Here is a 54399-nt window from a genome sequence, read left to right as displayed (position 1 = left end):
TCAAACGGCCAAATGGTCGAACTGTTTGCTGACTGGAGCATCCAGCGCATACCGGTGCATATCGCCTGGCCGGAAAATCGCCAGCTTCCCTCGAAAGTCCGCATTTTTATTGACTGGGCCAGAAGTCTGTTCAACCAGGGGGAGTGAGTTCGTTCCGGGGATATGGCAATAACTGCCAGCAGGCGCGTTTATGCCGCGCATCGTATTTACCCCCTCCTCCGGTATGTGCCCGGCCGGCAGAGGCCTTTTCGCCGGGGCGAGCGCGCTGAACAACCAGCACCACCTTGCCCTGCAAACTGTCCCGAAAGGCGCACTTATGGGCTGCGGGTGCCAGCACCAGCGGATAGGGGCCATCTTCAAACCGCAGCCTGATTCAACACTGGTGCCGCGCCGTCTCTCACACTATCGGCGGAGCGTGCTTTTCTGGAACTGCTTTTCGACGAGCCTGGGCGATTGGCAGCGGTGCCCTGTCGAAATCGGCACAAAATTGAAGCTGTACGGGAAAAGCTGCTGTGAGCGAAAAACGAACCTTATATGGCATAATCGACTAGCCTATCTGTATCAATTAATGCTTTGAGATAAACATTTTCAATGTATATCCATCTAATTTATAACTATATAATTATCTGCACCAACAGAGTATTTATATAGTGACGCCTCGGAATCAAAAGATTCCGTTCCCTGGGGACTTATACCATTGAGTGCCAGAAAATGGATAAGAAAAGTCCCCGACTCCTTTAAGCTATGCACAAATGTAAGTTCATAACTTTCTCCAGAACCAATATTAATGAACGGCAGTACCAGACGATGGGATGTACCTGTGTAGCGACCGGTGCTTAGGCTTATTGGCTGTTGATAAAGTGGATTTCCTTTAGAAAAACTAACAGGCACAAGCGTCAAAGCCTCATCGTCCAAAAAAATTTTACTTTCTTTATTACCAAGATTCGAAAGTATTACTTTAACCTGTAGCAGGTTAAGTCCATTTCCGATGGGCTGAACCGTCGAGTTAATCTTTGCTTGGATATGTGGTACTTGCTTAGTCTTTTGTTCTAATTCCTTAAGAGTATATTCTGTAACTTCCTTTTCCTTATTCACATAAACAGCTGAATAGTATCCCCAAATCCCGACTGCTATTGCAGCGGAAGTCGCTAAAACCTGCAAAAAAACTTGGAATACTATATGTACCTTCTCGATTGTACTTAACGAACTTTTATCCATTCCTAGCTTCTTACTCATGTTAAGGAATACTCATTAATACGTCGAAACTCACATTATCTGTGCGACTCAGATCGTCTAGCAGTAAGTTTTATCTATATAGCTACTCTTGATAGAAATCTTTGACTACTGTGAAAAAAATGCTAACGTCATCACTGTGAATCTGCTAATTCCCATGGCAAATCTCTACGCCCATTCACTGGTCTAAGAGTACCATCAAATCTCAATTGTTGAGCTGCCCAACGAATATCATACTGCCACGTATATAATATATCACCTGAATCCTTAAGTTCAGATTCATAGTTATCCCAAACATACTTTGAAATTTCACGAGGCCAAGCACTACCATTTCGCTCTTGAAGACACTCAATGATCCATTGTTTCATGCTTTCTCTAGTTACCATCATATCTCCTGAATTATTCCTGTTGGTAATATACCTTGATACTAACAACTAACGCTTCCGGCACCAACCCCCTAGTAAAGCCCACACTAAGCCAGCGGACGTCACATCCTCCCGGTGCTCAGCACCTCACCGCTATCCGCCTGCCAGAGTCTTGATTTCGGCCAGTAGCCAACGCTCAAAGTCCTCTAATGCCGCTTCATTGGCGCCGGTTTCCGCCGGTTTGACCAAACAGAATTTTTTGCTCAGGCCGTCTGATTCTGGCCAGGGCGCAACGAGCGCACCGCTGCTCAACTCATTTTCGACGTACATACGCGGCACCAATGCGACGCCTTGCCCCGCCGTTGCGGCAGCGATGGCCATCTCATGCAGATCATAGCGCACGCCCTGAGCGGGATTATCCAGGCTTATCCCGCTTTCCCGGGCATAGCGCTGCCAGGCATCCGGATTCTGCCGGCGGTGAATTCGCGGCAGTTCGTTTAACGGCTCGCTGAGGTTATTATCCGTTAGCAGGTCGGGATGGCATACGGGCAACAGTTTTTCCTGAAACAGAAACTGCATGCGCATGCCCGTCCATGCGGGATGTGCAAAATGAACCACGGCGTCAAAGCCGCTTCCGCTCAGAATAAAAGGATCCGTTCTAGCCGCAATATTTAACGTTATATCCGGGAACAAGGCGTTAAAGCCGGCCAAACGGGGTATCAGCCACCGGCTGGAAAACGTCGGCAGAGCGGCAATATCCAGACTCCTGCTGCCGGCAGGCATCCCCATGACGGACTGTGTATCCCTTTCAAGCCGTTCGAGCGTTTCACGCACGTGATGCGCATAGCGCGCTCCGACAGGGTTAAGCCTTACGCGGCTCCCCGTCCGATCAAACAGTCGGCAGTTCAGCAAAGCTTCAAGACGCGCAATCTGGCGGCTAATGGCCCCTTCGGTCAGCGCCAGCTCCTCTGCCGCCCGGGCAAAATTGCCGTGCCGCGCAGCGGCATCAAAAGCCTGCAGGGAAGCGCTGCTGGGTATTTTTTTACGCATATAAACGGCCCTTCGCTTGGTACACACCACACCCTTTTAGTGAGTTAATATCACTGAACAATGAAATATTATCGATTTATCGCCGTCAAAACAGCTTATAGCATGATGAAAAATCATTGAACACGATTGCTGTTTTTTACTATCCCATCATGCGAAGGTGAGTTGATGTTCTATATCGTGGAATGTTCGTATAACGATCCTGCCAGCGAGGCAGAGTGGAATCACTTTTATAGTCAGGAAAAGCTGCCAGCGCTGATCTCGGTAAGCGGGTTCAGGACTTCTCAGCGCTTTCGCGCCGTTCAAGCTGGCTGCCCTGCTTATCTCGCCATTCATACGGTAGAGGGAGCGGATGTTCTCAACAGCCAGGATTATCGGCTGAAGGGAGGCGGTAATTTCGCCCGCTGGCAGCCATATATCAGCGACTGGCATCGTAACCTGTATCAGTGTGCAGACCCGGCTCCGGCAGTATCTCCAGCGGAGATCCTGCTATTTAGCACTCAGCCGATAAACGCGATTGAGGCCGAGCGGAGTTACCAAAGGCTGGACATGCAGGCCGCGGGGCTGGATAACTTTCCGCAACGTCGTGTGGCATACGTTCTGCCGCGTGAAAAAACCGGGTTATTAGCGAATATCCCCGGCGTACATCTCTACGAAGCGCTGACAGTACAGTTACAGGGTTCGGCTAAGGATCAGCAACGAGATGGCGTACGCCGGCAGTGATGGAGAACGATATACGTTCCCGCTTAACAGGCGGGTTAGACCTACGACGCCACAAAAATATGCCCGCAACTCATCCCGAGGTACTTATGAACCATCCGGCCTCCCCGTTTCGCCAAATTGGGGATTTTCAGGTTACCGCTCTAAGTGACGGCGCTATCTCTGCCAGTCTGGATTTACTGTCAGGCATTGAAACGGCTGAGGCGGCGAGCATTCAGCACCACGCTGGGATCGCTGAACCCAGCAATATCCCGATCGGCGGTTATCTTATCCGCGGTCGGGGACGCACCATTCTGGTTGACGCCGGCGCCGGAGGGCTGAACAACGTCGGTGGGCAGCTCAAGCTAAACCTCGCCGCCGCCGGAGTCAGCCCCGACGACGTGGATACCGTTTTATTAACGCACTGCCATCCCGACCATATCGGCGGCCTGCTGGACGCTGAGCAGCGCCCGGTCTTTCCGCATGCCGAGCTTCACCTGCATCCTCTCGAAGCGCAATACTGGCAGGATGATGAAAAACGCAAAATTGCCGGTGAGCGCGGCCAGCGTAATTTTGCGCTGGCCCGCCAAACGCTGGACGCCTACGCACAGAACCTGCGTTTTTTTAGCGGGGACCAGATAGCGGCAGGCATCCTGCCCGTTTGGCTGCCGGGCCACACGCCCGGGCATACGGGGTTCCGGATTGATTCGGGTGATAAAAGCTTCTTAATATGGGGGGATATTGCCCACTACCCGCATATTCAGTCGGCGCGACCGGACGTTTCCATTTTGTTTGACGTAGACCCTGCGTTAGCCAAAGAGACCCGAAGAACGGTGCTGCAACAGGCCGCCAGGGAAAAACTGATGATTGGCGGCATGCACCTGGGCCACAAGGGATTTGCCACCATTCTCATGAATGATAAAGGGTATCGTATTTCCTACGCTGAAGAATAAACGGCGCTGGCGTGTTCTACGCTGGCCAAGCGGGGTTCGTACGCGACAAACTGGAATCGATAGTCAATCAGGTGCTGGCAGGCTGGCCATCGTGACGTGTTTAGGCATACAGGGGGTGCCCGAAGGCTCCCCGTCGATTAACGCCGCATACATGTAGGGAGCAACCACATCCGTTCTCGGCACAACGCGGACCGAATCAAGAGCCGGAGTCAGATACGCGCAAGGAACAGATGTTTTGCTTTGAGAGTATATGGCAGCGTTCTCTCTGTATTAGCCATGCATATTAATCTTTCTCTCATAAAACCAACGTCATAAAGCGGCTATTTGGATCCGGTTGATAATCAGCAAACGGTTCACAGTCAACAAAACCGTGCTTAATATAAAGTTGATGGCCGGCGGTAAATCCTGGCTGCGTCCCCGTTTCCAAACTTAGACGTCGCAGGCCTTTGGCATGTGCAACCTGCAAGACATGCTGTAAAAGCTGATTAGCGACACCACGGCGCAAAAAATCCGGCGCGGTACGCATTGATTTCAGCTCACCATGTTCGTCATCCAATATTTTCAGCGCGCCAATTCCTGCGAGTTTTTCCCCTTCCCATGCAGACCAAAATATCACTGCCGTGTCATGCAGTTTTTCAATATCCAAAGCGTGGCTGCTTTCTGGTGGGGACTGTTCCAGCATACCGGAAATATGATAGGCCACTAACGCTTGCACTGCAGGATGAGAGAGATCGTCAGTTTTGATAGTGAACATAGCGTTTCCCAGATAATTTATAATATGAGAGCACGTGGTAATACGTTTGTATAATATATATTTCTTGTGGTGCTCGCCTGCACGCAATTTCTCACCAATAAAAAAGCACGGTCCAAACAAAGGCTGAAAGACAACGACTATACGGCATGACTCATATCAGCTGTCCTGATGCGCCGCGCCAGTGTCATCCTTAACGACAATGTCGCGCTTCGCTCCGCCAGCTATTCCCCCTTAGGCACAATGGAAACGCTCGCGGATAACCCAGCCACTAACTCAACGCCTTCGGGCAGCGCGTCAATATGAATACGCACCGGAATACGCTGCGCCAGCCGTACCCAGCTGAACGTCGGTTCAACATCCGGCAGGCCAAGTCCGCCCGTATCGTCATTGCTGTCGCCAATGCCTCGCCCGATACTCTCCACATGGCCCGCGATCGCCGGCGCAAACCCCATCAGCGCAATATGCGCGGTATCTCCCACGTGAATATGGCGCAGTTTGGTCTCTTCGAAATAGCCCACCACCCAGAAACTGTGCGCATCAATAATCGCGACCCTGGTTTCTCCTGCGGTGGCATAATCGCCGGGGCGGAGCCGAAGATGCGTGATATAGCCCGAAACCGGCGACCGGACGACAGCATGAGACAAATTAAGCCGCGCCAGTTCCAGCGCGGCCAGCGCGCCCTGATAGTTGGCCGCCGCCACCTTGGCTGCACTGGCCGTTTGCTGTAAATCTTCGCCGGAAATCATCGCTTTGATCCTGGCGCGCCGCAGGGCCACATCCTGACGCATCAGCATCTCATGACGTTTCGCCTCAACATCCGCCTGCGCGCTGATCACCGCCAGTTTCAGCCAGTCCGGATCGATGGCATACAGCACATCTCCACGGTTAACCCACTGATTATCGCGGACGGCCACGCTGCTTACCGGCCCGGAAACGTCCGGCGCGACCTGCACCACATCCGCACGCACCCGGCCATCGCGGGTCCAGGGCGTCTGTGCGTAGTGTTGCCAGAAAATCACAGCCAGAAAGGCGGCCACCGCCACGGCGATTAACGTCAGCACATAGCGGCTCAACAGAGCGAGTAAAGATGTCATGCAAATAACCCCAGCGCGGTCAGTCCCTGCAGCAGCAGGAAAAAAGTGATGATATAGGTTGAGAAATCAATCAGCGGGCGCAATGGCAAACGGCGATACAGCCTGCTGGACGAGAAAATAGGCAGAAGCAACAGCGTGCAGACCAGGGCGGCGCATGCCACCACCAGCAGCCCGGGGATAAACACCCCGCCTACGGTGACATCATTGATCATCGGCGGACTCCCGGGTCTGTACAGGTAATGCGCAGTGCAGATCGACCAGCCGGTCGACATACTGGCGCGAAGGCTCATCCGCCGGCGGCAAACTGCGCTCCACCAGCATGGCGATCCGCAGGCGTAAAGCTTCGCTGTCTGTGGGGTGGGTCAGCAAAGCCAGCACCTCGCTCAGCGCTGTGCCCGCCTGCGCATCGCAGCGGCGCAGATGCATCACGCACAGTCCCACGCGCAGCGCATGCAGAAGCTGGTCGAGCGCCAGTTGCGATGATTGCCCGCTGCGCTGCAGGCGCGGCAGCAGCAAGGCCGTCCGGTCGATCATCAGATTGGTCCAATGGGTTTCATCGACGTTCAGCTCCCCCTTCACGCTGCGGCGAATATCGCGCTGGCACAGCTTCAGCAGGCGGTTTATCGCCGCATCTGCCTGCACGGTTTGCAGCAGGCTCATGCCGATCGCGGCAAAGCCGGTCGCAGCAAATAACGCGATGGCGGTGTTAATCGCCACGGCAAAATCTCCGCTGTAATGCGCCCCCAGCTCACACAAAATGGGCAATGTCAGGGTGATCCCCATCGCCATAAATGCGCTGGCCGGCCTGGCCTGGAGCGAACCGGCAAACAGATATACCGGCGCAAAGACCGCCGCCAGCATGCTGAAATCATTCACCTGAGGAAGTAAAACGAAGCTGTAAAGCAGGCTCAGCAATACTCCCCAGAGGGAGCCAATCATATATTTCACAATGTGCGGCGCCGGCGTGTCGAAGCTGCCAAATAGCGTGCAGCAGACCCCGAGGATCGAGACCACCGTGCCGCCGTCAGGCCAGGCAGAATAAATCCAGACCAGACAGCCGCTCAGGATGATGACGAAAGCGCCCAGCGCGGTGCGGGCGGCGGCGGCGGGATCGCGGTGGAAAACATACCCCTTCACCGCGTTGCTGTCCTGCTGCGCCGGCGCGGCCTTCGCGTGATAAATGACGTCCGAAAGGCGCTCGCACTGCTGCATAAGATCAATCGCCTCTGTCAGATAACGCACAAAACTGGCCCGCAACGCATCATCAAAGGTCAGCGCCTGTGCCGAGTAGCGCTGCGCCAGGTGCTCACTGCGTTTTTTGAGCGCTTCTGCCGCGCTTTTCCCTTCCCCTTCACCGGCCAGCGAGATCCGGACGTCGTGCAGCAGTGTCTGCACATCCGCCGGCATCGTCGTTATCATCTGTAAACGGTCGCGTAATTCGCAGTTCACGATGACTAACCGCGCCAGCCGGTCGTGGATCGCTTTTCTGGCCTGGCGGACCGGTACAGAAAGCGCAAAATCATAGGGAATGTGATGGCTGATGCCCTGAAGGAACTGGAGCGCCAGCGCCAGGTGCAGCGGCCCGGCAGCATCATCGTTCTTGCCTGCCAGGGTATCGGCAATCCGCTGCCGCGCCGTGCGCAGGGTCTGCGATAGCCGGCTGTTAAACAGCCCGGAGATCCGCGCAGGCAGCACATAGCGATGAATAAGCACGGCGCAGAGGATGCCAATCATGATTTCCTGTACCCGCACAATGGCGATATTAAAGATGGCGCCGGGATCGGACACCGCAGGAAAACCAATCAGGCTCGCCGTGTAGCCAGCCAGCACAAAGGCGTAGGCGCGCGGCGTGCGTTCCAGCAGGGAAAGATAGAGGCAGAAGGTGATCCAGCCCGTCAGCACCACGCTGCAAACAATGGGCATATCCACCAACGCAGGCACAATCAACACGGTCGCGGCCGCGCCGACAACGGTTCCCGCCAGGCGATACACTCCCCTGCTCAGCGAGGCGCCGACCGAGGTTTGCGAAACGATATAAACGGTAATGATGGCCCACGAAGGCCGTTCCAGGCCGATCGACAGGGCAATATAGTACGCAAGCATCGCGGCGATAAAACTGCGCGCGGAATAGAGTAAGGCGCTGGCGTCGTTAAGCAGCGTGGGCGTGGCAGCCCGCCGCAGGCGCACGCCTAACGCGTGTAAAACAGGGCGGTGAAGGACGTTGATTTTGCTCATGCCGGGGATTATTACCGGCTTGCCTATCTGCTTAAATACTCTATTCTGTCAAAAAATACCTAAATGCTGCCAATGAGATGAGCTCTAAACTCGCCAACACGCTGTATGATCCTGATTCTACCCCCTGCCCGGCGGTCGCACGGCGTCTGGATTTTATCGATTATGCCGCAGAGGTACCGGTGCATACGCACCGCAAAGGGCAACTGATTATCGCCCTGTACGGCGCGGTGATTTGCCGCGCGGAAAATGACATCTGGATCGTGCCGCCCGATTGCGCCGTCTGGATCCCCGGCGGCGTGCCGCACAGCGCCAAAGCCACCTGGAATGCACATCTCAACTATCTGTTTATCGAACCCGGGGCCGCCGCGCTGCCGGAACGATGCTGCACCCTGGCGATTTCCGGGCTGGTGAAAGAATTAGTGGAGCGCTTAACCCTCGAGGGCGTTGATTATCCGCCGGAGAGCCACGTCGCCAGGCTGACCAGAGTGACGCTTGATGAACTCGCCGCCATGCCGCAGCAGAAACTGAGCCTGCCTGTCTCATCGCATCCTAAAATCCGCGCCATGGCCGATGCGCTGGTCGGTCAACCCGACGATCGCAGCACATTAAAAATCTGGGCCAAACGGCTGGCGCTCAGCGAGCGTTCTCTGGCGCGTTTGATGCTGCGTGAAACCGGGCTGACCTTCGGCCGTTGGCGTCAGCAACTGCACCTGATCATTGCCCTGCGGGAGCTGGCAAGCGGCGTATCGGTACAAAACGTGGCGGCGAATCTGGGGTATGAATCGGTGAATGCCTTTATCACCATGTTCAAAAAAACCATGGGCAGCACGCCTGCCCACTACTTTGCCGAACGGAAGACAGGCGCACGCTAGCCTGATGCGTTGCGGCAGCCGGTTGTGCAGATGCGTGCTCAGATCCGGCGCCGCGCATTCCGTTCAGGCCAGGCTTACCGTGGGCCTGACGCGACATCGCTGATCACAAACTCCGGCTCATAACTCACCGGGAAATTGACCGAGCGGGCGATAAAACAAACTTTATGGATTTCATGGTGAATTGCCGTGGCTGCATCGATGTCGGTACCGGCTAATACCGTAATTCTGGGTTTGAGCGTGGCGGCCAAAAAGCGCCCGGCGCCACTTTTCAATACCTCGCCGGTGGCGACCGGTGAGTCTTGGTAAGCGACGACGGTGATGCCGGCATCCGATGCCAGATGCAGATACCACAGCATATGGCAGGCGGACAGCGAGGAGATCAGCAGGTCTTCCGGATTCATTTTTCCGGGGTCGCCCCCCAGTAGCGGATCGTTCGAGCAGTGTATGGTGTCCTTGCCGGCGACGGAGATATCCCACGTGCGCGCATACGACCGGTATCCTGAGGTACCCGTACCCAGATTTCCCGTCCAGGAGATATGTGACGAATAGCTGTGTTCCATCGATTTTCCGCTCCAGCGCTAAAGGTGTTGGGGGTAAAAATGCTCGGAACATCACTCTATGAAATTAGCGGATATCACTCAAGCGCCGGCGCTGCAGAGAGGAAAAAACGCCAACGAACGGTCAGGGCGCCGAAGGCGTTTTGGCCGGGCGCAGTGCGGGCAAAGGCATACTACCCGCACCTAAACGATAAAATGAATGTGCTTTTTGCCATGATAGCGTGAGATCTCAATTTTGGTTTTCACCCGGAAAACCTCCCACAGCAGCTCCTCGGATAAAATCTCCTGAGGGGTGCCGGTGGCGATGATTTTTCCGTTCTGCATCACAATCAGCGAATCACAGAACATCGCGGCATGGTTGAGATCGTGGATAGCCACAATACTGGTCACCGGCAATTCACTGATCAGATGCATCAATTGTATTTGGTGGTGAATATCCAGGTGGTTGGTCGGCTCATCGAGCAGGATTTCACTCGGCGTCTGCGCCAGCGCGCGGGCGATATGCACCCGCTGACGCTCCCCGCCGGACAGGCTCAGCCAGCCTTGATCGCTTTTTTCCGACATATCCACCCGTTGCAGCGCGGCGGCAACAATCTCGTCATCGCCGCGGCTCCAGTTAGAAAAAGGCGAGTGGTGCGGAATGCGCCCGAGTTTCACCACCTCGCGCACGCGCATATTGGCATCGGTCATGCCGTGTTGTTCAACAAAGGCCACCCGACGCGCCAGCTGCTTTTTGGCAATCCGGGCCAGGGGTTGCCCCTCCAGCGTCACGCAGCCGCTGTGCGGCCGACGCAAGCCGGCCAGAACGCGCAGCAGCGAAGATTTGCCGCAGCCATTGGGGCCGAGCAGCCCGACGGTTTCACCGGGGGCAATATGCAGTGACACGTCATCAACGATGACCTTTTTACCCACCTTCCAGGTAATATTTTCAGCGCAGATACTCATCACTTATTCCTTGAACGGTAGATAATCACGGCAAAGAAAGGCACGCCGACCAAGGCCGTTACCACGCCGACAGGAAGGCTTTGCGGCGCAATCAACAGGCGTGATGCGATATCCGCCAGCACCATCAGGATCGCGCCGGCCAGCGCGCTGGCAATCAGCAACCTACGATGCAGCGGCCCGAACAAGAAGCGCATCACATGCGGCACCACCAGCCCGACAAAGCCGATTGAGCCGGCCATGCTGACGATAGTGGCGGTGATAAGCGCCGTAACGGTAAAGAGAAGCAGACGCACATAGGGAACGGCGATCCCCAGCGATGCGGCGGCATCGTCGCCGAAGGTGAAGGCATCCAGCGCCCGGGAATAGTAAAGGCAAACGGCCAGGCCAATCAGCACCACCACCAGCACCAGTTGGAACTCAGGCCATCTCACCCCGCTGAAGCTGCCCAGCAGCCAGAACATCACGTCGCGCGCCTGCTGCGCATTGGCGGAGGTGCTGATGGTATAGGCCGTAATGGCGTTAAACAGCTGCGAGGCGGCCACGCCCGCCAGAATGGTGCGCTCATTTCCGCCGCGTGCGCCGTTGGTCAGAAAGGCGACAAAGGCAAAGGCGGCAAACGCCCCGGCAAAGGCGCCCGCAGACAAGGACACCGCGCCGGAGCCGATGCCCAGCACCACCACGGAAACCGCACCGGTTGATGCCCCGGCAGAAACCCCCAGCACATAAGGCTCCGCCAGCGCATTCTTCAGCAGGCTTTGCAGCACCGCGCCGCAGATGGCCAAACCGGCGCCGCAGCACGCCGCCACCAGCGCCCGGCTCAGGCGAAAGTCCCAAATCACGCTGGCATAGATGCGGTTGAGGGGCGCGTCTGTTAAGCCGATTTTATTGCCGATGGCGTAAAAGACGTTTGGCAGCGGAATCGAAAGCTCCCCCACGCTGACGCTGACGGCGACGGTCAGAAACAACAGCACCGTTGCCAGCAAACATCCGCCGCTCAGCAGCAGGCTCTGCCGGGCCTGAAGCACTGCCGTGGTCATTCACTCAGCCCCAGTTTTCTCAGTTGCTCGCCAACCTGCTCCGCGCCGTAGAGGGTGCGGATGGTCGGGTTCATCGCCTGGCCGTCCATCACGACAATATGGCCTTTTTTCACCGCGTCGAGCTGGCTGACGACCGGATCGCTTTTCAGGAATTTGATTTTCTCCGCCGCGTTATCCAGCGCCCAGCGGTTGCGGTCCAGGCTGGAAACCACGATCACATCCGGGTTTGCGGCGATGATGCTTTCCCAGCTTACCGTCGGCCATTCGGTCTCGGAGGTGATGGCGTTGTGGCCGCCCAGAACGTTGGCGATAAAGCCGGAGGCGCTGTTTTTGCCGCCCACATAGGCGTCAGCGGAAGGGGATGAACTGGAGAACCAGAACACAAACGACAGATCTTTTTTGTTCTTGCCAAACTCGGCGCGCAGGTCGGCTTCACGCCGTTTAAAATCGGCAACCAGCGCTTCACCGCGCGGCTGCACGTTAAAGATAGCGGCGAAATCTTTAATCTCTTGATAGAGATAGGTCATATCCCACAGTTTCTGGCGGCTGCCGTACATGTCCCCTGCGGCTTTTTTGGTGGCGCACATGCCCGGCGATAAATAGCTGTTTACGCCAACGGTGGCCAGATCTTCACGTTTCGCGACCTTGCTTTCCGGCCCCAGTAACAGCGGTAGCTGTGCAGGAACAAAATCAGGGTTTTGCGCCAGGATAGATTCCAGCGTAGGGATTTCTACCGTCAGCGTTTTGATTTTTGCATTCTGCTCAGCCAGCTGCGGCAAAACTTTGGTCGGCCAAAACGCACTGGCGGCAATGTGTTTTTGCAGGCCCAGCAGCAGCAAAATCTCGACGGTGTTCTGACCCAGGGCGACGACGCGCTCAGGCGCCTGGGTAAAGGTCTCTTGATACCCGCAGTTGTCAATGGTCAGTGGATAGGTGGTTGCCAAAGCAGAACTTACCGATGCGAACATCACGCCTAACGCGCAGATGATTTTTTTCATTAAACACTATCCTTCGTTAAAGCGATTGCCGATGACCATGGGATATTTTAATGCAAATGAAACTCATTATTGGGGCGGAGTTTTATACAATGCCGGGTATTCAGTGTCAACGCGAGACTATCACCGTGCGTGATTAACCAAGGAGACGACGTTTTCAGACCGGCCTGCATGGAAAAGTGCGCGTTCTGACCAGCGGGAAGTCTGAACCGCCCATCGGCCACGCGCTCACCACCAGCCAGCAAGACGCTTCACCGCCCTAAATGCAACGCCTGCGCCAGCTGTTGCAGCTCCGCCTTCAGCCAGCGGGTCGCCCCCCGCTGAGCGCTGCGCTTATGTGAGTAAATCTTCACCTCAAACCTGGGTATCGCGAACGGTAAGGCAAAAATCTTGATATCCGCTGCCGCAACCAGCTTTTCGGCGGCAAAACGGGGGATCGCCATCAGCAGGTCGCTTTCCGCCACAATAAACGGCGCGCTGAGCATCGACGGCGTTTTGAGCGCGATCTGCCGCGTATGGCCCAGCTGCTCAAGCCGTAAATCCAGCACTCCCTGCTTCTCATTCCACGGCGTGACAACCAGATGGCGGGCAGCGAGGTAATCCTCCAGCGTCAGCCGCGTCCGGCCTGCGTTGCTGATGACGACATACTCATCGTCAAACCAGCCGATCTCGTCCAGCTCCGGATGCCGGCTATCATCCGTGGTGCTAAAGCCAAGCGCCAGATCCACTTCGCCCGCCAACAGCTCCGTCAGCGCCGGGCTGTGGGGTAAATAGCGCAACTCCAGGCGCAGGCCGGGCGCCGCGTGCTGCAGCTTGTGCATCAGGGCGGGAAAAATGCAAAACGCGGTAAAGTCCGTAATCGCAATCTGCAAACGCTCGCTGCTGGTGGCGGCCGTAAACTCCGGCTGCGGGGCCAGCTGCTGGTTGAGGAACTGCAGCGCCGAGGCAATCGAGGGCGCGAGCTGGGCGGCATACACGCTGGGGCACATGCGGTGGCCCTCGCGGAAAAACAGCGGGTCATTGAGGGCCGTGCGCAGCCGCGACAGCGCATGGCTCAGCGCCGAGGTGCTCATCGCCAGCTCATCCGCCGCCAGGCGAACGGAGCGGTGGCGATAAATGGCGTCAAAAACCGGCAGCAGGTTTAAATCAAGGCGCCGCAGCGCCGGATGCATAATATTCATCATTGGGTGATTTCATTGCACTTAATTCTTCGGACGATACCCCTTATGCTGAACGCCATCAATCTCAACATCACGCAGAAATAACAGGGAAAACCCATGAGCATCACCATTCGTCAGGCCCGCCCGGAAGATGCGGCGGCAATTTACGCGATGATCTATGAGCTGGCGGTATATGAAAAAGCGCCGGAGGAAGTGGTTACCACGCCGGATGAGATCCGGGAAACGCTCTTTGGCGCAGGCAGTAACACCGAAGCGTTGATCGGCGAAATAGCAGGCAACATCGTCGGCTACGCCGTGTTCTTCACCAGCTATTCCACATGGCTCGGACGCAACGGTATTTATATGGAAGATTTGTACGTTTCCCCGGCCTATCGCGGCCAGGGCGCGGGCCGGGCGTTGCTGAAACATATCGCGCAATGCGCCGTGCAACGCCGGTGCGGCCGCCTGGAATGGAGCGTGCTGGACTGGAACCAGCCCGCCATTGATTTTTACCAGAGCATCGGCGCACTGCCGCAGTCCGAATGGGTGCGCTACCGCCTGGATGGTGACGCGCTGCTGAAATTTGCCGAATAGCCGCGCGATAAGCAGATCCCGCCGGAGCGGGATCTTCCTGTCCTGCCTTTATCCCGTCAGGTTCACCGTGAGCCAGATAAAACATTACCGATCGCAAACGCCGGCTAATAGCGTAATTCGAGGCCTGAGCGTGGCCGCAGTAAAGCGGCCTGCCCCCCTTCCCTTTGACCTTCGCCTATTGTGCGCATAGCCTCAATCATGCAATTTTAATGACTGATAAAATATGACGCTTCCTGCCGCCATTTAACCACTATGCCATCGAATTAAGGACATGTTATGCCTGGTATTACCCTGACGCTGTCTGGCTTAAAAAATCAAAAGTTAACCAACGAATGCGTACGTCTGGCGACCCAGATTACCTGCGATGTTTTAAAGAAAAATAGCTTCGAAACCATGGTGATAGTCAGACATGTCGATGACGACGACTGGTTTATTGATGGCCGGAGCCTGGCGGAATGGGGTAAAAACTCGTTCAGGCTTGAAGTTACGGTCGTGGATGAAACCTGTAGCAAAGACCAGAAAGCGGCATACCAAAAAGCAATTTACGACGCGATGGAACAGGCCATTGGTAATCTACACCCGCAGTCGAACGTTCATATTATCGACTGTAAAGCGGCGTCCTATGGCTATACCGGCATCACGCAAGAGTATCGCTATCAGCATAAGGACGAGTTTTACAACTAATAACGGGTTATTCTGGCTGCAGGGCCATCCTGGCCCCAGTTAATAGCGTAAACGTTGCACGTCGCCGCGTTACCCCGGCCCTTCGCTGCCCGCCGCCAGCAATTCCGCCACCTTTGGTTAGTGATACAAAATTCAGGTCGGACATACAGAAAAATACTGCGCTATCTCCAGCGGTTAAGGTATAAAAAGCCAATAATCTCGCTTTATAAGATGACGTAGCTGACCCCGGAGCAAATTTGAATGAAAGGCGCATGTTTGTGCGGAACAATCGCATTTGAAGTATCGGCAGAACCCTCAAAGTTTTACCGTTGCCACTGTTCACTTTGCAGAAAGCAAAGCGGAGTGGGCCACAATCTGGCGACCATCGTAAATGCCCGCGATTTTCTCTGGCTTAAAGGAGAAAACAATATCGCCTCATGGTCCAGACCAACGGGCTATCGCACGGATTTCTGCTCCACATGCGGCTCTACCGTACCCAATGTGCTGCGTGGTCTGCCATATGTCTGGATCCCGGTTGGTTTACTGGATAAACGTTGTGATATGCAGTGCGTTGGGGATTACTGCACGGATGATGCCATGCCCTGGGACACCACCCGTTCCGACATAGACCATGCCGGGCCTGTCGATTCACTGCAGTCACTTTTAAAGCTGTTGGACATACCGGCTTAGGCCATCTTCAGGCCAGCCCGCCGAAACGGCTGGCCCCGTCATCAATCCGGGCCGTTAGCCCAACCCTTCCCCCGGCCTCACCCCGGCCCTTCGCTGCCCGCCGCCAGCAGCGGCACCAGCACATCGCTGATGGGCGTAGCTATCCCCTGCCGGCGGCCGTAGCGCTGAATCACGCCGTTGCGGATATCCCACTCCAGCGGGCGGTTGGCCTGCCGGTCGGCGAGTATCGAGGTGCCCAAATCCGCCGGGGCGCGGTGAAAGCGTTCGACAATCTCCTGCGGAACGTTATCACTCAGCTGCGCGCCGTTGGCGCGCGCTACGCGCAGGCACTCGCGCAGATAGGCCAGCGCCAGTTCCGTGATATCCTCGCGCGTAAACATCCCGGCGCGGCGATTAGCCAGCACCATCAGGCCCGCCACCGCGTTCTGCAGCAGCTTGCGCCAGGCGACGGAGGCAAAGTCGGCCGACAGCTCAACCGCGCAGCGCGTGCCGCTGAGCGCATCCGCCACCCGTTTTGCCTGCGGCACATCCGGCAGCGTCAGGCGCGGCGTGTCGCGCAGCCATACGGAGGCATCCGGCTCGCGCTGCGCCGGGAACCACACCACCGAAGGCAGCACCCTGGCGCCGTTGACGTAGGGCGCCAGCAGCGCCTCCTGCTCGACGCCGTTCTGCAGCGCGCAGACCACGCTGTTTTCGTCGCACAGCGCGGCCAGCCAGCGGGCGCTGTCGGCAATCTGGGTGGTTTTCACCGCCACAAACAGCAGATCGAACGGGCGTTGGATCGCCGCCGGATTGTTCAGCACCGGACCGGGCACCACGGTTTCCCCATCGTCGTGACGCAAAATCAGCTGCGAATGGGCGGTACGCCCGCACAGGACCGGCGTGCGACCGGCGTCGTGCAGTACCGCGGCAATGGTGGTGCCGATGGCGCCCGGCCCGAGCAGGGCAAGCGTAGGATGGTCAGACATCTGGCGTTCTCCTGTTTTGATTAACCGATCAACAGCGTGCCAACGGCAATAAGGGAGCACGCCAATACTTTTTGCAGCGTTAACGCTTCGCCGAGGAACAGAGCGCCCAGCACGGCGGCAAACAGCACGCTGGTTTCACGCAGCGCTGAAACCGCCCCCATCGGCGCCGACGTCATGGCATAGATGATGATGCCGTAAGCGAGCAGCGAAACCAGGCCGCCGGCCGCCGCATGGAGCATACCGGGCCGCCGGCGCAGTAAACTCCTGCCGTCGCGCAGCGCGATATACAGTAGCGGCATCAGCACGCCCCATAATGCGCTCATCCACACGGTATAGGCGAGCGCGTTGCCGGATACCCGCACGCCCATGCCATCCACCACGCTGTACGCGGCGATAAAAACCCCGGTTGCCAGCGCATAGCGCAGACCCGGCATCGCCGGCTTGCCCCGCCTCACCGCCAGCAGCAAAATCCCCGCACACACCAGCGCAATGCCGCCAAGGGTGCCCGCATCGATGCTCTCCCCGGCGAAGAGCGCCGCCCCACAGGTCACCATCAGCGGCGAAGAGCCGCGCGCAATCGGGTAGGTTTGCCCGAGTTCCCCGTGCTGATAACTGCGCACCAGACACAGGTTATAGCCGACGTGCAGCAGCGCCGACAGCAGCGCGTAGCGCCAGCTGGCGACCGCGGGCGGCGGCAGAAACAGCGCAATGACGATGCAGGTCACGGCGATCGTCAGGCACATGATGGTCATCGACCACAGCCGGTCAGCGCCGCCGCGTAATAAGGTGTTCCATCCGGCATGCAGCAGCGCGGCGAACAGCGTGAGAAAAATAATGTGTCCAGGCATACGGCGATACTAAGCAGCAGCGGCCCGGATGAACAGTGAAGTGTCGTCATCGCAGCATGAGCAAATACTCATAACTTAGCGGTAGCTATGCTGCGCCTGCCGTGATTCCGCCAGCAGCCAGTGACGGAACGCGATAATGTGCGGCTGCGTTTCGATACCTTGCGGGCAGACGAAGTAATAGGCCGCCGGCGAAGGAAAAGGCACGTCAAACAGCCGCACCAGACTGCCGTCGCCGATCTCTTTTTCAACGTGCCCGCTGCGCGCCAGTGCAATCCCCTGCCCCAGCAGCGCGGCTTCAATCGTCATATTGGTATCGGCGAAGCGCACGCTTTCGTGCAGCACATCGGTATTGACGCCGGTCAGCTTAAACCAGACGTCCCACTTCGGCACCAGATCGGCGCCGTCGCGCGTCAGCAGCGGATAGCGCAGCAGTTCAGCCGGTTCCGCCGGGGTGCCAAAGCGCCGCAACAGGGCCGGGCTGGCAACCGGGAACAGCTGTTCGCGGAACATAAACTCGGTGTGCAACGCGGGATAGTTGCCGTGGCCGAATCGGATCGCCACATCGGAATCGGTGCTGGCGAAGTTAATCGCTTCGTCCGTGCTTTCCAGAGTGACCAGGATCTCCGGATGTAAGCGCGCCAGCTCCGGCAGGCGCGGCAGCAGCCACTTCAGCGCGAACGAGTAGGTGGTGTTAACGCGCAGGCGCACCCGGCCTTTTTGCTCACGCAGATCGGCCAGCGTGGTTTCCAGCTTGCCGAAGAACTCGCGCACCAGAGGAGCAAGCGCGGCGCCTGCGGGCGTCAGACGCAGGATCTTGCCGCGCTCGAACAGCTGCAGCCCCCAGATTTCTTCCAGATTCTTCAACTGATGGCTGACCGCGCTTTGCGTAATAAACAGCTCAGCCGCGGCGGAGGTAAAGGTGGTGTGACGGGTGGCGACTTCAAAAGTGCGCAGCGTGGCCGTCGGGGGAAGATCGCGCATCATGCCGTTCCTGTGAATGAGCTAATACTCATAACACCATAGGCCGGACGCCCGGAAAAAGATACGGCGCACAAGAGAAGTAAAACCGGCAGGCAGCGCCTGTGGCAGCCAAGATGCCCTGCCGTCCCGTTTTGCGATATATTGGGGACATTATTTCTTGCTGACAGGTGACACAGGCAATGGCTTTTATCCCCAAAAACTACGCGCGGCTGGAAAGCGGCTACCGTGAAAAAGCACTAAAAATTTATCCCTGGGTGTGCGGACGCTGCTCGCGGGAATTTGTCTATTCAAACCTGCGTGAACTCACGGTTCACCATATCGATCACGACCACACCAATAACCCGGAAGACGGCAGCAACTGGGAGCTGCTGTGCCTGTACTGCCATGACCACGAACATTCGAAGTACACGGAAGCCGACCAGTACGGCACCCGCGTGGTGGCGGGGGAAGACGCGCAGAAAGATGTCGGCACGGCCACCTACAACCCGTTTGCCGAACTCCAGGCGATGATGAACAAGAAGAAATAAGCGCAGGCGTCTCAGCCGGGCCGGGGCGAACGTTACTATTTAACGACTGCCGGATCGCCAGCCGGCTGAGAATCCGCTATTATCCGCAGCCCCCCTTCTTGCTGGCCGCCCGATGTCTACGATTGTCGATACCTTTATTGCCCCGCCGTGTCACGCGCAGATAGACATCCTCTATCAGGACGAACACCTGGCGATCATCAACAAACCTGCCGGGCTGCTCAGCCTCTCCGGCAAAAATCCGCGCAATCTCGATTCGGTGCATCACCGGCTGGTACAGCTGTTCCCCGGCTGCACGCTGGTTCACCGTCTGGATTTCGGCACTTCCGGGCTGATGGTGATTGCCCGCAACAAGGCGATCAATGCCGCCCTCTGCCGGCAATTCAGCCAGCGCACAGTGACCAAGGTGTACGGCGCGCTGCTGTGCGGACATTTGCAGGATAATGAGGGGGTGATAAACGCGGCGATTGCCAAAGACCCGGCGCTGTTTCCGCTGATGTCGATTTGTGCCATCCACGGTAAACCCGCCAAATCCCGCTATCGGGTCATCGAACGTTTTTCACAGCGGTTGGAAGATGGGCGGTCACTGCCGTTGACGCGGGTGCAGCTGACCCCGGAGAGCGGGCGTACTCATCAATTACGCATTCACTGCCAGCTGCTGGGCCACCCGATTCTCGGCTGCGACCTGTACGGCGGCCTGCTGCCGCCGGGCGCCGAACAAACCCCGCGACTGATGCTGCATGCCAGCGAGCTGCGCTTTGTTCATCCCGTCAGCGAAGAAGCGTTCAACATCCGGCATGATTGTCCGTTCTGACGATAGCGACAGCGGCATGAAAAGCCCGTCAGGACTCTTCATACGCCGCAGCGGCAAACCTTGTTTACCACATCAGATCGTCAGGCACTTTAAAGTCGGCATACGGATCGTCTTCGTCCTGCTCTTCCTCACTCAGCGCGCTGTTTAACACAATGCTGTTTGCATCACGCTGGGCAATTTTATCGGCGACGCTGGCGGGGATAATCGCGTATTCGCTCTCACCGCTGCTATCAACGGCCAGACGGGCGATGGCAAGACGGCCGCTGATCAGCTGGGTTTGCGTGGTCTTATCCACATACACTTTCTTAATCAGATTGCCATCGGTGAAGTTAAAGCCGATATCGCCCTTTGCCGGCACGATGCGGTTCATCTCAATCAGCTGCTTCACCTGCGCCTTGTACTCTTTGGCTAACACCGCCTGCTTTTGCTGCTCGCTGAGCTGCTTATCGCGCTCCAGCTGCGCTTTTTTATTCTCTTCCACCGCCTCTCTGGCCTCACGCGCCTGAACCCGTGATTTTTTCGCCGTACGCTGGACTTTGGCCGCCTTTTTGCTGGTCACCAGCCCTGCCTTCAGCAGTTGCTCTTGTAAGGTGAGTTTTGCCATCTTCGTTTCTAAACCCGTTGAGAAATTTGTGGGGATTATAGCGGCATTGGTGGAGGGGGGGCTAGGGTTGAGTGGGGTTGAGAGGAGTGAACTGGATACAATGTCCGCGCCCGACATAAAGCTAAGCGGTTGCTATGAGCGAGGAGCGGACGTAAAAGAATTTCTAAAAATTTAAGGCTTACTAAGGTAACAAGTATCAGAGAATCTCATGAACCTATTGCTGCGTTCTAGCAGCACGAGATTTCTCTCTACTTAATACTAAACTTGCTTTATATTTTTCGTAGTCTTTTGTCACTAAGTTTGTTCGTACTTGATATAATTTTTTAAAATGGCTTTCGAAATCTCGTTCGAATGTCGTAGGACTTACAACCAAATCATGTACAGCGTCAGCTAAATGCTCCGCTAATGAATATTTGAATTGGAGTGACTGCAAGTTTTCTTTATTGATTAATTTAAATTTATCAGGTTCCACAGCATTTCCTTCATTATTGAAGGGATAGATCCATTGCCCATGTGCTAGCTTGTTTCGTATTTCTATCAGGATTCGTAGCTCATTCGACAAAACATCATGTAATGCTGCTCTTCGTGCGGCATGTGCTATCCCAAGACTCCTTTCATCCAGAGGGGCTTTAGTTATTTTATGATGCTTGCGAAAAGCTAAATCAACAGTTTCTTTCCATTGCTCAAGTTGCGATGATTTCTGCTCAATTTGATTACGTTCAGACTCAGTAAAACCGAATTCTTCATGTAGTAACTTTCTAAGGCGAGTCTCAATCCATGCTCCAACCAAGAATGAGTAAAGACGAAGAAGAGACCTTAGCCCCTGCTGAGGATCTTTCGAAGCGATTTCTTTACGAGCAAGTCGACCTGTATGACCCAAAGCCAATTGCAACTCTCGAAGGTTGGCAACGTGATATTTATAAATTTTAGAAGGGAGTCTTGACATATTAAATTACCACCGCCAAAGGCTACTCGTTGAATTACCTTTGGCGGTGAGGATTCGAACCTCACAAATACTCTCCATAGGAGTGTGTTTCCCCTTACACCATCGCCCGCTAAAAACTTACAATATCTCGCTGCATTAATGCAATAGCATAAGTTAAGAAATTCGCATTTCAACCAAAATTAATAGCATATGCAAGTCCCTTTCTGACACAGGCCTGCTGTAGCTGATCTACACTCTGTCGATCAACACGGGATGGCAGGCTGCTCTTGGCACAGGGCTGCTGTTGCAGCCCTGATAACCTTCCTTAGACTTCAATCGATTCAGAGATCTCTAACACATCATCGGCTTCAATGCCCAGATAACGGATTGTGCTTTCCAGTTTCTTATGGCCCAACAGAAGTTGGATCACCCGGAGATTCTTGGTTTTCTTGTATATCAGGTAAGGTTTCGTTCTTCTCATGGAATGTGTGCTGTAAAGCGAAGCTTCGAGGCCAAGCTTTTCTACCCACCCATGAAAGATTCGGCTGTATTGCCTAGTTGATATGTGCCGGTTAGCTCCGATTCGAGACCGAAACAAGAAGTTTTTAGTATGCAAATTGCCAAGTTTTATCAATGCAGCAACAGCTTCTCTTGTCCCTTTGGTTATCTCAAATTGCACAGGGCTACCAGTTTTCTGTTGCAACACCGTTGCTCTGCTTGAAATAGAGCTACCATTTGCAACATCAGCTACTTTGAGTTTGACCAGATCACAGCTTCGTAGCTTACTGTCCAGGGCCATATTGAACTGAGCTAAATCACGCGTTTTGCCTTCCAGTTCAAGCCGGATTCGGATCCCCCAGATATGAGATATCTGAAGTGGTCTTTTTTGGCTGATGATGCGGTCTTTGTTCCACGGTGATGTGTTCATACTCAAATCTCCTGCAATGTGGGAGATTTGAGTATGGTTGTCTCTTATGAGCGAGCAGCAGACATTGACATATCTGTTAAAGTGAATGGTTCCTTTTGCAGGGATACTTACAATGCTATAAGTTATTTTTACACCACATGATTGACAGTTTTTAAGTGGCAGCAAAATTGCCGCCATTTAATATTACCTACTTTATTTATGCATTACATAACTCAGAGCAAATAATTAATAAAAATGAGTACTGAAGTATTCTGACTTTATCTTTAAGATCAACAAGTGAGTTAATGTCCGTAGCGTTCGCAAAATCATTGCCATGGGCTATTTTATGACGTTTTTGATTTAAATCATCTAAAAAAGTCTGCCATAAACTTCGCCCACGATATGATGTTGGACTTGTATTGTAAGCATTTTTTCTTACTCTATAAGGAAAATCACAAACTTTTCGCTTGGTTAAAGCAGAGATAACTTTAAGAGCATTTTTAATTTGTGGGGATGTCATCAAAAAGATCTTATCAAACTTTGAATCGTGTAGGTTTTTAAAAATATCTCCAACCCCAAATCTTGACGCTATATTACCAATGACATCTGGCTTTGGATTTCTGTTTCTATCCGATATAAATGGTTCAGGAGAAATTTTGAAGTCATCTGTTTTCTCTAAATCATCCATTAGGCACAGGATTGCACTTTGATATCCGGAAAACGCTTTTTCATCAAACCCTAAATATTTTTTACAGTAAGTTCTTTTAATCGAGGTTGGTAACTCTTTAAATGTTATGGATGCGTAATCGCTAATAATGTTTTTGACTGCACCTTTAACAAACCCTTCCATATGAGCAACAATCAAAACTGTAATCGAGCGACAAAGAGCATTATATAAATGCTCATTTGACTCCTGAACACGAACCGCTTCATCGACTAAAATATCAACTTCTCTCCACTGAAGATCAACGGTATCAAGATAATCCGCAATGAATGTAGCCATTATGCTGTTTCCTTTGCCTTATTAATCCTTGTATTCAGTTTAACAACATCATTTACACTACCTTCACATGCTGCAAAAAAATCCGGATCTGAAAACATTTCGAGAATTTTTTCGGACGTAACAACTGTTTCTTTTCTCAAGCTTTCAATAAAGAGGTGTGTAATTGAATCATACACCGCAGAATTAAAATCAGACATTTTTTCAAAGCCATCGACTGTTACCCGATACTTAGTGAAAGGATAATCTATATTAGACTCCCTAATAGCTTCAAACGTATCATTAAACAACCTTTCCATTTCCTCTAACTGTTTTATAGGTAGATTGTTAAATGAATTCATCTTACTAGTCAGGAAATTTTTGAACTTCCCTTTGTAATCCCTATAGCTATCAAAGTAGTTTATGGCGAAGAAACGCAGTACAAGCTCTTCATCTTCCATTTTTTTAACGCGGGAACTATCAGGTGTTAATTTACATGCCAATATGAAATGCTCATTTTTTGACAATCTTTTTACGAGGTCTTTAAATGGCCCTCTGCATGTTGCATTGCGCAGTTCTTGTGACTCCAACTTTACCGATCCAGAGTTCAGCCTTTCAAATATGTCATACTTCACTTGCGGGTCAAGCGTAGAGTCAATTCGCAAACATCTGATGCTTCTTTCTTCGAGGCGCCTCATTAAAAATGGAGGTAAATCTCTATGGAATGCCCCATTGAGCTTGTCAAGAACTTCTAAACCTTGCAGTTGATATTTATTCTCAAAGAAATTATAAATTGCAGTAAGACGCTGCTGTCCATCGATGACCGAGAAACGTGATGACTCAGAATCTATTTCCTCGTCAACATCAACATCTTGGGAGATGTAGATAAAAGGTATCGGTATATTAAGTATAAGGCTTTCAATTAGTCTTGATGATGTTTCATCATCCCAACGGTGTTTTCGTTGATACTCAGGATTAAGCGTTATGATGTTTCTTTTTATTTTTTTTACTAAAGTTTCCAGATCATATTCGATAGTTTGCGTTTTGACTGTGCGTTCTTTTGCTACTTGCTGCAGCTCATCGAGGTTATGTTTGAGATTGGTCATATTTTCTCCACGAAACGACATTTAAAACGGCTATTTTTACCACAATACATGATTCACAAAGTATGCCGTTATTTACATGTAATTGCATTAAAAATGAAGCATCTATTGTCTTCCCAAAGAACCGATGGTGACAAGCTTTAGCAATGCAACTGCATTAAAACCACCCAATAAAGCGGGCAGGCGTGGTGGGGGAAGCATTGTGAGCCAGCCGTGATGCTGTACCTGCCCCCCAAAGAATTATTGCAGCATAGGCTAGTAATGACCGCTTCTGGCACAAAACCGGCTCTCGACCCAGCTTCCATACCAACGTGCCCCACATACAAATACCCCCAATCACCCATCCAACCACCTTCCCACCCTAGCAGACTCCATCATCATGGCAATAGTCAGCGCTTCAGGCTCTTGGTATTTTCTTTTCTTATTTCGGGGACAGAGCCAGCCAAGCACGGCGGAGGTTACGCCGATCTCCTGCGGCCAGTAGCGCATAAAGTTAAACCCTGAACTGTCAACGTTGAACAGCTCGAAGTACTCTTCCATGATCTCCAGGCCATCTTCCCAGATCCAGGGATAGTTGCCCGTAGACAGGCTGGTGTCTGGCGTCAGCGGTTTCTTCTGGCTGAAAGGCGTACGCAGATTCCATTTCGCATCGTACCAATCAAACACCTGCTGAGCGATATCGGCGTTGTGCGGCTTGTTGTCCATTCCTTTGTCATCCTTAACCTGTCGCCGCCCGGCTCCAGCGGCAGCAATTACGGCCCCCGCAGGCGGAGGCCCTTCCCTCACGACTGCCGGCTGGAAAGCAGCAGCTTGCACGCCAGCGCGGCGAACACTCCGCTCAGCAGATAGTTCGGCCAGCGCGCGTTGATGCGGCGACCGGCGAAGCGGCTCTTCATGCCGCTGACCAGCATAATCACGCCGCCGTTCACCGCCAGCCCCACCAGATTCAGCACCGTCGCCAGCACCAGCATCTGCACCACCACCGAGCCGGCCTGCGGGTTGATAAACTGCGGGAACAGCGCCAGCACAAACAGCGCCATTTTCGGGTTGAGGATATTGGTCCACAGCCCCTGACGGAAGATGCGCCCGACCGCCACCGGCGCCAGACCGGCGGACGCCTGCAGGCTGCCGCCCGAACGCAGCGTTTTCCACGCCAGATACAGCAGGTAGGCCGCGCCCATCACCCGCACCGCGTCATAGGCCAGCGGCATGACGACAAACAGCTGCGACAGCCCCAGCGCCGCCGCCAGGGCGTGGCAATAGGTGCCAAGCTGGATCCCCGCCAGCGAGGCAAAGCCGGCGCGCCGCCCCTGGCTGATGCTGCGCGAGGCGATAAGCAGCATATCCGGCCCGGGGGTAACGGTCAGCGCCAGGCTGGCGGCGGAAAACAGCGCCAGGGTAGAGAGGTCGATCATGATATTCCCGCTTATGTTAGCCAAGTGAGCAAGCTATTAATCTACCTCAGCGACGGCGTTTTTCCAGTTTCGGCGGGCACAATTTCACACTTTTCAACGGCGGGCTGCGGCCGGCGGCGTTCGCCCAGCAGGTTCATCCCGGCGGCGGCCAGCAGAATCAGCGCCGCGCCGGCCAGCTGCGCCAGCGACAGCTGGTGCGCAAAGGCCCAGCGGTCCACCAGCATGGCGGCGACCGGATAGATAAACGACAGCGAACCGGTCAGGTGGGTCGGCAGTTTCTGGATGGCGCCGTACAGCAGCACGAACATCATCCCGGTGTGCACCACCCCCAGCGCCATCAGCATGCCCCACTGCCCGGCGCTGGCGTCGGCGTGGAAGTCCACCAGCGGCAACAGCATCAGCGCGCCGACGCTGACCTGAATCAACACGATCAGCTGCGGCGGGGTGCCGGTCAGGCGCTTGGCCGCCAGCGCCATCAGCGCATAGAAAAACGCCGCCCCCAGCGCCAGCAAAATGCCCCGCAGATACTGGCTGCCCGCGCCCGCCTGCTGCGGTTGCGCCAGCACCACCAGCGCCATGCCGGCAAAGGCCAGCGCCAGCCACAGCAGCTTGCGCAGCGTCAGTTTTTCCCCCAGAAACAGCGCCCCCAGCACCACCAGCATAAACGGCTGGGTGTTATATACCGCCGTCGCGATGGAGATCGACGCATAGCGGTAGGCGCTGAACAGCAGCAGCCAGTTCAGCACCAGCGCGATACCGCCGGCGACGGCAATCAGCAGCGTCGCCCGCCGTAGCCCGGGCGCACGCAGCTGACCAAGCAGGCCGCATACCAGCAGCAGCGCCAGCGCGCCGATGGCGCAGCGCCAGAACACCACGTTAATCACCGGCTGGCCGGACATCAGCACAAACCAGCCAATCGAACCGGAAATCAGCATCGCCGCCACCATCTCCAGCGAACCGCGTTTTATCTCTGCCTTCATCGTCTGTATCCCCTGCGTCAGTAATTGCATTAGCTTGCAACCTTTTGCCGCCGCGCTCCATAGCCAAAAGCAGGCAGATATGCTTAACTTCCTTTTTATTAAAGGCTGAATACATTACTTACCTAACAAGGTTGCTATGGATATTATCGATCACCAAATTCTGGCGCTGCTGGCAGAGGACGCGCGCATGTCGCTGAAAACGCTGAGCGCCAAAGTGGGGCTGTCTTCGCCGAGCACCTCAGAACGGCTGCGGCGGCTGGAGGAGAGCGGCGTGATTCAGGGCTACACCCTGAACGTCAATCTGCAGGCGCTGGGCTACGGCTTTCAGTCGCTGGTGCGCCTCAAGCCGCTGCCGGGGATGCTGAAGAAGGTGGAGCAGATGGTCGCCGCCATTCCGGAGGTGGTGGAGTGCGACAAGGTGACCGGGGAAGACTGCTTTATCATACGGCTGGCGGCGCGTTCGCTGGAGCAGCTCGACCAGATCCTCGATCGGCTGGCCGAGCAGGCGCAGAGCAACACCTCAATTGTGAAAACCACGCCGGTGAAGCGCCGCCTGCCGCCGCTGGCGCTTTAACGGCGACGACGGCGGGCGAACGGGTTGCCCTTCTTCTTCTCTTTTTTGACCGCGTCGGCGGCCGACTTCAGCGCCGCCAGGTGCGCCTTGTCGGCCTCCGGCACCGCCCGCTGTTCGATCGGGAACACCGGCAGCGCCGCCAGCAGGCGCGAGCCGTAGCTTTTGGTCAGCAGCCGGCGGTCGTAAATCATGATCTCGCCGTAGCACTGGTTGCTGCGGATCAGCCGGCCGACCTGCTGGATCAGGTTAAACGAGGCGCTGGGCAGGCTCTGCACCTCAAACGGATAGCGCTTCAGGGTTTTCAGCCACTCGCCTTCGGTGAGGATCACCGGGCTGTCGATCGGCGGGAAGGCGATCTTGTGGATGTGCACCTGCGTCAGCAGCTCGCCCTTCAGATCCAGCCCTTCGGCGAAGGACTGCAGCCCCACCAGCACGCTGGCCACGCCCTTCTCCACCCGCTTGCGGTGCTCTTCCACCAGCCGGTAGCGCGGCTGGTCGCCCTGCACCAGCAGCATCAGCCGTAAATCGGTGACGTAGCTGAGGAAGGTCTGCATCGCCCGGTTGCTGCTGAACAGGATCAGCATGCCCTTGTGCTGCCCGCCGGCCACCTCGGCGCGGAAGCAGCGCGCCATCTCTTCCAGATGCTGCGCCTCGTTGGCCATCGACGGCTCAAACTGCATGGCGGGGATGACGATTTTGCCCTGCTCGACGTGGTTGAACGGCGAGGAGAGCACCTCGAAGCGGTCGCCGGCCTTTTCGTTCAGGCCGCTCATCTCCTGCAGGCGGGCGAAACTGTTAAGCGAACGCAGGGTCGCCGAGGTCACCACCACGTGCGGCACGTTGCGCCACAGCAGCTTCTCCAGCTGATCGCTGACGCGGATGCCGACGCAGTGCAGATACAGGTGGGTGACGTTATCGCGCACCTCGCGCGTCACCCATTTGGAGATCGGCGCGTTGGAGGATTTATCCATCGCCGCCAGCTTCCACAGCTTGCTCATCGCCTCCAGATAGCCCAGCGTGCGGCTCATCTGCAAAATCGTGCGGTGCAGACGCACGATATCGTGCTTGCCGGTCTGCTCGCTCAGGTCGTTGAGAATAAACTCCGCCAGCCCGCGCAGCCCGTCGGTCAGTTTGAACAGCCGCGCGCAGCTCTCCACCATCTCCGGCGGCAGCGCGCCCATCTCAAAGCGGTGCTCCGCCGCCGCGCCGTCGCCAGGCAAGTAAGCGCTTACCTGATGTTCAAACGCCTGCATCAGCTCGCGCAGCTCCTCGCAGTGGTTTTTCAGCCGCTCGATATTCGCCAGCCCCGGCGGATTCTTCGGCCGGTACTGGGTCATGCACAGTTCCACCTGCCGCACGATCATATCCAGCTGCAGGTTGGCGGACAGCGCAGTGATCTCCCCTTCCATCTCCAGCGCGTCGCGCGCCACCTCCGGCAGGTGGTGGCCCTCGTCCAGCACCAGCAGCAGCTCTTTCGGGTTGGGCAGTACCGATTCGCTCTCCAGCGCCGCCATCACCAGCGCGTGGTTGGCGACCACCACGTCGGCGCTCTCAATCTCCTTGCGCGCCAGATAAAACGGGCACTCGCGGATATAGTGGCAGTTGCGCCCCAGGCAGTTGGCCTTGTCGGTGCTCAGCTTGGCCCACAGCGTATCGTCAACCGACTGCGCATAGTGGTCGCGCAGGCCGTCCCACTCGTGGCGGGCCAGGGATTTTGACAGTTTCTGGCACAGCGCCTGTTCTTCGCCGTTGGAAGGCGCCAGCTCGTCCTCGTCGAGATACAGCATCAGATCGCCCTGCTCGGCCACGTCGGTGCTCATCGCCGCCAGGTTGCGCGGGCACACGTAGCGCCGGCGGCCGAACGCACCGGTAAACTTCAGGTCCGGGATGATTTTCTTCAGCAGCGGCAGATCCTTGCTGTAGATCTGGTCCTGCAGCGCCACGTTGGCGGTGCTGACCACCAGCGGCTTGCCTTCGTCGCGCCCGACGGCGATGCCGGGGATCAAGTACGACAGGGTCTTGCCGACGCCGGTCGGCGCTTCAATCGCCAGGTGGCGCGGGTAGTCGCCCGCCAGCGTTTTGGCGACGTCGGCAATCATCTGCCGTTGCGGCGCGCGGGAAATAAAGTCCGGTATTTGCTGCTGCAGGGCCTTGTACCACTTGCCGATCTGATCTTTAACTGAGGAGGTGAGCGCCATTCAACTCTTATCTAAACGAAATGATGGCGCTATTGTCCCACAGACGAGGCGCGCCGTCAGCCCGGCTGAGCGACGCATCGTCCGCTTTGCGCAGCGCCGCGCATTATTCCAGCGGCGCAACGTGGTCGAAGTGCGCCTGAAACAGCGCATTCAGCAGCGGCAGCTGCTCCACCCGCCCGGCGATGGCGGTCAGCTGCGGGCAGTGCTGCAGAAACCAGCGGCGGCCGGGCCGCCAGTTGCACATCACGGCGATATACAGATCCAGCGCGCTGAAGGTGCGGCCGAGAAACCACGGCCCGGCGTCGCTGGCGGCCGCGGCGCACTGCAGCCACAATTGCTCGCGGTGCGGGGCGATCGCCTCCTCCAGCCGCTCCGGGCGGCGGCTGTTCGGCAGCCAGGTCTCCGGGTGGTCGCCGTAGGTGAAGGTCGGGTAAATCGCGCTGTTGATAAACATCAGCCAGCGCAAAAAACGCGGCAGCGTCGCCGCGCCCGCCTCCGGCGCCAGCTCCGCATGGGGCGCACGCGCATGCAGCAGCAGCACGATCGCCGCGCTCTCGGTCATCACTTCGTTATTGGGCAGAATCAGAGTGGGCACTTCTCCCAGCGGATTGAGCCGCAGTAAGCGCTCACGCTCCGGGCTGTCCGCCGCGTAGTCCACTTCCTCATAGCCCCAGGGAAAGCCGGTCAGCTCCAGCGCGGCGGCGACGATGGTCGAACCGCAGCCGCGGCAGCCGAGCAGGGTATAGGTATCACGCATAACGCCTCCGTAACGGCAGGGTTCGCGGCGCGTCCGCTGCGCCAGGCTGTTGTGGCGCGCGCCGCCAAACGGCCGCGCTACGCTTAACTGTAGACCAGCCGCCCCACACTTTCCCGCTCGGTTTTTCAGCATGCAGCACAGATATCAATGTGCTGTCATAAAGGCATCACACAACCTTGGTAAAAAATCTGCGCTGCCATCATTCCGGCAGCGGTAATAGCCATAAATAGTGGCGATAGCCTTTTCATTCAAAAAAGCAGGGACAACCATGAAACGTCATCTTCTCGCCGTTATGCTTCCGGCGCTTTTTATTGCACCTTCGACTTACGCGGCAGAAATTTATAATAAAGACGGAAATAAACTGGATCTGTACGGCAAGGTAAAAGGATTACACTATTTTTCCGACGCGGCCGACAGTGACGGCGATAAATCGTACGTGCGCTTCGGCTTTAAAGGCTCCACGCAGATTAACGACCAGCTGACCGGCTACGGCCAGTGGGAATACCAGGTTGCCGTCAACCACGCCGAGTCCGAAGGCACCAGAGACAGCAAAACCCGCCTCGGCTTCGCCGGCCTGAAGTTCGGTGATTACGGCTCCGTCGACTACGGCCGCAACTACGGCATTATCTACGACGTCGGCGCCTGGACCGATATGCTGCCGGAGTTCGGCGACGACGCCTATATCAAGACCGACAACTTTATGAACGGCCGCACCAACGGCGTCGCCACCTACCGCAACAACGACTTCTTCGGCCTGGTGGACGGGCTGAACTTCGCCGTGCAGTATCAGGGCAAAAACGAGAATGACGACCGCGCGGCCAGCAAGGCCAACGGCGACGGCTGGGGGCTGTCATCCAGCTATGAAGTGGTGGACGGCCTGAGCTTTGGCGCCGCCTATGCCTCCTCCAACCGCACCAGCGCGCAAAAGCTGGGCGACTACGGCAAGGGCGACAAGGCGGATATCTGGGCGGCCGGCGTGAAATATGACAACAATAACCTCTATCTGGCGGCCACCTATTCAGAAAGCCGCAATATCGTGCCGCTGTCCGGCACCGCGACCATTAACCAGAACAGCACGGCGGTAAAAGGCTTCGCCAATAAGGCGCAGGGCTTTGAACTGGTGGCGCAATATCAATTCGACTTTGGCCTGCGTCCGTCAATTGGCTATGTACAGTCGAAAGGCAAAGATATTGAAAATATCGGCGATGCCGACCTGGTGAAATATATCGACGTCGGCGCCTACTATTACTTTAATAAAAACATGTCCACCTATGTGGATTATAAAATCAACCAGCTCGACAGCGACAATAAACTGGGCCTGTCAGACGACGACGTGGTCGCCGTCGGTCTGGTGTATCAGTTCTAAACGCGCGTAACCACCACTGCGTCTCTTGATGGCTGCGGCCAGTTGATTACCAGCGTTACTTTGCCGGGCCGGCTGCGCCCGGCTTTTTTATTTTCACCGCCGGCTCACAGCAGCCCGCGCAGGGTGATAAACATCAGCAGACTGAGCACCACCACAATCAGCGTATTGCGCAGGAAAAACGCCAGGATCACCGCAAACAGCGCGCCCCACAGGTACGGGTTATCCGCCACGCCGCGCCAGCCGGCATCGCCGTACATCACGATCGGCCCGCTGATAGCGCTGAGCACCGCCGGCACCGAAAATCCCAGCAGCTTATGCAGACGCGGCGACAGCCGCAGCCGCAGGCCCGGCGCCAGAAAACAGTAGCGGTTAAAAAACACCACCAGCCCCATCAGCAGTATGGTCAGCCAAATCATGACGCCTCCCTGCTGCACAGCAGCCCCACCAGCATCGCCGCGACGCTGGCGATAATCAGCGCGCCGGGGATCTGATAGTGGTGCAGCACCACCGACAGCAGCAGCGCGGTCAGCGCACAGGCCAGCACCGGCAGGCTGCGCACCAGCGGCACCACAATGGCGATAAACGTCGCGGCAATGGAAAAATCCAGCCCGTACGCGTCCAGATTGCCAATGCTGCCGGCGGCGGCGATCCCCAGCCAGGTGGTGAGCAGCCAGCAGACATAAAACGTCAGCCCGGCGCCCAGCGCATACCAGCGGTCAAAGCGCGCGGCACTGTGGTCGCCGGTCAGGGCGAACAGCTCGTCGGTGAGTAAAAAGCCCAGCAGCAGCCGCCAGCGCAGCGGCAGCGGCGCAATGCCCGCCCGCAGCCGCAGCGCGTACAGGAAATGCTGCGCGGTGACAAAGAACGTGGACAACAGAATCGCCAGCAGCCCGGCGCCGCCTTTAATCATCCCCATCGCCACCAGTTGCGAAGCGCCGGCAAATACAATCGCCGACATGCCCAGCCCCTGCGACGCCGTCAGGCCGCTCTGCAGCGCCATCGAACCGGCGAGGATCCCCCAGGGCAGCACCGCCAGGCACAGCGGCAAGATCGCCAGCGCCCCCTGCAGCGCGGGCCGCAGGCGCGGCGTCGGAATAGGTAAAGATGAATGGGTCATGGCGCGCTCCGTGATAAAAAGCGCAGCCTAGCGTGGCCGCAACGTCGCGGTATTGTATGTAATTGCCCGCTTAGCGCAGCGAGTTGACGTAGTCGCCGGGGGTGACGCCTATCGACTTGCGGAAATGGCGGTGGAAGTGGCTCTGATCGTGAAAGCCGCAGGCCAATGCGCTTTCCAGCACGCCGTGGCCCTGCTTGAGCAGGCCGCGCGCCTTACGCAGCCGCGCCTGAATCTGATAGGCGTGCGGCGGCAGGCCGGTCACCCGCTGGAACTGCCGCAGCAGGTAATAGGGGCTGAGGGAGACCCGCTCCGCCAGCTCCAGCAGCGAGACGTCCACTTCCGGGTACTCATCCAGCAGCGCCTTCACCAGCGCCACCTGACTTTGCGCCCGGCTCTGCGTCGCCGGCGTCACGCGGGTTTTGCTGTAGCGCATCATCAGCCAGGTCAGCGCGGAGAACAGCATGGTCTCTTTCAGCAGGCGGTTTTCGTTGCTTTGCAGCATGCCGAACGCCAGCCGCAGCTGCCCCGCCAGCCCGACGTCGTGCACCACCGCCTGAGGGAAATAGGGCGCGCCGCCGGCGCAGCTCTTTAAATCGCGCGACAGCCGCGCCAGCAGCTCCGGGTTGGGATACATCGCCTGATAGGCCCAGCCGTTGTCCGCCGCCGAGCTGCCGGTGTGGATCTCGTCGGCGTTCACCAGAATAATGCTGCCGTGTGGCGCCACGTGCTCGCCGCCGGTGCGGTAGAAACGCTGGGCGCCGTCGTCAATCACGCCGATGCAGTAGCCTTCATGGCTGTGGCGGGAAAAGGTCTGACGCAGATAGCTGGCCTGCAGCACTTCCAGCCCGCCGAGCTCGTCGACGTGCATAAAGTGCGTCTGTTCTTGTCGCCCGCGGGCCGTTTGCCTGGTCATCGTCACCTCCGTCATAGCGCTTATTCTAGCATCCGCCGTCCATGCGGTTTTGTACAAAATTGACCGCATCCGCCCGCAAAAAGAGTCATAAATGGCGGTTGGCGGCGGTTTTCAGAGTAATGGCATTGAGTTGACGGTAATATTACGTTAAATTTAGCAAGTGTTGCCTTGGAATAAGCAGGAGTAAAGCGGGAAATATGGCCAGAATCAGTCTGGAAAATGGCGAGTGCACCGCACAGTCTGTCAGCGACCGTCTGCTGAAGTTGCTGAAAGTACGCGGCCCGCAGCAGGCCACCGAGGCCGGCAAAGTGCTGGGCACCACCGGCGAAGCGGCGCGTCAGCAGTTCGTCAAGCTGGCCAAAGAGGGCCTGGTGGAAGCGCGCGCCGAAACCCGCGGCGTCGGCCGCCCGGTGCAGCTATGGCATTTGACAGCCGCCGGCAACGCCCAGTTCCCGGACGCGCACCCTGAACTGACGGTGCAACTGCTGCGCACCGTGCGCGATAAGCTCGGCGAGCAGGCGCTCGGCGTGCTGATTGAAAGCCGCGAGCAGGAAACGCGCATCAACTATAAGCAGGCGATGATCGGCGCCGTCACCCTGCAGGAGCGCGTCGCCCGTCTGGCGAAGGTGCGCTGCCACGAAGGCTATATGGCCGAATGGTGCGCGCTGGAAGACGGCAGCTACCAACTGGTGGAAAACCACTGCCCTATTTGCTCCGCCGCCAGCGTATGTCAAGGCTTTTGCCGTTCAGAACTCAGTATTTTCCGTGAGGTACTGCAGGCGCAGGTGGAGCGTATCGAGCACGTCCTGTCTGGCTCCCGCCGCTGCGCCTACCGTATTTCTGATTTATAACGCACCCCGTGCGGGAAAATTAGGAGACCGAGCAATTGTTCCATCACGTCTACTTATACTACGTTGAGCGCTGCCCCGCCGCCGCGCGCATCAAAGGAGACGTTATGACCAGCCCGCACTTTTCCCCGCTTACCGCCCGCTCCCCCGCTTTAGCTCTGCGGTTTGGCGCGCCATGAAGCTGCATGCCGGATTCTGGCTGATCACCCTGTGCTTTGGCGCCTACTGGGGGCTGGCGGTGTACGGCCGCGACCGGGCGGCGCTGGCCCTGGCGATTGGCGCCGTAGCGGCGCTGGCGCTGACCCCAGCGACGCGGCGCAAATGGGCAGTGCTGGCGGCGCTGGCGGGCATCGCGATGGACGCCGTCTGGTGCTACGGCGGTGTGCTGCAGTTTACCGACCATGCCGGCGTGCCGGTCTGGATGATGGCGCTGTGGCTCGCCTTCGGCTGCTGGTGGTGCTGGCTGCTGCAGCTGATCCGCCTCTCCGCCTGGCCCATCGCCCTGTTCGGCGCGGTCGCCGGGCCGCTCAGCTACCTGCTCAGCTGGAAGTTACAGGCGTTCAGCCCGCAGATCGCCCCGGACCTGATGCTGCTGTCCCTCTCGGTCGGCTGGGCCGTTTACCTGCCCGCCGTCAGCTGGCCGCTGCTGCGCCGTCGCGCCGCGGCCTGAGCCCTCCAAGCGCTGTCCGCACCAACGCTGCGGACTTTTAACATTTCACTAAAGACGCCGCAGGGACTATACTCTTCCGCTGTTTTAAGCAACCTGCGAAAACCGCCCCATGCTGAAAAAAGCCTTCGTCATCATTATCGCCCTGTGCGCCCTGGGTTCCCTCGGCGGCGTCTTCCTCGCCGGCCTGAACATCTACACCCGCTCCACCACGCCGCAGCCGGAAGCCAGCAGCGAAAGCGCCGCACCTTCCGTCATCCCGGCGCCGAGCGCGCAGGAACGCTAAGCGTCAGAGCGCCGTCACGCCGGCCGCTGCCGCCTGCCGTTCCAGTTCGGCAATCACCTGGTAGTCCGCCCGCGGCACCAGGCTGAAATCGCCGATCAGCAGGCTGTCGCTGGCGGGGTCGCTGACCATTTCATTGGCCGCCGCGCGCAGGATCTCCACCTGCCCCTGCGACGTACCGGCGGCGGTGATCAGCGGTAACCCCGGCACCGAAGCGGTGCGGCCGATGATTTTCACCCCGTGCAGCGCCTCCGGCTGCGCCCGGCGCAGCAGTTCCAGACTGACGCTGTCGATAGCGGCGATATCCGCCTCCCCGCGCTGGATCATCTTCAGCGACTGATAGTGCGCGCCGGAAGCCAGCGCCTTGCCGAAAAAGCGGCCGTCCTGCGCCAGCGGCGCAATCAGCGCCCGCAGGCTGTTATAACCGGACTGTGAGTCGGTGCTGTTATACGCCGCCGTGCGGCCGCGAAAATCGGCCAGCCGTTCGCCGGGATCGTCCTCCCGCACCACCAGCCAGCTGCTGTAATTGGGGCCGTTGCAGCCCTCGACCCGATAGTGATAGGTGCCGATCACCTGCACCTGCGGCAAATAGGCCACCAGCGGATAGCCGCAGGTCTGGCTGAGCAGCAGATCCGGCTGCCGCCAGTGCCGCGCCAGATCCTGCGGCCAGCTCAGCGTCTCCGGCGCCTCCAGACCGTAGGCCTGCAGCCTGGCGCGCAGCGCACGCCAGAACGGTTCCACCTGTTGATGCGTCACGCCGTACATCGGTAAAGATACTTGCATCGCCACTCCCCCATCCCGTCTATCCTGATGGCCTGCGCCGCCAACGCCGCGTCAGCCATGACGGATATGCCTTACCCAACGTTCAAACACCCTATCAACAATGATAGCCAGTAACGCCACAACCAGCGCGCCTTGAATCACATAGGCGGTATTAAAACCGCTCAGGCCGATAATGATCGGCGAACCGAGAGTTTTGCTGCCGACCGTCGAGGCGATGGCGGCGGTGCCGATATTGATAATCACCGAGGTGCGGACGCCGGCGAGGATCACCGGCGCGGCCAGCGGCAGTTCGACGCGCCACAGCACCTGCCACGGGCTCATGCCGACGCCGGTTGCCACTTCCCGCGCCGCCGGCGGCACCGCGCCGATGCCGGCTAGCGTGCCCTGCAGGATCGGCAGCAGCCCGTACAGCACCAGCGCAATAATCGCCGGCTGCTCGCTAAAGCCCATCACCGGCACCGCCACCGCCAGCACCGCCACCGGCGGGAAGGTCTGGCCGACCGCCACCAGCGTCTCCACCAGCGAACGAAACTCCTGCCCGGCCGGCCGGGTGACCGCCACCCCCGCCGACACGCCGATCAGCACCGCAATCAGGCTGGAGACGCCCACCAGCGTCAGGTGAGCCAGCAGCAGCGAGATAAAACTGTCCTGCTGATACACCGGCCGCTGCAGGTCGGGGAACCAGTAGGCGAACAGGCCGTGCAGCTGGTTCATGCCGAACACCAGCGCCAGCAGCAGCGCCGTCGCCCACGGCAGCGGGTCGCGCAGCCAGCGCCACAGACCCCCGCTCATGACAGCGCCTGCTGCGGAGCGATCAGATCGTGAAAATGCAGCACGCCGCGCGCCGCCCCCTGCTCATCCACCACCGGCAGCCGGTCGCTGCCGCGGGCGACAAACACCGACAGCGCCTCGCGCAGGCTCATCGCGGTGCTGATCGGCTCGCCGTCGGCCTGGCCGGGACGCACCCGCTCGCCGACGTACCCCAGCGCCAGCAGCTTGATGCCGCGATCGCTGCGGCCGAAGAAGTCGCGCACAAAGTCGTTGGCCGGGCGGGTCAGCATCTCCAGCGGCGTACCCTGCTGCACCACGCGGCCGGCGTCCATCAGCACCACCCGGTCCGCCAGCGCCAGCGCCTCGTCGATATCGTGCGTCACCAGCACGATGGTGCGGCCGGACAGCTGATGAATACGCGCCACCTCCGCCTGCAGCGCCGCGCGGGTCACCGGGTCAAGCGCGCCGAACGGCTCATCCATCAGCAATACTTCCGGGTCGGCCGCCAGCGCCCGGGCGACGCCGACCCGCTGCTGCTGCCCGCCGGACAGCTGGTGCGGATAGCGGTGGCGGAACAGCGCCGGATCCAGATGCAGCAGCTCCATCAGCTCCGTCACCCGGTCGCGGATGCGCGCGCGCGGCCATTTCAGCAGCTGCGGCACGGTGGCGATATTCTCCTCCACCGTCCAGTGGGGAAACAGCCCGATAGACTGGATGGCGTAGCCCATGCGCCGCCGCAGATCCTGCGGTTTGAACTTGTGGATCTCTTCACCGGCGAAGTAGATCTTGCCCTTATCGTGCTCAATCAGGCGGTTGATCATCTTCAGCGTGGTGGATTTCCCGGAGCCGGAGGTGCCGATCAGTACGGTAAATTCGCCGGCGGCGATATTCAGCGACAAATCATCCACCGCGGCTTTGCCCTGAAACAGCTTGCTTACCTGGTCAAAGTTAATCATCGGCGGGTTGCTTCCAAGATTGAAATTATCAGTTTAAACAGCGAGTCGACCACGACCGCCATCACGATCACCGGGATCACCCCGAGCAGCACCAGATCCAGCGCGCTGCTCAGCAGCCCCTGAAACACAATGGCGCCGAAGCCGCCGGCGCCAATCAGCGCGGCCACCACCGCCATGCCCACGGTCTGCACCGCCAGAATGCGCACCCCGGTCAGCAGCAGCGGCAACGCCAGCGGCAGCTGCACGCGCGCAAAGATCTGGCCGCGCGTCATACCCATGCCGCGGGCGGACTCGATCACGCTGGCCGGTACGCTCTGCAGCCCGGCGGTCACGCTGCGCACCAGCGGCAGCAGCGCGTACATCACCAGCGCGACGATCGCCGGCGCCAGCCCGATGCCGTTGACGCCGTGGCGCGCCAGCCACGGGATCGCCGCCGCCAGCCCGGCCAGCGGTGCGATCAGCAGGCCGAACAGCGCGATCGACGGCACGGTCTGGATAATATTGAGCGTGGAGAACACCGGCGTCTGCCAACGCTGCGAGCGGAAACAGAGCACGCCGAGCGGTACGCCGATCGCCAGCGTCGGCAGCACCGTCAGCAGCAGAATGGTCAGGTGCTGCCACAGCGCGGCGTCAAACACCTCGCGCCGGTTGTGGTACTCCTTCAGCAGCGAGAGCGCATCCAGCTGCTGGCTGAACAGCAGCCACAGTGCCGGCGCCAGCGTCAGCAGGTTGCCGCAGATGCGCCACAGCGGCGAGGCGGTGATGCGCTCCATGGCATTGGCCGCCATCAGCAGGCACAGCGCCAGCATCAGCCAGCAGCCGCCGCTCCAGGAGGTGCGCGCCAGCGCCGAACCGCTCTGCGCCAGCTGCCGTGCGGCATCGCCGCTCAGCCACAGACTCAGCGTCAGCAGCGCCGAGGCGGCCAGCACCGTCAGCAACGCGTACCCGCGCCGCGGCGGCAGCAGACTGAGCAACGCCAGTGCCGCCAGCGGCGCCAGCAGCCACAGCGCGCGGCCGTGCAGCAGAGAGAGCAGGGAAATACTTTGCCCGGACAGCAGGCGGTTGGGCGCATAGCTGAGGAACGGCAGGCCAAACGCCGCGAGAAGCAATAGCAGAAACAGCGTCAACAGCACGCGGTTTTTTAGAACGGTAGTCAAAGAAACGCTCCGGCATCCTGGTGTATCAGCGTCGCCGGGGAGCAGGGAGCGCCTCCCCGGCGCGTTCGGTCATGGCGTCATCAGCCTTTGACAAAGCCTTTCGCTTTCAGGTAGTTCGCCGCCACCTGCTTGGCGTCCTGCCCTTCCACCGCAATCTGCGCGTTCAGCTGCTGCAGCGTCGGGCCGTCCAGCGAGGCGAACACCGGTTTCAACAGCGCGGCGATGGCGGCGTGCTGCACCAGCGCGCTTTCGCGGATCACCGGCGCCGGCGCATAGATCGGCTGCACGCCCTGCGGATCCGCCAGCGTCTGCAGGCCCAGCGCCGCCACCGGGCCGTCGGTGCCGTAGGCCATGGCGGCATTCACGCCGGAGGTCTGCTCCGCCGCCGCCTTGATGGTGACCGCGGTATCACCGCCGGCCAGCGACAGCAGCTGATCCTGCTTCAGGGTAAAGCCGTAGGCTTTCTGGAACGCCGGCAGCGCGTCCGGCCGCTCGATAAACTCCGCCGAGGCCGCCAGCTTGAACGTGCCGCCGCCGTTAATCCATTTGCCCAGATCCGCCAGCGTTTTCAGCTGGTTGGCCGCCGCCACGTCCTGACGCACCGCGATGGTCCAGGTATTGTTGGCCGGCGCCGGGTCCAGCCACACCAGTTTGTTTTTGTCGTAGTCGAGCTGTTTCACTTTGGCGAAACCGGCCTGCGCATTCTTCCACGCCGGGTCTTTTTCATCCGCGAAGAAGAAGGCGCCATTGCCGGTATATTCCGGGTAGATATCAATTTCGCCGGCGGTAATCGCGCCGCGCAGCACCTTGGTGGTGCCCAGCTGCAGTTTGTTGACGGTTTTGATACCGTTGGCTTCCAGCACCTGCACGATAATATTGCCCAGCAGCGAGCCTTCGGTGTCGATTTTAGAGCCGACGCGAACCGACTCCGCCGCCTGCGCGCCGCCGGCGGTCAGTGTCAGAATGCTCAGCGCCAACGCCAGAAAGCGTCCGCGCGGGGAGATAAATGCCATGGTGTCGTCCTCTTGGTTTTATAAATACCGCTCTACCCGTCATACTTCAAGCCGCAGGTGCGTTGGCTGCGCTCAGTCACCCGAATCACTTACCAGAGTAAGCTCATCGGGATTCCTTCCCTTGCCGCCTTCCTGCAACTCGAATTATTTAGGCTATAAAACGCGCTTCCAGCGCGTGATAAAGATTGCCGCCGTAGCGTCGGCGGCGTTCTGGTTCCCCTTACCGCCGTCGCCCGCCAGAAACGGATGTACGCCGACGTCGACCGGCGTGACGGCATGTCGTTTAAACCAACTGCCGTACCCCGGCACCACAAACCCCTGGCTGCGTTGCCGGTAGGCGTCGCGTTCGGCCAGATAGACCTTGCGCAGGCCGTACCACGGCAGCCCGGGTAAATCGTGATGTACTAAATGATAGTTCAGATTGAGAAAAAGCAGCCGCCAGGGCCAGGCAGCCTCGTTCAGCACCGAGCGCGCCGCCGCCTCATGCTCGGCGCGATGCTCGTAAAAGGAACGGATCTTGCCGATCGCCAGCGCTGGATAGCTGACCAGCAGCAGATAAAACCACGGCGCAATCCCCTGCCGCTGCAGCCACAACAGCAGCCACGCCAGCAGCGCGCCGTGCAGCAGCCACATCGCCAGCGCGCGCCGGTCGCCCGCCGCTATGCGCCGCAGCGCACCGGCCGCCAGCAGGGCGATATCCCACAGCGGCGACAGCAGCATCCGCCCCGGCAGGCAGTTGCGCAGCGCCGTCAGCCGCGGCAGCAGCCGGGGAAAACGCCGCCACTGCGCCCGGGTGAAATAGTAGCTTTCCGGGTCGCGCTGGGGATCGGTGAGGTGCGGGTTACGGTGATGGCGCAGGTGGCTGTCGCGGTACAGGCCATAGGGGTACCACACCGCCAGCGGCAGCAGGCCGAACAGCTGGTTCAGCCGCGGCCAGCGCGTGGGGTGGCCGTGAATCAGCTCATGCTGCAGCGACAGATAGCCGGTGGTGAACAGGATCAGCAGCGGCGTCGCCAGCCACGGCCCCAGCACGCGCCAGCCCGCCGCCGTCAGGAACCAGCCGCCGTACACCAGCGCGATCACGCCCCAGGTGGGCAACTCCAGCCGCCACCACCACTGTCGGCGCAGCCGCCGGATCCAGCGGCGCTGACGGGCGTGCAGATAGTGACTGTGACCGGCGGATTTGGACATGCTGACGACTCGCAGTGAAAAATTTCACCCAGTATCGGCGAGGCGAATCGGCGCACCAAATAACGAAAATGGCAAAGCTCAGCGAAAAACCGGCGTAGCGGCAAGGGCTATACTTACCGCTGCACGCCAACGCCAGCGGAGGCTTGATGACCGGAAAACGCTGCGCCGCCGTAACCACCTCACCGGGCGGCGACTTACGCTTTGCGCCCCTGCGCCTGCGGCCGCCGCGGGTGGACGAGGTCGTAGTGCGTCTGGCCGGCTGCGGCATCTGCCATACCGATCTCAGCTGCCGCAGCGGCGTCGCCGCCGGCGCGATCCTCGGCCACGAGGGCGCCGGCATCGTCGAACGCGTCGGCAGCGCGGTGCGCGCGGTGCAGCCCGGCGATGCGGTGGTGCTCTCCTTCCAGTCCTGCGGCCGCTGCGCCGCCTGCCTCCGCCGCCATCCGGCCGGCTGCGAGCACTTCTGGCAGCTTAACTTCGACTTTCAGCGGCTGGATGGCAGCAGCGGCTATCTGCCGCCGCTGCGCGGCCACTTCTTCGGCCAGTCGGCGTTCGCCACCCACGCGCTGGCCAGCGAGCGCAATCTGGTGCGGGTGGCCGACGACCTGCCGCTGGCTACCCTGGCGCCGCTCGGCTGCGGGCTGCAAACCGGCGCCGGAACGGTGCTCAACGCGCTGAACCTGCAGGCCGGCGAGCGGCTGCTGGTGCTCGGCGTCGGCGCCGTCGGCCTGGCGGCGGTGATGGCGGCCAAACTACGCAACGCCGACGCCATCGTGGCGCTGGATCGTCTGGAAACGCGTCTGCGCTGCGCCGGTGAACTGGGGGCCACGCAGACGCTGAGCGATGCGCGGCAGATTGCGCAGCTGCCCGTGCTAGATGCGGTGATCGACACCACCGGTGAACACGGTCTGATTCAGGCGGCATGGCGGCGGCTGCGGCGCGGCGGTACGCTGGCGCTGCTGACCGGCGGCGGCGTGGTGAAATTTTCTCACGATCGGCGCATTCTCAGCGTGATTCAGGGTGATGCCGTCCCGCAACAGTTTATTCCCTACCTGATCGAACAGTGGCGCAACGGCCGCTTTCCCTTTGAGCGCCTGCTGCGTTTTTACCCGTTTGCGGCCATCAATCAGGCGCTGGCCGCCGCCCAGCGCGGTGAGGCGATCAAGGCGGTGATCCGCTTTGATTAATCCCTGCGGAAACAACGGTTAAATATTATTTAACATGATGATTTTTCAACAACTTCCGGTTGTATGCTTATAACCAGAAAGCATTGGTTTTTCCCGCGCGCGCGCCGCTAAGCTCGACGCTTTGCCTATCAGAAAATTATTATTATGACGACAGACATCGCGGCCCCCTCTGCCGCACCTTCTTATGCAGGGAACGCCGACGCGGCCAGCGTCACCATCCGCAGCGCCGCCGACGTCTCACGGCTGGTCAACAGCGGCGCGGCCAGGCGCAGCGATGCGCGCATCGTGGTCGCCATCGCGCTCGGCGGCGTATTTCTCGACGCGTACGATCTGGGCGCGCTGGCGTTCGGCATCAAGGATGTGGCGCGCGAGTTCAACCTTTCCCCCACCGGCACCGGGCTGGTGGCCTCGGCCATTACCTTCGGCGCGATTATCGGCGCCTTTATCGGCGGCTACCTGACCGACAAAATCGGCCGCTACCGGGTGTTTATGGCCGATATGTTTTTCTTTGTGGTGGCGGCGCTGGCCTGCGCCTTCGCGCCGAATGAGTGGGTGCTCGGCGGCGCGCGCTTTGTGATGGGGCTGGGAGTCGGCATCGATCTGCCGGTCGCCATGGCGTTTCTGGCCGAGTTCTCCCGCCTGTCCGGCCGCGGCAACAAGGCGGCGCGCATCGCCATGTGGTGCCCGACCTGGTATGCGGCGATCAGTATCTCCTACCTGCTGGTGCTGTTGCTGTATGCGGTGCTGCCGGAGGGGCATACCGACTGGCTGTGGCGGCTGATCCTCGGCTTCGGCGCGGTGCCCGCCCTGCTGATTATCGCCGTCCGCAGCCGCTATATGAGCGAATCGCCGGTGTGGGCCGCCAATCAGGGCGATCTGCAGGGCGCCGCCGCCATCCTGCGCCGCTCCTACAATATCCACGCGCGGGTGGCCGCAGACGCCGAACAAACGCCGGCCGCACCGGCCAGACGCGCCGCCTGGCGCAACTACGGTGAGCTGCTCAAAGGAGTGTATCTGCGGCGCACCGTGCTGGCGACCACCATCGCCATCGCCTCTTCCTTTGCCTATAACGCCGTCGCCTTCGGCCTGCCGGTGATCCTCTCCACCTTTTTGGCGCAGTCGATGCTCAGCACCATTCTGGTGTCGCTGGCGCTGAACCTGCTGTTCGCCTTCGTCGGCGGCCTGCTGGCGGTGCGGCTGGTGCCGCGCTTCGGCGCCTGGAAAATGACGCTGCTCGGCTACGCCTGCCAGCTGGCGGCGCTGCTCGGGCTGGCGCTGGTCGGCCTGCCGAACGGCGGCGGCGAGGCGGCCTTCTCCATCGGCATGCTGGCGCTGTTCCTGCTCGGCCAGGGCTTTGGCCCCGGTTCGCACAGCATGACCTTCGCCTCGCTGAGCTACCCCACCTCGCTGCGCGGCGTCGGCGTCGGTTTTAACCAGACGCTGATGCGCGCCAGCTCCACGCTGTCGCTGTTCCTGTTCCCGGTGCTCTCCGCCGCGCTGGGCACCGGCGTGTTCTGGGTGATCGCCCTGGCGCCGCTGGTCGGGCTGGCCGCCCTGCTGCTCATCCGCTGGGAGCCGGCCGGCTATGACGTCGACGCCGAGGATTTCCGCCCGGCGTAATCCGCCGCTGACGCTGCGCCGGCCTGTTCCGCCGGCGCGCTCTCCGCACCAAGCCGCGCCTGCAGCTGCTCGCGCCACCACTGCGCCGCCAGTCCGCTGGCGTTTTCCCGCCAGCCGACGTAGGTGTCGCTGCTCAGGCTCACGCCCTCAACGCTTTTCGCCACCAGCTCGCCGCTGTCCAGATAGGGCTGCGCCAGCGACAGCGGCAGGTAGCCGCAGCCCAGCCCCGCCAGCTGCGCCTTCAGTTTGGCGTCGAAACTGAACACCGTCAGCGTGTCCTGTTCATCCAGCAGGTGCAGGCTCTGCGGCGCATTGACCCGCGAGGTATCGCGCACCGCTACCGCACGCTGCTGGCGAACCCGTTCCCTGGTCAACGGCTCCGCGACCGCCGACAGCGGATGCTGCGGCGCCACGGCGAAGACATAGTGCAGCTTGCCCAGTTTGCGGTAGGCAAAGCCGGTGCGCGAGGGCGGCTCGCTGATGGCGCCGATAACGATATCGGCGCAGCCGTGCAGCAGAGACTCCCAGCAGCCGGCCAGCACCTCGTGGCTGAAACGCAAACGAGTATGGGGATGCTGGCGGTAGAAGTCGTCAATCAGCGGCAGCAGGCGCTCAAACGGAAACGCAGCGTCAACGCCGAGGGTCAGTTCGCTCTCCCAGCCGCTCTCCACATAGCGCGCCTGCTGCTCCAGATCCTGCGCGGCGCGCAGCAGCACCCGCCCTTTCTCCAGCATCAGTTTGCCGGTGTCGGTAAAGCGCGCGCGATGGCCGGAGCGGTCCAGCAGCGTCACGCCGAGATCGCTCTCCAGCTTTTGCACCGTATAGCTCAGCGCCGACGGCGTTTTAAACAGCCGCGCCGCCGCTGCGGCAAAGGTGCCGTAGCGTTCCAGCGCATCAAGAATTAACAGCGCTTCCAGATTCAGTCGCACACCCCATCTCCCGCGTATAAAAAAACTTAACAAGACGACAAAAATTCTGCGCTATCTTTGCGCAGCGCCTCTTTCTACCATGCCTCTCAGACAGCAATAGCAAAAGCTTTTTCAATCGTAATTCACTCTGGGATGGTAAATTATGTCTAAGTTTCAATTGCTTGATCCAACCAACTCCGCACTGATTTTTATCGACCACCAGCCGCAGATGGCGTTCGGCGTCGCCAATATCGACCGGCAGCAGCTGAAAAATAACGTGGTGGCGCTGGCCAAGGCCGGCAAGATTTTCAACGTGCCGACCCTGTTTACCTCGGTGGAAACCGAAAGCTTCAGCGGCTATATCTGGCCGGAACTGCTGGCGGTGCATCCGGACAGCCAGCCGATTGAACGCACCTCAATGAACTCCTGGGAAGACGCCGCCTTTGTGCGCGCGGTGGAGGCCACCGGCCGCAAAAAACTGGTGATCTCGGCGCTGTGGACCGAAGTCTGCCTGACCTTCCCGGCGCTGATGGCGCTGGAGGCCGGCTATGAGGTGTACGTGGTCACCGACACCTCCGGCGGCACCTCGGCGGACGCCCATGAACGCGCCATCGATCGTATGGTGCAGGCCGGCGCGGTGCCGGTGACCTGGCAGCAGGTGCTGCTGGAGTACCAGCGCGACTGGGCGCGCAAGGAGAGCTACGACGCCGTGATGGATCTGGTGCGCGAACACAGCGGCGCTTACGGCATGGGCGTCGACTACGCTTATACCATGGTGCACCACGCGCCGGCGCGCACGGCGAAGTAACCCCACCCGGCTCCCCGGCGCCGCGCCGGGGAGCGTGTTCAGGAGACGCTGCGCATGCCGCACCCACAGCACGCCACGCTGGTGATTACCCATCGCCCGACGCCGGACAACGTGCCGGCCTATGAAGCCTGGCTGAAACGCATTATGCCGCACGCCGCCGAATTTACCGGCCACCTCGGCGTTAACGTGATTCGCCCCGCCGGCGCGGAGCAGAGCTACACCATTCTGGTGCGCTTTGATAACGTCGATAACCTCTATCGCTGGCTGCATTCGCCGCAGCGCGAAGAGTATATCCGCCAGGTGACGCCGCTGCTGGCGGCGGAGGATCATATTGAAATCCGCCCCGGCGCCGAATTCTGGTTTACGCCGCCCGACCCGCGCGTGCGCCCGCCGGCGAAATGGAAGCAGTTTCTGATCACGCTGGCGGTGATTTTTCCGTCCACCCATCTGGTGCCGTGGCTGTGGGGAGCCTTGCTGCCCCGGCTGCAGGGCACATTCGGCGGCCACCTGCTTAACGACGCCAGCGTCGTGGCGCTGGTGGTGTTTCTCTGGATGCCGATTGTGACGCGCCTGTTTAACCACTGGCTGACCCGCCATTAACCTACGTCGGGAGAAGATAATGAGTCATTACGCCACACTGATTATCACCAACGGTAAATTCCACACCGTCGATCGCGCCAACCCCACCGCGCAGGCGGTGGCGATCAAGGACGGCAAGTTTCTGGCGGTCGGCAGCGAAAGCGAGGTGATGCGCCATGCCGATGACACCACGCAGATTATCGACCTGCAGGGCCATACGGCGATCCCCGGCCTCAATGATTCCCACCTGCACCTGATCCGCGGCGGCCTGAACTATAACCTGGAGCTGCGCTGGGAGGGCGTACCGTCGCTGGCCGACGCGCTGCGCATGCTGCGGGAACAGGCGCTGCGCACCCCCAGCCCGCAGTGGGTGCGGGTAGTCGGCGGCTGGAGCGAGTTTCAGTTTGCCGAGCGCCGCATGCCGACGCTCGATGAGATCAATCAGGCGGCGCCGGACACGCCGGTGTTTGTGCTGCACCTGTACGATCGCGCCCTGCTGAACCGCGCCGCGCTGAAGGTGGCGGGCTACACCAAAGAGACGCCGAACCCGCCGGGCGGCGAGATCCAGCGTGACGCCAACGGCAATCCCACCGGCATGTTGATCGCCAAACCCAACGCCATGCTGCTGTACGCCACGCTGGCCAAGGGGCCGCGGCTGCCGCTGGAGCAGCAGGTTAACTCCACCCGTCAGTTTATGCGCGAGCTGAACCGCCTGGGGCTGACCAGCGCCATCGACGCCGGCGGCGGCTTCCAGAACTACCCGGAAGATTATCAGGTGGTTGCCGAGCTGCATGAAAAACGGCAGCTGACGGTGCGCATCGCCTATAACCTGTTTACCCAGCGGCCGCAGCAGGAGCTGGAAGATTTCCGGCTGTGGACCGATATGCTCAAGCCGGGCCAGGGCACCGATTTTTACCGCCATAACGGCGCCGGCGAGATGCTGGTGTTTTCCGCCGCCGATTTCGAAGACTTCCTGCAGCCGCGCCCGGATCTGCCGCCGGGCACCGAGGAGGAGCTGGAGCGGGTGGTGCGCCATCTGGTGGAGCACCGCTGGCCGTTCCGCCTGCACGCCACCTATGATGAGTCCATCAGCCGCATGCTCGACGTGTTTGAGAAAGTGAACCGCGAGATCCCCTTTAACGGCCTGCACTGGCTGTTCGACCACGCCGAAACCATCACCGAGCGCAATATCGAGCGGGTGAAGGCGCTGGGCGGCGGCATTGCGGTTCAGCACCGGATGGCGTTTCAGGGGGAATATTTTGCCGAGCGCTACGGTCAGCAGGCCGTCAAACAGACGCCGCCGGTGGCGAAAATGCTGGCTGCCGACCTGCCGGTCGGGCTGGGCACCGACGCCACCCGCGTCGCCAGCTACAACCCGTGGACGGCGCTGTACTGGCTGGTGTCCGGCCGCACCGTCGGCGGCATGCAGATGTATGACGAACAGAACCGGCTCGATCGCGACACCGCGCTGATGCTGTGGACGCAGGGCAGCGCCTGGTTCTCCAGCGAGCAGGGGAAAAAAGGCCAGATCAAGGTGGGACAGCTGGCGGACCTGGCGGTGCTGTCGCAGGACTACTTCAGCGTCGCAGAGGAGCAGATTAAGGGCATCGAGTCGCTGCTGACGCTGGTGGACGGCAAGGTGGTGTACGCCGCCGGCCCGTTCTCGCCGCTGGCGCCGCCGCCGATTCCGGTGCTGCCGGAGTGGTCGCCGGTGACCAACGTGCCGGGCCACTACCGCTCGGCGCCGCCGGCCGCGGCAAAAGTGGGGCTGGCCGCGGCGCCGCACCAGTGTTGCGGCCCGTGCGGCGTGCACGCGCACCAGCACGATATCGCCCGCGGCGCCGGCGTCCCGGTCTCTGACGACCGGGCCTTCTGGGGCGCGCTCGGCTGTTCGTGCTTCGCGTTTTAAGCGTCCGCAGCGCCCCGGCAGGCTGCCAGCTTGATAAGCCGGCAGCCTGCCAACCCATCAAGTTAACAAGCCATTAAACCATTAAGTTACTAAGTTAGTAACTTAGTAACTTACCAGCTTAATTAACCCAGCCCCTCAGCCGGCTGCGCCGCTAGGCGTCGGCGCACCGCTTCTGTTAGGATAAAAGCGCGCGTGCGGACGCGCGTCGTCCGCACAACCGTCACGATCCACAGAGATAAGATGAATGTCGCCGAAGATTTTAATCAGCGCCTGCCTGGCCGGTTTCAAAGTACGCTATAACGGTTCCGATAAGCCGCTGCTGGACGCCGCGCTGACGCGCTGGCAGCAAGAGGGACGTCTGGTGGTGTGTTGTCCGGAGCTGGCGGCGGGTTTCTCCACCCCGCGTCCGGCGGCGGAAATCAGCCCCGATGCCGACGGCGCAGCGGTGCTCGCCCAGCGGGCGCAGGTGCGTGAAACCACCGGCGCCGACGTCACCGCCCCCTACCTGCTGGGTGCGCAGCTGGCGCTGGAAACCGCGCGTCGTCACGGCTGCCGCTTTGCACTGCTGACCGACGGCAGCCCCTCCTGCGGCAGCCAGCTGATCTACGACGGCAGCTTCAGCGGCCAAAGCAAGCCCGGCAGCGGCGTTACCGCCGCCCTGCTGCGGCAGCAGGGCATTGAGGTATTTTCCGACCGGCAGATCGCGGCGCTGGTGGCCCGCGTCAGCGAGTACGAGCAGCAAGCAGCGTCGCCAGCCGCTGACGCAGATGGGCAATCCCCTGCGGGTGGTGAATAAATTCTTCGATCGCCATCATGCGCCAGTACTGACCTTCATCGCCAAAGCGCACGGCGGCGATCTGCCGCGCGCTGAGCGCCCCCAGCATAAACCAGGTGGCCGGCTCCCCCGGCCGCCGTCCGGGATAGCAACGGCGCTCATGCACCTGAGCGGCGGCAAGCGTCAGGCCAAACTCTTCGTAGGTTTCCCGCTGCACGCACTGCAGCGGCGTTTCCGCCCCCTCGCGCCCGCCGCCGGGCAGGTCCCACTGGCCGGGCCACGGAATATCGTCGCGGCAGTCGCGCCGGTAAACCAGCACCTGCCCCTGATGCAGCAGCGCGATCTTCGCGCCGCCGAAATCCTGCTCCGCCATCGTCGGCTCCTCCCTCAACTCACCTTATCCCACAGGCCGCCCCGCACGCACTATTTTGTCAGGGACAGTCCGCGCGCGACGGTTTTCTGGAATTCATGACACTGGCTATGATCCGGCTGCGTGCAGTTGGCAACATGTTTCAGACCGCGGCTCAGCAGCTGAAGCCGGAGAATGGCTTTGTCGATCGCCCGCGCTCGCTCAAGCATTTTTTCCCGCTCAATCGTCACTTTCCCCTGCGCATCAAACATACCGCGCATCTCCTCCAGGGTGAACCCCGCCGCCTGCCCCAGCGCGATTAGCTGCAGCGTATGCAGCACATCCTGACGGTATTGCCTGCGCAGACCATTGCGGCCAATCGGCGTAATCAGCCCTTTTTTCTCATAAAAACGCAGCGTCGAAGGCGCCACGCCGGAGAGTTTCGCCACCAGCCCGATATCCAGCTCTTTCATCGTTGACTTAAACCTGAATTCAAGTTGCACAATGTTCACCAGCTTAACACTGACAGAGAACAAGAGGCATCGCGTATGGAAGCAGAACTGATTTTCCGCATTGTGATAACCGGCATTGGCGCCACGCTGTGTATGGATATCTGGTCGCTGGTGCAAAAACACCTGCTGCGTATTCCGTCACTTGACTATGCGCTGGTTGGCCGCTGGCTCCTTTGGCTGCCAAGGGGGAAAATCCGGCACGCTACCATTACGGCAACGCCGGCGATATGCGGGGAACGCGCAGCCGGATGGGCCATGCACTATGCCACGGGGATTGTTTTCGCCTTTATCCCGCTGGGGCTTGGCGGTGCGGACTGGTTCCGCCAGCCGGACGTCGCGATCGGTTTACTCGCCGGCCTGCTCAGCCTGTTTGCGCCGTTCTTCATCATGCAGCCCGCACTCGGCTTCGGCATAGCGGCCGCCAAAACGCCGCGTCCCGGACGGGCGCGCCTGCTCAGCACGCTCGTGCACCTGATATATGGCTACGGGCTTTATATTACCGCCGCCATGCAAGCGGGATAATTTAGGGTATAGTAAAAACCGGTTTTCATGACGGACGAACAATCATAATGAACTCTCCTTTTCTGGTTACCCCACAATGGCTTGAACAACATCTCCACGATGCCGATCTGGTGCTGGTCGACGTGCGCATGTCGCCGCCGGGCCTGACGCCGAAGAAAGATATGCAGGCCGAATTTGAACGCGGCCATCTGCCGGGCGCGGTCTATTTCGATATCGACGACGTCGCCGACAAACACAGCGCGCTGCCGCATATGCTGCCGGACGCCGCAGCCTTTGGCCGCGCGGCGGGCGAGCTGGGCATCAGCGAAAACAGCACGCTGGTGTTCTATGACGAGGGCAACCAGTTTTCCGCCCCGCGCGGCTGGTGGACCTTCCGCAATTTCGGCGCCAAACGGGTTTACGTGCTGGATGAGGGGCTGAACGGCTGGACGGCGCGCGGCAACGCGCTGGAAAGCGGCCCCGCCAAACGGCCGACCGCCGTGTTTAACGCCAGCTTCAATCCGGCGGCGGTGGTTGACATGGCGCAGGTGGAGCAGGCGCTGGGCAGCGATATCCAGATCCTCGACGCGCGCGCCGCCGCCCGCTTCTACGGCGACGCGCCGGAACCGCGTCCCGGCCTGCACCGCGGCCATATTCCCGGCAGCATCAATATTCCCTACGGCGAGCTGCTGGAAAACGGTCGCGTCAAATCTCTGGAGGCGCTGCGGCAGACCTTCAGCGCCAAAGGGGTCGATATTAACGGTCCGATCGTCGTCAGCTGCGGCTCCGGCGTCACCGCCGCGGTGCTGGCCTTTGGCCTGCAGTCGCTGGGCGCGCCGCAGGTCAGGCTGTATGACGGCTCCTGGAGCGAATGGGGCCTGCTGGACGGCAAGCAGCCGATCGCCACCAGGTAACCCCCGCGTCCGCCGCCGCAGGCTTTCACCATGGCGGCGGGCGGTTTAAATCGCCACCAGCGCCCGGGCGCCCTCCCGCTCCATATCGGCGCCCGCGCCGCGCTGCACAATGCTGCCGCGCGCCATCACCAGGTAGCTGTCCGCCAGTTCGGCGGCGAAATCATAAAACTGCTCCACCAGCAGGATCGCCATCTCCCCCTGCGCCGCCAGCTGTCCGATCACCGCGCCAATCTCCTTAATCACCGACGGCTGAATGCCTTCGGTAGGCTCATCCAGAATCAGCAGGCTCGGCCGGCAGGCCAGCGCCCGGCCGATCGCCAGCTGTTGCTGCTGGCCGCCGGACAGGTCGCCGCCGCGCCGGTGCTTCATCTGCGCCAGCACCGGGAACAGCTGGTAAATGCTGTCCGGCACGCGCTTCGCCTCCGCCGCGCTGAAGCGCGACAGCCCCATCAGCAGGTTCTCCTCCACCGTCAGCCGCGGAAAAATCTCGCGCCCCTGCGGCACATAGGCGATGCCGGCCTGCACCCGCCGGTGGGGCTTATAGCCGTTGAGGCGCTGCCCCTGCCATCTGATATCGCCGCTTTTCGCCGGCAGCAGCCCCATCAGACACTTCAGCAACGTGGTTTTGCCCACGCCGTTGCGCCCCAGCAGGCAGGTCACCTCACCAATCCGCGCCTCAAAAGAGACGCCGCGCAAAATATGGCTGCCGCCGTAATATTGATTCAGCTCGTTCACTTGCAGCATCACGCTTTCCTCTTTAATGCGACTCAGCGTCCCAGATAGACGTCAATCACCCGCTCATCGGCCTGCACCTGCGCCAGCGAGCCTTCCGCCAGCACCTGCCCCTGATGCAGCACCGTCACGCGATCGGCGATGGCTTCGACAAACCCCATATCGTGCTCCACCACCATCAGCGAATGGCTGCCCGCCAGAGATTTGAACAGTTCGGCGGTGTACTCGGTTTCCGCATCGGTCATGCCGGCCGCCGGCTCATCCAGCAGCAGCAGATGCGGCTCCTGCACCAGCAGCATGCCGATCTCCAGAAACTGCTTCTGGCCGTGCGACAGCAGCCCGGCCGGCCGGTGACGCTGATTCATCAGCCGCAGCGTCTGCAGCATCTGCTCGATGCGGTCGCGCTGCTCGCCGCTCAGCCTGGCGCGCAGGCAGGCCCACACCGAACGGCGGTTCTTCTGCGCAATCTCCAGGTTCTCAAACACCGTCAGCGCTTCAAACACCGTCGGCTTCTGAAACTTGCGGCCAATGCCGGCCTGCGCGATGCGGATCGGATCCATCTGCGTCAGATCGCGCGTCTGGTCGTAAAACACCCGCCCGTTGTCCGGCCGGGTTTTACCGGTGATCACATCCATCAGCGTGGTTTTGCCCGCGCCGTTCGGCCCGATCACGCAGCGCAGTTCGCCGACGCCGATCTGCAGCGACAGATCGCGCAGCGCATGGAAGCCGTCGAAACTGACGTTGATCTTCTCCAGCTGCAGCACCGGATCGGTCTGCCCGCGGCGTTTATCGGCCGGCAGCGGGTGGGTAAACAGCTCATCGGTCATCTGCATGGCGTTCATGGCGCTTTCCTCCGGCGCAGCAGGCCGATCACGCCCTGCGGCAGGAACAGCGTCACCACGATAAACATCAGCCCGAGGAACAGCTGCCAGTATTCCGGCATCGCCACGGTGAACCAGCTCTTGGCGCCGTTGACAATGCCTGCGCCGAGCAGCGGCCCGACCAGCGTGCCGCGCCCGCCCAGCGCCACCCAGATAGCGGCTTCGATCGAGTTGGTGGGCGACATTTCGCCGGGGTTGATAATACCTACCTGCGGCACGTACAGCGCGCCGGCCAGCCCGCACAGCACCGCCGACAGCGTCCAGACGAACAGTTTGAAACCGCGCGGCTGATAGCCGCAGAACGTCAGGCGGTTTTCCGCATCGCGCACCGCCGTCAGCACGCGGCCGAATTTGCTGCGCGCCAGCGCGAAGCCCAGCCCCAGGCTGGCGACCAGCAGCAGCACCGTCGCCAGAAACAGCGCCACGCGGGTGCCGGTCGCCGCGATCGGCGCCCCCAGCAGGGTGGTGAAGCCGGTAAAGCCGTTATTGCCGCCGAAGCCGGTTTCGTTACGGAAAAACAGCAGCATGCCGGCGTAGGTCAGCGCCTGCGTCATAATGGAGAAATACACCCCTTTGATTTTCGAGCGGAAGGCAAAGTAGCCGAACACCAGCGCCAACAGGCCCGGCGCCAGCACGATCAGACACAGCGCCCAGGCGAAATACTGCGTGCCGCTCCAGAACCACGGCAGCTCGCTCCACGACAGAAACGACATAAACGCCGGCAGGCCGTCGCCGGCCGCCTGACGCATCAGGTACATGCCCATCGCATAGCCGCCGAGGGCAAAGAACAGGCCGTGGCCGAGCGACAGCAGCCCGGCGTAGCCCCACACCAGATCCAGCGCCACCGCCACCACCGCGTAGCACAGGATTTTCCCCGTCAGCGTCAGGGTGTAGGTGGAGATCGCCAGCGGGTGCCCGGCGGGCAGCAGCGCCAGAAACGGCATGATTAACAGCGCCAGCAGCAACAGCGTGCCGAGGGTCAGCGCCGTACGCGGCGCTTTCTGCACGCCGCTGAGGGTTAAGGGTTGGCTCATCAGTCGGTCACCCTGCCCTTCAGGGCGAACAGCCCCTGAGGACGTTTCTGAATAAACAGGATAATCAGCGCCAGAATCAGGATTTTGCCCAGCACGGCGCCAATCTGCGGTTCAAGAATTTTGTTGACGATGCCGAGGCCGAACGCCGCCGCCAC

The 54399-nt window shown here is 59.4% G+C and carries 63 protein-coding genes (2 of these 63 running past the window's edge); 22 read left to right on the top strand and 41 right to left on the bottom strand.

Annotated features, from left to right (window positions below; genetic code table 11):
• Positions 1-147 carry the end of a LysR family transcriptional regulator gene (locus tag I6G83_RS14005; protein ID WP_152972169.1) on the top strand. It extends 738 nt beyond the left edge of the window, so only the last 147 of its 885 coding nucleotides appear in the window; the start codon falls outside the window, past its left edge; the stop codon is at positions 145-147.
• A 456-nt stretch (positions 148-603) separates the two neighbouring features.
• Here I6G83_RS14005 and I6G83_RS14000 read toward each other — a convergent pair whose 3' ends face one another.
• The 3 genes from I6G83_RS14000 to I6G83_RS13990 all read right to left on the bottom strand — a co-directional run bounded on the left by I6G83_RS14000 (position 604) and on the right by I6G83_RS13990 (position 2648).
• The gene (locus tag I6G83_RS14000) at positions 604-1218 is read right to left on the bottom strand and encodes a hypothetical protein (RefSeq protein WP_054304990.1); all 615 of its coding nucleotides are present in this window, start codon (positions 1216-1218) and stop codon (positions 604-606) included.
• Positions 1219-1367: 149 nt separating this feature from the next.
• Positions 1368-1601, bottom strand: a complete 234-nt coding sequence (locus tag I6G83_RS13995) for a hypothetical protein (protein ID WP_232238916.1) — start codon at positions 1599-1601, stop codon at positions 1368-1370.
• Positions 1602-1751: 150 nt separating this feature from the next.
• Complete coding sequence (locus I6G83_RS13990) at positions 1752-2648, bottom strand: LysR substrate-binding domain-containing protein (protein WP_054304956.1); 897 nt, start codon at positions 2646-2648, stop codon at positions 1752-1754.
• A 165-nt stretch (positions 2649-2813) separates the two neighbouring features.
• Between I6G83_RS13990 and I6G83_RS13985 the strand changes: the two genes are divergently transcribed.
• Both I6G83_RS13985 and I6G83_RS13980 read left to right on the top strand, forming a co-directional pair.
• Positions 2814-3368 carry a hypothetical protein gene (locus tag I6G83_RS13985; RefSeq protein WP_054304991.1) on the top strand — a complete coding sequence of 185 codons (555 nt, stop codon included), beginning with the start codon at positions 2814-2816 and terminating at the stop codon, positions 3366-3368.
• A gap of 86 nt (positions 3369-3454) precedes the next feature.
• The gene (locus tag I6G83_RS13980) at positions 3455-4297 is read left to right on the top strand and encodes an MBL fold metallo-hydrolase (RefSeq protein WP_054304992.1); all 843 of its coding nucleotides are present in this window, start codon (positions 3455-3457) and stop codon (positions 4295-4297) included.
• Positions 4298-4592: 295 nt separating this feature from the next.
• Here I6G83_RS13980 and I6G83_RS13975 read toward each other — a convergent pair whose 3' ends face one another.
• The 4 genes from I6G83_RS13975 to I6G83_RS13960 form a co-directional block, all read right to left on the bottom strand.
• Entirely contained in the window at positions 4593-5051 is a 459-nt protein-coding gene (locus I6G83_RS13975; protein ID WP_054304957.1) for a GNAT family N-acetyltransferase, read from the bottom strand.
• 221 nt (positions 5052-5272) lie between these two features.
• Positions 5273-6145, bottom strand: a complete 873-nt coding sequence (locus I6G83_RS13970) for an efflux RND transporter periplasmic adaptor subunit (RefSeq protein ID WP_054304958.1) — start codon at positions 6143-6145, stop codon at positions 5273-5275.
• On the bottom strand, positions 6142-6357 hold the full coding sequence (locus I6G83_RS13965) for a DUF1656 domain-containing protein (protein WP_054304959.1): 216 nt from the start codon (positions 6355-6357) through the stop codon (positions 6142-6144). The genes I6G83_RS13970 and I6G83_RS13965 overlap by 4 nt, the downstream gene beginning before the upstream one ends.
• Positions 6347-8380 carry an FUSC family protein gene (locus I6G83_RS13960; protein WP_054304960.1) on the bottom strand — a complete coding sequence of 678 codons (2034 nt, stop codon included), beginning with the start codon at positions 8378-8380 and terminating at the stop codon, positions 6347-6349. Before I6G83_RS13960 ends, I6G83_RS13965 begins: the two co-directional genes overlap by 11 nt.
• A gap of 77 nt (positions 8381-8457) precedes the next feature.
• Here I6G83_RS13960 and I6G83_RS13955 point away from each other — a divergent pair, with 77 nt between their 5' ends.
• A complete protein-coding gene (locus I6G83_RS13955; protein WP_054304961.1) occupies positions 8458-9252 on the top strand; it encodes an AraC family transcriptional regulator in 795 nt (264 codons plus the stop codon).
• 74 nt (positions 9253-9326) lie between these two features.
• Here the strand turns inward: I6G83_RS13955 and I6G83_RS13950 are convergent, their stop codons facing one another.
• The 5 genes from I6G83_RS13950 to I6G83_RS13930 form a co-directional block, all read right to left on the bottom strand.
• Positions 9327-9812 (bottom strand): OsmC family protein, encoded by a 486-nt coding sequence (locus I6G83_RS13950; protein WP_054304962.1) that lies wholly within the window; start codon positions 9810-9812, stop codon positions 9327-9329.
• A 180-nt stretch (positions 9813-9992) separates the two neighbouring features.
• A complete protein-coding gene (gene eitC, locus I6G83_RS13945) occupies positions 9993-10754 on the bottom strand; it encodes a siderophore ABC transporter ATP-binding protein EitC (protein WP_054304963.1) in 762 nt (253 codons plus the stop codon).
• Entirely contained in the window at positions 10754-11791 is a 1038-nt protein-coding gene (locus I6G83_RS13940) for a FecCD family ABC transporter permease (protein ID WP_054304964.1), read from the bottom strand. Before I6G83_RS13940 ends, eitC begins: the two co-directional genes overlap by 1 nt.
• Complete coding sequence (gene eitA, locus I6G83_RS13935; protein ID WP_054304965.1) at positions 11788-12789, bottom strand: siderophore ABC transporter substrate-binding protein EitA; 1002 nt, start codon at positions 12787-12789, stop codon at positions 11788-11790. Before eitA ends, I6G83_RS13940 begins: the two co-directional genes overlap by 4 nt.
• Before the next feature lie 248 nt (positions 12790-13037).
• Positions 13038-13970: a LysR family transcriptional regulator gene (locus I6G83_RS13930; protein ID WP_054304966.1), complete on the bottom strand. Its 933-nt coding sequence runs from the start codon at positions 13968-13970 to the stop codon at positions 13038-13040.
• Between the two features lie 93 nt (positions 13971-14063).
• On the opposite strand from I6G83_RS13930, the gene I6G83_RS13925 reads away from it, so the two are divergent.
• The 3 genes from I6G83_RS13925 to I6G83_RS13915 all read left to right on the top strand — a co-directional run bounded on the left by I6G83_RS13925 (position 14064) and on the right by I6G83_RS13915 (position 15893).
• Positions 14064-14540: a GNAT family N-acetyltransferase gene (locus I6G83_RS13925; protein ID WP_054304967.1), complete on the top strand. Its 477-nt coding sequence runs from the start codon at positions 14064-14066 to the stop codon at positions 14538-14540.
• 276 nt (positions 14541-14816) lie between these two features.
• Positions 14817-15224 (top strand): tautomerase family protein, encoded by a 408-nt coding sequence (locus I6G83_RS13920; RefSeq protein WP_054304968.1) that lies wholly within the window; start codon positions 14817-14819, stop codon positions 15222-15224.
• A gap of 240 nt (positions 15225-15464) precedes the next feature.
• Entirely contained in the window at positions 15465-15893 is a 429-nt protein-coding gene (locus I6G83_RS13915; RefSeq protein ID WP_072186058.1) for a GFA family protein, read from the top strand.
• Between the two features lie 77 nt (positions 15894-15970).
• Here the strand turns inward: I6G83_RS13915 and I6G83_RS13910 are convergent, their stop codons facing one another.
• From I6G83_RS13910 to gcvA, 3 genes are all read right to left on the bottom strand, one after another.
• On the bottom strand, positions 15971-16861 hold the full coding sequence (locus I6G83_RS13910; protein WP_054304969.1) for an oxidoreductase: 891 nt from the start codon (positions 16859-16861) through the stop codon (positions 15971-15973).
• A 20-nt stretch (positions 16862-16881) separates the two neighbouring features.
• Positions 16882-17709: a DMT family transporter gene (locus tag I6G83_RS13905; protein ID WP_054304970.1), complete on the bottom strand. Its 828-nt coding sequence runs from the start codon at positions 17707-17709 to the stop codon at positions 16882-16884.
• Positions 17710-17784: 75 nt separating this feature from the next.
• The gene (gene gcvA / locus I6G83_RS13900; protein ID WP_054304971.1) at positions 17785-18690 is read right to left on the bottom strand and encodes a transcriptional regulator GcvA; all 906 of its coding nucleotides are present in this window, start codon (positions 18688-18690) and stop codon (positions 17785-17787) included.
• Positions 18691-18869: 179 nt separating this feature from the next.
• On the opposite strand from gcvA, the gene yajD reads away from it, so the two are divergent.
• Both yajD and I6G83_RS13890 read left to right on the top strand, forming a co-directional pair.
• Positions 18870-19217 carry an HNH nuclease YajD gene (yajD, locus tag I6G83_RS13895; RefSeq protein WP_054304972.1) on the top strand — a complete coding sequence of 116 codons (348 nt, stop codon included), beginning with the start codon at positions 18870-18872 and terminating at the stop codon, positions 19215-19217.
• Between the two features lie 112 nt (positions 19218-19329).
• A complete protein-coding gene (locus I6G83_RS13890) occupies positions 19330-20028 on the top strand; it encodes an RluA family pseudouridine synthase (RefSeq protein WP_054304973.1) in 699 nt (232 codons plus the stop codon).
• Between the two features lie 64 nt (positions 20029-20092).
• Here I6G83_RS13890 and I6G83_RS13885 read toward each other — a convergent pair whose 3' ends face one another.
• The 8 genes from I6G83_RS13885 to I6G83_RS13850 all read right to left on the bottom strand — a co-directional run bounded on the left by I6G83_RS13885 (position 20093) and on the right by I6G83_RS13850 (position 26941).
• On the bottom strand, positions 20093-20632 hold the full coding sequence (locus tag I6G83_RS13885) for a DUF2058 domain-containing protein (RefSeq protein WP_054304974.1): 540 nt from the start codon (positions 20630-20632) through the stop codon (positions 20093-20095).
• Between the two features lie 214 nt (positions 20633-20846).
• Positions 20847-21578, bottom strand: coding sequence for a hypothetical protein (locus I6G83_RS13880; protein ID WP_072186059.1), 732 nt, complete (start codon positions 21576-21578; stop codon positions 20847-20849).
• A 304-nt stretch (positions 21579-21882) separates the two neighbouring features.
• The gene (locus I6G83_RS13875; protein ID WP_054304976.1) at positions 21883-22485 is read right to left on the bottom strand and encodes a tyrosine-type recombinase/integrase; all 603 of its coding nucleotides are present in this window, start codon (positions 22483-22485) and stop codon (positions 21883-21885) included.
• 196 nt (positions 22486-22681) lie between these two features.
• Positions 22682-23467, bottom strand: a complete 786-nt coding sequence (locus I6G83_RS13870; protein ID WP_152972170.1) for an MAE_28990/MAE_18760 family HEPN-like nuclease — start codon at positions 23465-23467, stop codon at positions 22682-22684.
• Positions 23467-24549 (bottom strand): DUF262 domain-containing protein, encoded by a 1083-nt coding sequence (locus tag I6G83_RS13865; protein ID WP_054304977.1) that lies wholly within the window; start codon positions 24547-24549, stop codon positions 23467-23469. The genes I6G83_RS13870 and I6G83_RS13865 overlap by 1 nt, the downstream gene beginning before the upstream one ends.
• A 333-nt stretch (positions 24550-24882) precedes the next feature.
• Positions 24883-25251, bottom strand: a complete 369-nt coding sequence (locus I6G83_RS13860; protein WP_054304978.1) for a DUF1493 family protein — start codon at positions 25249-25251, stop codon at positions 24883-24885.
• Between the two features lie 77 nt (positions 25252-25328).
• Positions 25329-25961 carry a LysE family translocator gene (locus I6G83_RS13855; protein ID WP_054304979.1) on the bottom strand — a complete coding sequence of 211 codons (633 nt, stop codon included), beginning with the start codon at positions 25959-25961 and terminating at the stop codon, positions 25329-25331.
• A 41-nt stretch (positions 25962-26002) separates the two neighbouring features.
• Positions 26003-26941: a DMT family transporter gene (locus I6G83_RS13850; protein ID WP_054304993.1), complete on the bottom strand. Its 939-nt coding sequence runs from the start codon at positions 26939-26941 to the stop codon at positions 26003-26005.
• 136 nt (positions 26942-27077) lie between these two features.
• Here I6G83_RS13850 and I6G83_RS13845 point away from each other — a divergent pair, with 136 nt between their 5' ends.
• Positions 27078-27515 (top strand): Lrp/AsnC family transcriptional regulator, encoded by a 438-nt coding sequence (locus tag I6G83_RS13845; protein ID WP_015671518.1) that lies wholly within the window; start codon positions 27078-27080, stop codon positions 27513-27515.
• Here the strand turns inward: I6G83_RS13845 and dinG are convergent.
• Positions 27512-29713 carry an ATP-dependent DNA helicase DinG gene (gene dinG / locus I6G83_RS13840; protein WP_054304980.1) on the bottom strand — a complete coding sequence of 734 codons (2202 nt, stop codon included), beginning with the start codon at positions 29711-29713 and terminating at the stop codon, positions 27512-27514. The two genes, I6G83_RS13845 and dinG, sit on opposite strands and share 4 nt — an antisense overlap.
• A 103-nt stretch (positions 29714-29816) precedes the next feature.
• Entirely contained in the window at positions 29817-30470 is a 654-nt protein-coding gene (locus I6G83_RS13835; RefSeq protein WP_015671516.1) for a glutathione S-transferase family protein, read from the bottom strand.
• Positions 30471-30738: 268 nt separating this feature from the next.
• Between I6G83_RS13835 and ompC the strand changes: the two genes are divergently transcribed.
• Positions 30739-31836 (top strand): porin OmpC, encoded by a 1098-nt coding sequence (ompC, locus tag I6G83_RS13830; RefSeq protein WP_054304981.1) that lies wholly within the window; start codon positions 30739-30741, stop codon positions 31834-31836.
• A 104-nt stretch (positions 31837-31940) separates the two neighbouring features.
• Here the strand turns inward: ompC and I6G83_RS13825 are convergent, their stop codons facing one another.
• From I6G83_RS13825 to I6G83_RS13815, 3 genes are all read right to left on the bottom strand, one after another.
• Positions 31941-32252: an AzlD domain-containing protein gene (locus I6G83_RS13825; RefSeq protein ID WP_015671514.1), complete on the bottom strand. Its 312-nt coding sequence runs from the start codon at positions 32250-32252 to the stop codon at positions 31941-31943.
• The gene (locus I6G83_RS13820) at positions 32249-32953 is read right to left on the bottom strand and encodes an AzlC family ABC transporter permease (RefSeq protein WP_054304982.1); all 705 of its coding nucleotides are present in this window, start codon (positions 32951-32953) and stop codon (positions 32249-32251) included. Before I6G83_RS13820 ends, I6G83_RS13825 begins: the two co-directional genes overlap by 4 nt.
• Before the next feature lie 70 nt (positions 32954-33023).
• Positions 33024-33866: an AraC family transcriptional regulator gene (locus I6G83_RS13815; protein WP_015671512.1), complete on the bottom strand. Its 843-nt coding sequence runs from the start codon at positions 33864-33866 to the stop codon at positions 33024-33026.
• A 197-nt stretch (positions 33867-34063) separates the two neighbouring features.
• Here I6G83_RS13815 and I6G83_RS13810 point away from each other — a divergent pair, with 197 nt between their 5' ends.
• From I6G83_RS13810 to I6G83_RS13800, 3 genes are all read left to right on the top strand, one after another.
• Positions 34064-34717 (top strand): helix-turn-helix transcriptional regulator, encoded by a 654-nt coding sequence (locus I6G83_RS13810; protein ID WP_054304983.1) that lies wholly within the window; start codon positions 34064-34066, stop codon positions 34715-34717.
• A gap of 172 nt (positions 34718-34889) precedes the next feature.
• Positions 34890-35384 carry a DUF2878 domain-containing protein gene (locus I6G83_RS13805; protein WP_015671510.1) on the top strand — a complete coding sequence of 165 codons (495 nt, stop codon included), beginning with the start codon at positions 34890-34892 and terminating at the stop codon, positions 35382-35384.
• A 109-nt stretch (positions 35385-35493) separates the two neighbouring features.
• Positions 35494-35667: a hypothetical protein gene (locus tag I6G83_RS13800; protein ID WP_164722744.1), complete on the top strand. Its 174-nt coding sequence runs from the start codon at positions 35494-35496 to the stop codon at positions 35665-35667.
• 3 nt (positions 35668-35670) lie between these two features.
• On the opposite strand, the gene I6G83_RS13795 is transcribed toward I6G83_RS13800, so the two are convergent.
• From I6G83_RS13795 to I6G83_RS13770, 6 genes are all read right to left on the bottom strand, one after another.
• Positions 35671-36447 (bottom strand): phosphate/phosphite/phosphonate ABC transporter substrate-binding protein, encoded by a 777-nt coding sequence (locus I6G83_RS13795; RefSeq protein WP_054304984.1) that lies wholly within the window; start codon positions 36445-36447, stop codon positions 35671-35673.
• A 51-nt stretch (positions 36448-36498) separates the two neighbouring features.
• Entirely contained in the window at positions 36499-37239 is a 741-nt protein-coding gene (locus I6G83_RS13790) for an ABC transporter permease (protein ID WP_054304985.1), read from the bottom strand.
• On the bottom strand, positions 37236-38174 hold the full coding sequence (locus I6G83_RS13785) for an ABC transporter ATP-binding protein (RefSeq protein WP_054304986.1): 939 nt from the start codon (positions 38172-38174) through the stop codon (positions 37236-37238). Before I6G83_RS13785 ends, I6G83_RS13790 begins: the two co-directional genes overlap by 4 nt.
• Positions 38171-39331, bottom strand: coding sequence for an ABC transporter permease (locus tag I6G83_RS13780; RefSeq protein ID WP_015671505.1), 1161 nt, complete (start codon positions 39329-39331; stop codon positions 38171-38173). The genes I6G83_RS13785 and I6G83_RS13780 overlap by 4 nt, the downstream gene beginning before the upstream one ends.
• An 80-nt stretch (positions 39332-39411) precedes the next feature.
• Positions 39412-40344, bottom strand: a complete 933-nt coding sequence (gene osmF / locus I6G83_RS13775; protein ID WP_015671504.1) for a glycine betaine ABC transporter substrate-binding protein OsmF — start codon at positions 40342-40344, stop codon at positions 39412-39414.
• A gap of 153 nt (positions 40345-40497) precedes the next feature.
• Positions 40498-41535, bottom strand: coding sequence for a fatty acid desaturase (locus I6G83_RS13770; RefSeq protein WP_054307348.1), 1038 nt, complete (start codon positions 41533-41535; stop codon positions 40498-40500).
• A 146-nt stretch (positions 41536-41681) separates the two neighbouring features.
• Here I6G83_RS13770 and I6G83_RS13765 point away from each other — a divergent pair, with 146 nt between their 5' ends.
• Together I6G83_RS13765 and I6G83_RS13760 are read left to right on the top strand one after the other, a co-directional pair.
• The gene (locus tag I6G83_RS13765; protein ID WP_054307349.1) at positions 41682-42722 is read left to right on the top strand and encodes an NAD(P)-dependent alcohol dehydrogenase; all 1041 of its coding nucleotides are present in this window, start codon (positions 41682-41684) and stop codon (positions 42720-42722) included.
• Positions 42723-42866: 144 nt separating this feature from the next.
• Entirely contained in the window at positions 42867-44342 is a 1476-nt protein-coding gene (locus I6G83_RS13760) for an MFS transporter (RefSeq protein WP_054307350.1), read from the top strand.
• On the opposite strand, the gene I6G83_RS13755 is transcribed toward I6G83_RS13760, so the two are convergent.
• A complete protein-coding gene (locus tag I6G83_RS13755) occupies positions 44306-45271 on the bottom strand; it encodes a LysR substrate-binding domain-containing protein (protein WP_054307351.1) in 966 nt (321 codons plus the stop codon). The genes I6G83_RS13760 and I6G83_RS13755 overlap by 37 nt on opposite strands.
• A 142-nt stretch (positions 45272-45413) precedes the next feature.
• Between I6G83_RS13755 and I6G83_RS13750 the strand changes: the two genes are divergently transcribed.
• From I6G83_RS13750 to I6G83_RS13735, 4 genes are all read left to right on the top strand, one after another.
• Entirely contained in the window at positions 45414-46058 is a 645-nt protein-coding gene (locus tag I6G83_RS13750) for a hydrolase (RefSeq protein ID WP_015671499.1), read from the top strand.
• A gap of 54 nt (positions 46059-46112) precedes the next feature.
• Positions 46113-46658: an antibiotic biosynthesis monooxygenase gene (locus I6G83_RS13745; RefSeq protein WP_015671498.1), complete on the top strand. Its 546-nt coding sequence runs from the start codon at positions 46113-46115 to the stop codon at positions 46656-46658.
• Positions 46659-46677: 19 nt separating this feature from the next.
• Entirely contained in the window at positions 46678-48546 is a 1869-nt protein-coding gene (locus tag I6G83_RS13740) for an amidohydrolase (protein WP_054307352.1), read from the top strand.
• 244 nt (positions 48547-48790) lie between these two features.
• Entirely contained in the window at positions 48791-49342 is a 552-nt protein-coding gene (locus I6G83_RS13735; protein ID WP_054307353.1) for a DUF523 domain-containing protein, read from the top strand.
• On the opposite strand, the gene I6G83_RS13730 is transcribed toward I6G83_RS13735, so the two are convergent.
• Both I6G83_RS13730 and I6G83_RS13725 read right to left on the bottom strand, forming a co-directional pair.
• On the bottom strand, positions 49269-49694 hold the full coding sequence (locus I6G83_RS13730; RefSeq protein WP_054307354.1) for an NUDIX hydrolase: 426 nt from the start codon (positions 49692-49694) through the stop codon (positions 49269-49271). The two genes, I6G83_RS13735 and I6G83_RS13730, sit on opposite strands and share 74 nt — an antisense overlap.
• A gap of 50 nt (positions 49695-49744) precedes the next feature.
• Positions 49745-50143 (bottom strand): MerR family transcriptional regulator, encoded by a 399-nt coding sequence (locus tag I6G83_RS13725; protein WP_054307355.1) that lies wholly within the window; start codon positions 50141-50143, stop codon positions 49745-49747.
• A 75-nt stretch (positions 50144-50218) separates the two neighbouring features.
• Between I6G83_RS13725 and I6G83_RS13720 the strand changes: the two genes are divergently transcribed.
• Complete coding sequence (locus I6G83_RS13720; protein ID WP_054307356.1) at positions 50219-50704, top strand: DUF2938 domain-containing protein; 486 nt, start codon at positions 50219-50221, stop codon at positions 50702-50704.
• Positions 50705-50751: 47 nt separating this feature from the next.
• Complete coding sequence (sseA, locus tag I6G83_RS13715; RefSeq protein ID WP_054307357.1) at positions 50752-51597, top strand: 3-mercaptopyruvate sulfurtransferase; 846 nt, start codon at positions 50752-50754, stop codon at positions 51595-51597.
• A gap of 45 nt (positions 51598-51642) precedes the next feature.
• On the opposite strand, the gene urtE is transcribed toward sseA, so the two are convergent.
• The 4 genes in view from urtE to urtB are tightly spaced (at most 23 nt apart) and all read right to left on the bottom strand, a layout consistent with a single transcriptional unit that may run on beyond the window.
• Entirely contained in the window at positions 51643-52341 is a 699-nt protein-coding gene (gene urtE / locus I6G83_RS13710) for an urea ABC transporter ATP-binding subunit UrtE (RefSeq protein WP_054307358.1), read from the bottom strand.
• A gap of 23 nt (positions 52342-52364) precedes the next feature.
• Positions 52365-53171 (bottom strand): urea ABC transporter ATP-binding protein UrtD, encoded by an 807-nt coding sequence (gene urtD / locus I6G83_RS13705; protein ID WP_082394695.1) that lies wholly within the window; start codon positions 53169-53171, stop codon positions 52365-52367.
• The gene (gene urtC / locus I6G83_RS13700) at positions 53168-54244 is read right to left on the bottom strand and encodes an urea ABC transporter permease subunit UrtC (protein ID WP_015671491.1); all 1077 of its coding nucleotides are present in this window, start codon (positions 54242-54244) and stop codon (positions 53168-53170) included. Before urtC ends, urtD begins: the two co-directional genes overlap by 4 nt.
• Positions 54244-54399: the end of an urea ABC transporter permease subunit UrtB gene (gene urtB, locus I6G83_RS13695; protein ID WP_015671490.1), read on the bottom strand. It continues 1425 nt past the right edge of the window; only the last 156 of its 1581 coding nucleotides appear in the window; its start codon lies off the right edge, out of view — the gene reads right to left on this strand; the stop codon is at positions 54244-54246. The genes urtC and urtB overlap by 1 nt, the downstream gene beginning before the upstream one ends.

This window comes from Serratia rubidaea (genome assembly GCF_016026735.1).
Taxonomy (GTDB): Bacteria; Pseudomonadota; Gammaproteobacteria; order Enterobacterales; family Enterobacteriaceae; genus Serratia_B; species Serratia_B rubidaea.
Note: the sequence above shows the minus strand (reverse complement) of the source record. Positions and strands in the feature narration are given on the sequence as shown.

Coding starts and splice junctions, on each gene's coding strand:
- I6G83_RS14000 (WP_054304990.1), bottom strand. CDS start 1,218: ATGGATAAAAGTTCGTTAAGTACAATCGAGAAGGTACATATAGTATTC.
- I6G83_RS13995 (WP_232238916.1), bottom strand. CDS start 1,601: ATGAAACAATGGATCATTGAGTGTCTTCAAGAGCGAAATGGTAGTGCT.
- I6G83_RS13990 (WP_054304956.1), bottom strand. CDS start 2,648: ATGCGTAAAAAAATACCCAGCAGCGCTTCCCTGCAGGCTTTTGATGCC.
- I6G83_RS13985 (WP_054304991.1), top strand. CDS start 2,814: ATGTTCTATATCGTGGAATGTTCGTATAACGATCCTGCCAGCGAGGCA.
- I6G83_RS13980 (WP_054304992.1), top strand. CDS start 3,455: ATGAACCATCCGGCCTCCCCGTTTCGCCAAATTGGGGATTTTCAGGTT.
- I6G83_RS13975 (WP_054304957.1), bottom strand. CDS start 5,051: ATGTTCACTATCAAAACTGACGATCTCTCTCATCCTGCAGTGCAAGCG.
- I6G83_RS13970 (WP_054304958.1), bottom strand. CDS start 6,145: ATGACATCTTTACTCGCTCTGTTGAGCCGCTATGTGCTGACGTTAATC.
- I6G83_RS13965 (WP_054304959.1), bottom strand. CDS start 6,357: ATGATCAATGATGTCACCGTAGGCGGGGTGTTTATCCCCGGGCTGCTG.
- I6G83_RS13960 (WP_054304960.1), bottom strand. CDS start 8,380: ATGAGCAAAATCAACGTCCTTCACCGCCCTGTTTTACACGCGTTAGGC.
- I6G83_RS13955 (WP_054304961.1), top strand. CDS start 8,458: ATGAGCTCTAAACTCGCCAACACGCTGTATGATCCTGATTCTACCCCC.
- I6G83_RS13950 (WP_054304962.1), bottom strand. CDS start 9,812: ATGGAACACAGCTATTCGTCACATATCTCCTGGACGGGAAATCTGGGT.
- eitC (WP_054304963.1), bottom strand. CDS start 10,754: ATGAGTATCTGCGCTGAAAATATTACCTGGAAGGTGGGTAAAAAGGTC.
- I6G83_RS13940 (WP_054304964.1), bottom strand. CDS start 11,791: ATGACCACGGCAGTGCTTCAGGCCCGGCAGAGCCTGCTGCTGAGCGGC.
- eitA (WP_054304965.1), bottom strand. CDS start 12,789: ATGAAAAAAATCATCTGCGCGTTAGGCGTGATGTTCGCATCGGTAAGT.
- I6G83_RS13930 (WP_054304966.1), bottom strand. CDS start 13,970: ATGATGAATATTATGCATCCGGCGCTGCGGCGCCTTGATTTAAACCTG.
- I6G83_RS13925 (WP_054304967.1), top strand. CDS start 14,064: ATGAGCATCACCATTCGTCAGGCCCGCCCGGAAGATGCGGCGGCAATT.
- I6G83_RS13920 (WP_054304968.1), top strand. CDS start 14,817: ATGCCTGGTATTACCCTGACGCTGTCTGGCTTAAAAAATCAAAAGTTA.
- I6G83_RS13915 (WP_072186058.1), top strand. CDS start 15,465: ATGAAAGGCGCATGTTTGTGCGGAACAATCGCATTTGAAGTATCGGCA.
- I6G83_RS13910 (WP_054304969.1), bottom strand. CDS start 16,861: ATGTCTGACCATCCTACGCTTGCCCTGCTCGGGCCGGGCGCCATCGGC.
- I6G83_RS13905 (WP_054304970.1), bottom strand. CDS start 17,709: ATGCCTGGACACATTATTTTTCTCACGCTGTTCGCCGCGCTGCTGCAT.
- gcvA (WP_054304971.1), bottom strand. CDS start 18,690: ATGCGCGATCTTCCCCCGACGGCCACGCTGCGCACTTTTGAAGTCGCC.
- yajD (WP_054304972.1), top strand. CDS start 18,870: ATGGCTTTTATCCCCAAAAACTACGCGCGGCTGGAAAGCGGCTACCGT.
- I6G83_RS13890 (WP_054304973.1), top strand. CDS start 19,330: ATGTCTACGATTGTCGATACCTTTATTGCCCCGCCGTGTCACGCGCAG.
- I6G83_RS13885 (WP_054304974.1), bottom strand. CDS start 20,632: ATGGCAAAACTCACCTTACAAGAGCAACTGCTGAAGGCAGGGCTGGTG.
- I6G83_RS13880 (WP_072186059.1), bottom strand. CDS start 21,578: ATGTCAAGACTCCCTTCTAAAATTTATAAATATCACGTTGCCAACCTT.
- I6G83_RS13875 (WP_054304976.1), bottom strand. CDS start 22,485: ATGAACACATCACCGTGGAACAAAGACCGCATCATCAGCCAAAAAAGA.
- I6G83_RS13870 (WP_152972170.1), bottom strand. CDS start 23,467: ATGGCTACATTCATTGCGGATTATCTTGATACCGTTGATCTTCAGTGG.
- I6G83_RS13865 (WP_054304977.1), bottom strand. CDS start 24,549: ATGACCAATCTCAAACATAACCTCGATGAGCTGCAGCAAGTAGCAAAA.
- I6G83_RS13860 (WP_054304978.1), bottom strand. CDS start 25,251: ATGGACAACAAGCCGCACAACGCCGATATCGCTCAGCAGGTGTTTGAT.
- I6G83_RS13855 (WP_054304979.1), bottom strand. CDS start 25,961: ATGATCGACCTCTCTACCCTGGCGCTGTTTTCCGCCGCCAGCCTGGCG.
- I6G83_RS13850 (WP_054304993.1), bottom strand. CDS start 26,941: ATGAAGGCAGAGATAAAACGCGGTTCGCTGGAGATGGTGGCGGCGATG.
- I6G83_RS13845 (WP_015671518.1), top strand. CDS start 27,078: ATGGATATTATCGATCACCAAATTCTGGCGCTGCTGGCAGAGGACGCG.
- dinG (WP_054304980.1), bottom strand. CDS start 29,713: ATGGCGCTCACCTCCTCAGTTAAAGATCAGATCGGCAAGTGGTACAAG.
- I6G83_RS13835 (WP_015671516.1), bottom strand. CDS start 30,470: ATGCGTGATACCTATACCCTGCTCGGCTGCCGCGGCTGCGGTTCGACC.
- ompC (WP_054304981.1), top strand. CDS start 30,739: ATGAAACGTCATCTTCTCGCCGTTATGCTTCCGGCGCTTTTTATTGCA.
- I6G83_RS13825 (WP_015671514.1), bottom strand. CDS start 32,252: ATGATTTGGCTGACCATACTGCTGATGGGGCTGGTGGTGTTTTTTAAC.
- I6G83_RS13820 (WP_054304982.1), bottom strand. CDS start 32,953: ATGACCCATTCATCTTTACCTATTCCGACGCCGCGCCTGCGGCCCGCG.
- I6G83_RS13815 (WP_015671512.1), bottom strand. CDS start 33,866: ATGACCAGGCAAACGGCCCGCGGGCGACAAGAACAGACGCACTTTATG.
- I6G83_RS13810 (WP_054304983.1), top strand. CDS start 34,064: ATGGCCAGAATCAGTCTGGAAAATGGCGAGTGCACCGCACAGTCTGTC.
- I6G83_RS13805 (WP_015671510.1), top strand. CDS start 34,890: ATGAAGCTGCATGCCGGATTCTGGCTGATCACCCTGTGCTTTGGCGCC.
- I6G83_RS13800 (WP_164722744.1), top strand. CDS start 35,494: ATGCTGAAAAAAGCCTTCGTCATCATTATCGCCCTGTGCGCCCTGGGT.
- I6G83_RS13795 (WP_054304984.1), bottom strand. CDS start 36,447: ATGCAAGTATCTTTACCGATGTACGGCGTGACGCATCAACAGGTGGAA.
- I6G83_RS13790 (WP_054304985.1), bottom strand. CDS start 37,239: ATGAGCGGGGGTCTGTGGCGCTGGCTGCGCGACCCGCTGCCGTGGGCG.
- I6G83_RS13785 (WP_054304986.1), bottom strand. CDS start 38,174: ATGATTAACTTTGACCAGGTAAGCAAGCTGTTTCAGGGCAAAGCCGCG.
- osmF (WP_015671504.1), bottom strand. CDS start 40,344: ATGGCATTTATCTCCCCGCGCGGACGCTTTCTGGCGTTGGCGCTGAGC.
- I6G83_RS13770 (WP_054307348.1), bottom strand. CDS start 41,535: ATGTCCAAATCCGCCGGTCACAGTCACTATCTGCACGCCCGTCAGCGC.
- I6G83_RS13765 (WP_054307349.1), top strand. CDS start 41,682: ATGACCGGAAAACGCTGCGCCGCCGTAACCACCTCACCGGGCGGCGAC.
- I6G83_RS13760 (WP_054307350.1), top strand. CDS start 42,867: ATGACGACAGACATCGCGGCCCCCTCTGCCGCACCTTCTTATGCAGGG.
- I6G83_RS13750 (WP_015671499.1), top strand. CDS start 45,414: ATGTCTAAGTTTCAATTGCTTGATCCAACCAACTCCGCACTGATTTTT.
- I6G83_RS13745 (WP_015671498.1), top strand. CDS start 46,113: ATGCCGCACCCACAGCACGCCACGCTGGTGATTACCCATCGCCCGACG.
- I6G83_RS13740 (WP_054307352.1), top strand. CDS start 46,678: ATGAGTCATTACGCCACACTGATTATCACCAACGGTAAATTCCACACC.
- I6G83_RS13735 (WP_054307353.1), top strand. CDS start 48,791: ATGTCGCCGAAGATTTTAATCAGCGCCTGCCTGGCCGGTTTCAAAGTA.
- I6G83_RS13730 (WP_054307354.1), bottom strand. CDS start 49,694: ATGGCGGAGCAGGATTTCGGCGGCGCGAAGATCGCGCTGCTGCATCAG.
- I6G83_RS13725 (WP_054307355.1), bottom strand. CDS start 50,143: ATGAAAGAGCTGGATATCGGGCTGGTGGCGAAACTCTCCGGCGTGGCG.
- I6G83_RS13720 (WP_054307356.1), top strand. CDS start 50,219: ATGGAAGCAGAACTGATTTTCCGCATTGTGATAACCGGCATTGGCGCC.
- sseA (WP_054307357.1), top strand. CDS start 50,752: ATGAACTCTCCTTTTCTGGTTACCCCACAATGGCTTGAACAACATCTC.
- urtE (WP_054307358.1), bottom strand. CDS start 52,341: ATGCTGCAAGTGAACGAGCTGAATCAATATTACGGCGGCAGCCATATT.
- urtD (WP_082394695.1), bottom strand. CDS start 53,171: ATGAACGCCATGCAGATGACCGATGAGCTGTTTACCCACCCGCTGCCG.
- urtC (WP_015671491.1), bottom strand. CDS start 54,244: ATGAGCCAACCCTTAACCCTCAGCGGCGTGCAGAAAGCGCCGCGTACG.